This is a genomic window from Catellatospora sp. NPDC049111 (assembly GCF_040648615.1).
Taxonomy (GTDB): Bacteria; Actinomycetota; Actinomycetes; order Mycobacteriales; family Micromonosporaceae; genus Catellatospora; species Catellatospora aurea.
The window spans coordinates 356,192-398,171 of sequence record NZ_JBEZEB010000006.1; the positions used below are offsets into that span (position 1 = coordinate 356,192).

The 41,980-nt window shown below is 70.4% G+C and carries 26 protein-coding genes; 8 read left to right on the forward strand and 18 right to left on the reverse strand.

Translation table 11 applies throughout. The annotated features are described in order from the left end of the window. Positions 1-102: 102 nt before the first annotated feature. The 3 genes from AB0B66_RS12185 to AB0B66_RS12195 all read right to left on the reverse strand — a co-directional run bounded on the left by AB0B66_RS12185 (position 103) and on the right by AB0B66_RS12195 (position 6,717). Positions 103-1,623: an arabinofuranosidase catalytic domain-containing protein gene (locus AB0B66_RS12185; protein WP_360527126.1), complete on the reverse strand. Its 1,521-nt coding sequence runs from the start codon at positions 1,621-1,623 to the stop codon at positions 103-105. Between the two features lie 40 nt (positions 1,624-1,663). Beyond that, the gene (locus AB0B66_RS12190) at positions 1,664-3,772 is read right to left on the reverse strand and encodes a ThuA domain-containing protein (protein WP_360527129.1); all 2,109 of its coding nucleotides are present in this window, start codon (positions 3,770-3,772) and stop codon (positions 1,664-1,666) included. A 74-nt stretch (positions 3,773-3,846) separates the two neighbouring features. Continuing rightward, entirely contained in the window at positions 3,847-6,717 is a 2,871-nt protein-coding gene (locus tag AB0B66_RS12195) for a PQQ-dependent sugar dehydrogenase (protein WP_360527132.1), read from the reverse strand. Positions 6,718-7,368: 651 nt separating this feature from the next. Between AB0B66_RS12195 and AB0B66_RS12200 the strand changes: the two genes are divergently transcribed. Both AB0B66_RS12200 and AB0B66_RS12205 read left to right on the forward strand, forming a co-directional pair. Continuing rightward, positions 7,369-9,198, forward strand: a complete 1,830-nt coding sequence (locus tag AB0B66_RS12200; RefSeq protein ID WP_360527135.1) for a family 43 glycosylhydrolase — start codon at positions 7,369-7,371, stop codon at positions 9,196-9,198. A 276-nt stretch (positions 9,199-9,474) separates the two neighbouring features. Then, positions 9,475-11,871 carry an RICIN domain-containing protein gene (locus AB0B66_RS12205; RefSeq protein WP_360527138.1) on the forward strand — a complete coding sequence of 799 codons (2,397 nt, stop codon included), beginning with the start codon at positions 9,475-9,477 and terminating at the stop codon, positions 11,869-11,871. An 84-nt stretch (positions 11,872-11,955) separates the two neighbouring features. Here AB0B66_RS12205 and AB0B66_RS12210 read toward each other — a convergent pair whose 3' ends face one another. Genes AB0B66_RS12210 through AB0B66_RS12225 form a run of 4 tightly spaced genes read right to left on the reverse strand, consistent with a single transcriptional unit; the run spans position 11,956 to position 15,053 of the window. Then, complete coding sequence (locus AB0B66_RS12210; RefSeq protein WP_360527140.1) at positions 11,956-12,927, reverse strand: aldo/keto reductase; 972 nt, start codon at positions 12,925-12,927, stop codon at positions 11,956-11,958. A gap of 35 nt (positions 12,928-12,962) precedes the next feature. After that, positions 12,963-13,265, reverse strand: coding sequence for an L-rhamnose mutarotase (locus AB0B66_RS12215; RefSeq protein WP_360527143.1), 303 nt, complete (start codon positions 13,263-13,265; stop codon positions 12,963-12,965). Positions 13,266-13,296: 31 nt separating this feature from the next. Continuing rightward, positions 13,297-14,064, reverse strand: coding sequence for an SDR family oxidoreductase (locus tag AB0B66_RS12220; RefSeq protein WP_360527146.1), 768 nt, complete (start codon positions 14,062-14,064; stop codon positions 13,297-13,299). Beyond that, positions 14,061-15,053, reverse strand: coding sequence for an alcohol dehydrogenase catalytic domain-containing protein (locus tag AB0B66_RS12225; RefSeq protein ID WP_360527149.1), 993 nt, complete (start codon positions 15,051-15,053; stop codon positions 14,061-14,063). Before AB0B66_RS12225 ends, AB0B66_RS12220 begins: the two co-directional genes overlap by 4 nt. Before the next feature lie 174 nt (positions 15,054-15,227). On the opposite strand from AB0B66_RS12225, the gene AB0B66_RS12230 reads away from it, so the two are divergent. Further along, the gene (locus tag AB0B66_RS12230) at positions 15,228-16,118 is read left to right on the forward strand and encodes an amidohydrolase family protein (RefSeq protein ID WP_360527152.1); all 891 of its coding nucleotides are present in this window, start codon (positions 15,228-15,230) and stop codon (positions 16,116-16,118) included. 67 nt (positions 16,119-16,185) lie between these two features. On the opposite strand, the gene AB0B66_RS12235 is transcribed toward AB0B66_RS12230, so the two are convergent. The 6 genes from AB0B66_RS12235 to AB0B66_RS12260 form a co-directional block, all read right to left on the reverse strand. After that, positions 16,186-17,037: an amidohydrolase family protein gene (locus AB0B66_RS12235; RefSeq protein ID WP_360527155.1), complete on the reverse strand. Its 852-nt coding sequence runs from the start codon at positions 17,035-17,037 to the stop codon at positions 16,186-16,188. Between the two features lie 420 nt (positions 17,038-17,457). Beyond that, a complete protein-coding gene (locus AB0B66_RS12240; RefSeq protein ID WP_360527158.1) occupies positions 17,458-18,267 on the reverse strand; it encodes a FadR/GntR family transcriptional regulator in 810 nt (269 codons plus the stop codon). A gap of 316 nt (positions 18,268-18,583) precedes the next feature. After that, positions 18,584-19,732: a mandelate racemase/muconate lactonizing enzyme family protein gene (locus AB0B66_RS12245; RefSeq protein WP_360527161.1), complete on the reverse strand. Its 1,149-nt coding sequence runs from the start codon at positions 19,730-19,732 to the stop codon at positions 18,584-18,586. Between the two features lies 1 nt (position 19,733). Beyond that, positions 19,734-20,561: a carbohydrate ABC transporter permease gene (locus AB0B66_RS12250; RefSeq protein WP_360527164.1), complete on the reverse strand. Its 828-nt coding sequence runs from the start codon at positions 20,559-20,561 to the stop codon at positions 19,734-19,736. Then, positions 20,561-21,523 carry a sugar ABC transporter permease gene (locus tag AB0B66_RS12255; protein WP_360527167.1) on the reverse strand — a complete coding sequence of 321 codons (963 nt, stop codon included), beginning with the start codon at positions 21,521-21,523 and terminating at the stop codon, positions 20,561-20,563. The genes AB0B66_RS12250 and AB0B66_RS12255 overlap by 1 nt, the downstream gene beginning before the upstream one ends. A gap of 5 nt (positions 21,524-21,528) precedes the next feature. Beyond that, positions 21,529-22,788: an extracellular solute-binding protein gene (locus tag AB0B66_RS12260; RefSeq protein ID WP_360527170.1), complete on the reverse strand. Its 1,260-nt coding sequence runs from the start codon at positions 22,786-22,788 to the stop codon at positions 21,529-21,531. Positions 22,789-23,320: 532 nt separating this feature from the next. Here AB0B66_RS12260 and AB0B66_RS12265 point away from each other — a divergent pair. Further along, positions 23,321-24,961, forward strand: coding sequence for a ricin-type beta-trefoil lectin domain protein (locus AB0B66_RS12265; RefSeq protein ID WP_360527173.1), 1,641 nt, complete (start codon positions 23,321-23,323; stop codon positions 24,959-24,961). A gap of 375 nt (positions 24,962-25,336) precedes the next feature. Here the strand turns inward: AB0B66_RS12265 and AB0B66_RS12270 are convergent, their stop codons facing one another. Both AB0B66_RS12270 and AB0B66_RS12275 read right to left on the reverse strand, forming a co-directional pair. Beyond that, positions 25,337-26,731, reverse strand: coding sequence for an endo-1,4-beta-xylanase (locus AB0B66_RS12270; protein WP_360527238.1), 1,395 nt, complete (start codon positions 26,729-26,731; stop codon positions 25,337-25,339). A 444-nt stretch (positions 26,732-27,175) separates the two neighbouring features. Continuing rightward, positions 27,176-28,117 (reverse strand): PaaX family transcriptional regulator C-terminal domain-containing protein, encoded by a 942-nt coding sequence (locus AB0B66_RS12275; RefSeq protein WP_360527176.1) that lies wholly within the window; start codon positions 28,115-28,117, stop codon positions 27,176-27,178. A 260-nt stretch (positions 28,118-28,377) separates the two neighbouring features. Between AB0B66_RS12275 and AB0B66_RS12280 the strand changes: the two genes are divergently transcribed. Further along, complete coding sequence (locus tag AB0B66_RS12280; protein WP_360527178.1) at positions 28,378-29,694, forward strand: cellulose binding domain-containing protein; 1,317 nt, start codon at positions 28,378-28,380, stop codon at positions 29,692-29,694. Between the two features lie 83 nt (positions 29,695-29,777). On the opposite strand, the gene AB0B66_RS12285 is transcribed toward AB0B66_RS12280, so the two are convergent. Both AB0B66_RS12285 and AB0B66_RS12290 read right to left on the reverse strand, forming a co-directional pair. Then, the gene (locus AB0B66_RS12285; RefSeq protein WP_360527181.1) at positions 29,778-32,474 is read right to left on the reverse strand and encodes a ricin-type beta-trefoil lectin domain protein; all 2,697 of its coding nucleotides are present in this window, start codon (positions 32,472-32,474) and stop codon (positions 29,778-29,780) included. A gap of 295 nt (positions 32,475-32,769) precedes the next feature. After that, on the reverse strand, positions 32,770-34,125 hold the full coding sequence (locus tag AB0B66_RS12290; RefSeq protein WP_360527184.1) for a ricin-type beta-trefoil lectin domain protein: 1,356 nt from the start codon (positions 34,123-34,125) through the stop codon (positions 32,770-32,772). A gap of 493 nt (positions 34,126-34,618) precedes the next feature. On the opposite strand from AB0B66_RS12290, the gene AB0B66_RS12295 reads away from it, so the two are divergent. After that, entirely contained in the window at positions 34,619-35,713 is a 1,095-nt protein-coding gene (locus AB0B66_RS12295; RefSeq protein WP_360527187.1) for an RICIN domain-containing protein, read from the forward strand. Between the two features lie 59 nt (positions 35,714-35,772). Here AB0B66_RS12295 and AB0B66_RS12300 read toward each other — a convergent pair whose 3' ends face one another. Beyond that, on the reverse strand, positions 35,773-39,699 hold the full coding sequence (locus AB0B66_RS12300; protein ID WP_360527190.1) for a carboxypeptidase regulatory-like domain-containing protein: 3,927 nt from the start codon (positions 39,697-39,699) through the stop codon (positions 35,773-35,775). Between the two features lie 282 nt (positions 39,700-39,981). Here AB0B66_RS12300 and AB0B66_RS12305 point away from each other — a divergent pair, with 282 nt between their 5' ends. Both AB0B66_RS12305 and AB0B66_RS12310 read left to right on the forward strand, forming a co-directional pair. Further along, positions 39,982-40,950, forward strand: coding sequence for a helix-turn-helix domain-containing protein (locus tag AB0B66_RS12305; RefSeq protein ID WP_360527193.1), 969 nt, complete (start codon positions 39,982-39,984; stop codon positions 40,948-40,950). Between the two features lie 25 nt (positions 40,951-40,975). Then, positions 40,976-41,872: a fructosamine kinase family protein gene (locus AB0B66_RS12310; RefSeq protein WP_360527196.1), complete on the forward strand. Its 897-nt coding sequence runs from the start codon at positions 40,976-40,978 to the stop codon at positions 41,870-41,872. The last annotated feature ends 108 nt before the right edge of the window (positions 41,873-41,980 follow it).

Consider the following 41,980-nt stretch of genomic DNA (forward strand, 5'->3'; position numbering starts at 1 on the left):
CCGCCGCTGGGGCCCGCGATCGGGGGGCCCCCCCGCGGGGGGGCGCCCCCCCGCCCCCCCCCCCCCCACCACCGGTGCGGTCAGGGCTGACGGCCGGTCAGGTCACCGGTAGCCCGCCGCGACGATGTTCGCCTGGACGGCGTTCTCGACCGCGTCGGACGGGTAGCCCGCGACCATCGCGCCCTCGTAGAACGTGCCCGCGCTGGCGTTGGCTCCGCCGTCGGGCTTGCAGCAGTCACCGCCGCTGCCCAGCACGATGGCGCCCTGCTTCTTCATCGGGCTGTACCCGCTGGGAAGCGCGCCGTCCCACAGCGTGTACAGGCTGCCCGACTGGGCGTTGCTGCCCTTGATCGCGAATCGCGAGACGCCGTTGTTCTTCAGCGTCGCCGTGACGAACTTGCTGGTGAACGCCCGCTGGTTCGGGTTCCAGGTGCTGCTGCCGCCCGGGAACAGGCCCCATTCGAGATCGGCCTGCACCCAGGGTCCGGAGCCGGAGCAGCCGCCGAACCAGCAACTGGTGCCGAAGTAGATCGCGTCCATGGCGCCGGCCGCGTCGGCCTTGCGGGTGGTCTCGCTGTTGCCGTAGTCGAAGCAGCAGCCGCTGTTGACGTGGGTGCCGCTGGTGACCATGTACATGCCCTCGGGCGCGCTGCCGGTCGGGACACCGGTCAGGTGGCCGTCGCGCCAGTAGCTGTTGCCGGGGTTGATGTACAGCGAGTAGGCCTTGCTGCCGCCGACCGTCAGCGACTCGGTCGTCGCCACGGCCGGACGGCTCTGCGGTGACCCGGGGACCACGCTGGAGCCCTGATACCACAGGTCGTTACCGCGCCCGGACTGGTCGAACAGCACCGTGATGACGCAGGTGGTGTTGGCGCAGAACGAGTCCTGCGCCGCCGCGTTGGCGACACCGCCGGTGCTCAGCACGCCGATGTTGCGGGTGGTGCTGTCCGAGGCGCGCCTGACCTGGTACAGGTTGCCGCTGTAGGCCTGGTACAGGGCCCGGGTGGTGCTGTGCGCCGCGATGCAGGGCGTGCCGCCCGCACCGTAGATGTCGCACGGGCCGCCGCCCGGGGGAGGTGCCGAGGTCGTCGGGGTCGGGCTCGGGGTGCCCAGCACCGACTGCGCCCACTGCTGGTTGGCCCCGCCGTGGCAGGCCCAGAGCAGGATCTTCGTGCCGTTGGCGGTCGCCGCGGCGTTGGCGTCCAGGCACAGGCCCGACTGCACGCCGGTGATGGTGCCGTTGGTGTTGACGTTCCACTGCTGGTTGTTCTGGCCGTTGCAGTCCCAGATGATGACCTGCGTGCCGTTGGCCGTGCCCCGCCCGGAGGCGTCGAGGCACTTGTTGCCGTAGACCATCAGCTGGCCCGACGTGGTGAGGGTCCAGGCCTGGCCGGCGGAGTTGTTGCAATCCCACAGCTGGGTCTGCAGGCCGTTGCCGGTGCTGGAGTTGGGCACCTCCAGACACCGGCCGGACGGGCCGCCGACGATCCGGGTGGGCGTGCCGACCGTCGCCGCCTGCGCGACTTCGGCCTGCACGGCGACGACCACGCCCGCGGACACCAGGGCCAGGGCCAGGGTGGCGGCCGCCGCCCACCGGGAGCGGCCTTTGCTCACATGAACCATCGGGTCACCTCACACAGCTCGGGTACGGATCGGGGCCGCATCAGGGCAGGGTCCACTTCTGGTTGTTGCCGCCGTTGCAGGTCCACAGCGCCACGACGGTGCCGTCGGCGGAGTTGTTGCCGGACACGTCCAGGCACTTGCCCGACTGCGGGTTGCGCAGCGACTGGTCCGAACTCTGGTAGGTCCAGTTCTGCGCCGCGCCACCCGTGCACGTCCACAACTGGATCTTCGTGCCGTTGGCGGTCCCGCCCCCGCTGACGTCCAGGCACTTGCCGAGCGCCCGCAGCGTCGAACCCGACACCGTCCACGTCTGCGGCGCACCGCCGTTGCACGTGTACAACTGGATCTGCGTGCCGTCGGCCGACGAACCGCCGCGCACGTCCAGGCACTTGCCCGCCAGGCCCTTGACGGGACCGGTGCCCGTGGAGGCGGTGCCCTTGACCAGGACGAACTCGTCCACGTCGAAGAGGAAGCCGCTCGATCCGGTGAAGGTCAGGTACACGTTCTGGGTGCTCGACGGGACGCCCGACAGGGTCGTGGTGACGTTCTGGAAGTTCGTCCAGCTGCCGGTGTTGGGCACGGTGACCGAGCCGAGCACCGTCCCGGTGGTCGAACCGGTCCGGACCTGGATCGTGCCGCCGGAGCCCGCGGACGCCACCCGGGCCCGGAACGAGGTGGTGCCGGTCAGGTCGAGGCTGTTGTACGCCGCCCAGTCGCCGGACTCGATGTTGCCCAGGACCTGGCCGCCGTTGGCGCCCGACTTGGACAGCGCCGAGACACCGCTCGCGGAGGAGAACGACTCGGCCTGGCGGGTGATGTCGCCGGTCGGCGTCGTACCGCCCAGGTCCTTGATCCGGATGTTGCGGAACGAGACGTCGTCGCCCGAGCCGTGGTTCTGGATGCCGATGTAGCCGGCCATCGAGCGGGCCGAGTTGGTGTTCGTGTAGTCGTTGATCTTCGAGCCGTTCAGGAAGACCTGCAACCGCTCCCCTTCGACGAGCAGCTCGAAGGTGTTCCACTCCCCCGGCGGGTTGAGCGCCGCGTCGCGGGCGGTGATGTCGGCGGACTGCAGGGCGTAGATCGCGCCGGTGGTCCGGTCGGCGGAGTCGGTGGCGTCGATCTGGACCTCGTAGCCGTTGTCCAGCGCGCCCTGCGCGGTGCTGCCGGCCGGGAACCCGATGACGACACCGGAGTTGTCGTCGCCCGGCACCCGCCAGTCGAGCTTGAGCGAGTAGTTGACGTACTCGCGGGTGGTGTAGGAGTACATGCCCATGCCACCCGAAGAGGTGAGCGTGGCGTCGGAGTTGCTGAAGCTGCCCGGCCCGGTCTGCGCCCAGCCGGTGGTCGAGCCGTTGTAGAGGGCGGTGTAGCCGGTCTCCGGGCGGCAGTCGGCCTTGGCGCGGCCGGCGGCGTAGCGGATGCCGCCGAGCAGGTGGCTGCGGAACGCCGTCTCGGAGTACGCCGACTGCGAGTGCCCGCCGCCGGTGTAGAAGGACCGGCCGCCGCTGTAGGTCTTGCACCAGGAGTGCGGATGGTCCGAGCCCATCGAGCCGCCGGAGTAGGAGGACTCGTCGACGGTGGCCAGCACCCGGGCGGTGGAGCGGGCATTGGTCTGGTAGTTGTACCACTCCTCGGTGCGGGTCCACGTCGGTGACAGGTGCGCGGTGGCCGGGTGCGCCCGGTTCTCGACCTTGATGTTGGCCTGCTGGATCGACGGGTGGGAGGCGAAGTACGCCCCGACGAGGTTGCCGTAGAACGACCAGCCGTACTCGGTGTCGGCGGCGGAGTGCACGCCGACGAAGCCGCCGCCGGAGCCGATGTAGGACTCGAACGCGGTCTGCTGGCTGGCGTTGAGCACGTCGCCGGTGGTGTTGAGGAAGACGACCGCCTCGTACTGGGCGAGGTTGCCGGTGGTGAAGGCGGAGGCGTCCTCGGTGGCGGTGACGGTGAAGTTGTTGGCCGAGCCGAGCGACTGGATCGCCGAGATGCCGGCGGCGATCGAGTCGTGCCGGAAGCCGGCGGTCTTCGAGAAGACGAGCACGTCATAGGCGGCGTCCGCGGCGACGGCCGGGGTGGCCGAGGCAGTGGTGGCGAGGACGGCGAGGACGGCGGTGGCCGCGCCGAGGGCGGGTCGCAGGAGTCTGCGCATGGTGGCTCTCCTTGGGAGGGAAGGTGAGGCAGGGCCCCGCACCGGCGTGGGAGCGCCGGTGCGGGGCCCCCGGATCAGGGCAGGGTCCACTTCTGGTTGTTGCCGCCGTTGCAGGTCCACAGGGCCACGACCGTGCCGTCGGCGGAGTTGTTGCCGGACACGTCCAGGCACTTGCCCGACTGCGGATTACGCAGCGTCTGGTCCGACGACTGGTAGGTCCAGTTCTGGGCGGCGCCGCCGGTGCACGTCCACAGCTGGATCTTCGTGCCGTTGGCGGTGCCGCCGCCGTTGACGTCGAGGCACTTGCCGAGCGCCCGCAGCGTCGAACCTGACACCGTCCACGTCTGCGCGGCAGCGCCGTTGCACGTGAGCAGCTGGATCTGCGTGCCGTCGGCCGTCGCGCCGTTGCGCACGTCTAGGCACTTGCCCGCCAGGCCCTTGATCGGGCCGGTTCCCGTGGAGGCCGTGCCGGTGGCCAGGGTGAACGAGTCGACGTCGTACAGGAACCCGGTGCCCGACCCGGCGAAGGTCAGGTACAGGGTGGTGGTGCCGCTCGGCGGGCTGGTGATCGAGCCGGTGACCGTGGCGAAGGTGTCCCACCCGCCGGTGACCGGCACGGTCGCCGAGCCGAGCACGGCGCCGGTGGCCGAGCCGGCCCGGATCTGCAGTGTGCCGCCGCTGCCCGCGGAGGAGACGCGGGCGCTGAAGCCCGTCACGTTGCTGATCCGGTACGGCTGGAACGCGATCCAGTCCCCGTTGTTGATGTCACCGACGGTCTTGCCGCCCTCGGCGGCGCTCTTGTCGAAGGTGGCGACCCCGGACGAGGTCTTGAAGTGCTCGGCCTGCCGCTTGCGCGGCTGCAGGGTGTGCTGGGTGTGCGTGGTCAGGCCGCCCGCGTCGGTGTACTCGGCGTCGAAGACCCCGAAGATGTTCGCGGCGTCGTCGTGCTCGCCGTCGACGGGGACCGCGATCGACCCGCTGCAGCCGCTCTGCGAGGTGATCTGGTGGCCGTGGCTGTCGTGGCCGAGCACGTAGGTCATCTTGACCTTGGTGCAGTCGATGGTGCCGTCCTCGGGATCGGACACCGTGATGCTGAACGGCACGGTCTCCCCGAAGCTGAACAGCTGCCCGTTGGCGGGGCTGTTGATGGTGACCGTCGGCGCGGTGTTGCCGACGCCGATCTGCACGCTCGCCGAGCCGGTCGCGCCCTGCGGGTCCCGGACCGTCAGCGTGGCGTTGTACGTGCCGTTGGCGCTGTAGGTCTTGGACGGGTTGGCGGACGTGGAGGTCGTGCCGTCGCCGAACGCCCAGGAGTACGTCAGCGTCCCGCCCTCGGGGTCCGACGATCCCGACGAGGAGAAGTTGACCGTCAGCGGGGCCGCGCCGGAGGTCCGGTCGGCGCTCGCCACGGCGGTCGGGGCCCGGTTGCCGCTGCCCACGTAGTCGTAGCGGTACAGCGCCGAGTTGGCGTCGCCGTTGTAGTAGCCGGTGCCGTAGTCCAGCACGTACAGTGCGCCGTCGGGCCCGAAGGCCATGTCCATGACCTGCTTGCCGTTCCACGGGAACGTCTCGATGTTGCCGCGGCTGCCGTCGGAGTTGACGTGGATCGGCTTGACCCAGCCCCGGCCGAACTCGCCGGCGAAGAACTGCCCGTCGAAACCCTGCGGGAACTTGGTGCTCGACGACGACGAGGCGTCGTAGCGGTAGACCGGGCCGCCCATCGGCGACTCCGAGCCGCTGCCGAACTCCGACGGACTGCCGGAGTCGCCGGCGTACCGGATCCAGGCCGTCTTGGCCGCCGGCAGGGTCGTCAGACCGGTGTTGCGGAACGAGTTGTTGGTCGGGCCGCCGCCGCAGTTGTACTTCGATCCGGCGCTGTTGCTCGCGAAGTCCCACTCGGCGTAGGTCTCGCTGGAGCTGTTGGTGCCGGTGCAGTACGGCCAGCCGTAGAAGCCCGGCCCGGTGACCCGGTTGAACTCGACCTGCCCGCTCGGGCCGCGGCTGGTGGTGCTGCCGGAGTCCGGGCCGTAGTCGCCGACGTAGACCACGCCGGTGGCCTTGTCGACGCTGATCCGGAACGGGTTGCGGAAACCCATCGCGTAGATCTCCGGCCGGGTCCGGCTGTCGGAGTCGACGAACATGTTGCCGTCGGGGATCGAGTACGACCCGTTCGCGTTCACCTTGATCCGCAGGATCTTGCCGCGCAGGTCGTTGGTGTTGGCCGCGGAGCGCTGAGCGTCATAGGCGGGGTTGCGGTTGGTGCGCTCGTCGAGCGGGGCGAACCCGGCGGACTCGAACGGGTTGGTGTCGTCACCGGTGGACAGGTACAGGTTGCCCGCCGCGTCGAAGTCGATGTCGCCGCCGGTGTGGCAGCAGATGCCCCGGTCCGCGGCGACGTCCAGGATGTCGACCTTGCTGGACTGGTTGACGGTGAAGTCGGAGTTCAGCGTGAACCGGGACAGCCGGTTGACGCCCTGCCACGCCGACCAGTTGCTGCCGGTGCTGGGCGCGTCGCCGCTCGGGGTCGACAGCGGCGGGGCGTAGTAGAGGTAGATGAACCGGTTGCTGGCGAAGTTGGGGTCGACCCCGACGCCCTGCAGGCCTTCCTCGTCGTGACTGTAGACCGAGATGGTGCCGACCACGGCCGTGTTGCCGGACGCGTCGGTGCGGCGCAGGGTGCCGTTGCGGGCGGTGTGCAGGACCGAGCGGTCGGGCAGCACGGCGAGCGTCATCGGCTCGCCCATCTCGGACACTCCCTTGGCGAGGGTGACCTGCTGGTAGTCGGTGCTGACAATGGTGTGCGCCTGCGCCGGCGCGGGGCCGCCGAGTTCCGCGGGGGCCGTGGCGAGGATGGCGGTGGCACCGGATGTGGCCAGCAGCAGCGTCAGCGCTGCGGGAAACCATCGTCTGGCGCGGTGCGGGGGGAGGCCGTCCCTGGTGGACATGTGGACCCTTCCTGACGAGTGAAGGCCAGGGCGGGCACGAGCCGCCGTGGCGGAGATGCTCCTGCCGGCCCGCCGCGCCCGACAGGTGGCGACCCATGACGGCGGAATGGAGCCGTCACGGATCGCCGGTCGATGGGTCCCGCGCCGCCGGTACACCCTCGACGAAACAAGTTGCCGAACCTGCTGATCTCGCTGTCACATGCTGGTGACAGCCAGGTCATATGACGTGTTATCAGGAAGTCGGCTCGGTCGATGTTATCGGTCACATCATGCTTGTCAACCCACCCGCATGCATCGATCTTCTCCAGTTGATCGGCTCTGCCGTGGAGGGCCCACCTGACCTGCGCACACGCGAAACCTTTTCGTCACATCTTGACTCAAGCGCTGTTATCGTTCACATTCGATTGACCGCGGGATGGTCGGCACCTTCATCCGCAACGGCTGGCAGGGCACCGATCGCGCACCTCAGGCGACCGGGCCAGGTGTGCGGCGTGCTCAGACGTCATACAGCGCACTTCACGTTCCGCAGACAAGTCGACCTCCGGCGCAGTCCTCCCCCGCCGCGGCCTCGCACACACGGCGGCCGGGCGTCGCTGAGCACGTTTCCGGACAGGACGTCGCCCGGGGTCGGCGACTTCCGAAGGAGACCTCGTGACACACCCACGGACCCGGCACGGCCTGCGACGGCTCGCCGCCGCCGGCGTCGGCGTGCTGCTCGCGCTCACGCTCGTGCCGGCCGGCGCCGACGCGGACAACCCGATCGTCCAGACGATCTACACCGCCGATCCCGCCCCGCTGGTCCACAACGGCCGGGTGTACCTGTACACCGGCCACGACGAGGACGGGTCCACCTACTTCACGATGAAGGAGTGGCGGGTCTACTCGTCGGCGGACATGGTGAACTGGACCGACCACGGCGTGCCGATGAACCTGTCCACCTTCAGCTGGGCCAGCGCCGACGCCTGGGCCGGGCACGTCGCCTACCGCAACGGCAAGTTCTACTGGTACGTCCCGGTGAAGAACCGGGCGACCGGCGGCATGGCCATCGGCGTGGGCGTGTCCAGCAGCCCCACCGGCCCCTTCACCGACGCCCTCGGACGGCCGCTGGTGGAGAACGGCGAGATCGACCCCAACGTGCTCATCGACGACGACGGCCAGGCCTACCTGTACTGGGGCAACCCGCGCCTGTGGTACGTCCGGCTGAACACCGACATGATCTCGTACTCGGGCAGCCCGACCCAGATCCCGCTGACCACCAGCGGCTACGGCACCCGTAACGGCAACGCCAACCGCCCGACGCTGTACGAGGAAGGCCCCTGGGTCTACAAGCGCAACGGCCTGTACTACAACGTGTTCGCGGCCGAATGCTGCTCGGAGTTCATCGGCTACTCCACCGCGACGGGCCCGACCGGGCCGTGGACCTACCGCGGGACCGTCATGCCGCGCCAGGGCTCCAGCTTCACCAACCACGCCGGCGTCATCGACTTCAACGGCGGCTCGTACTTCTTCTACCACAACGGCGCGCTGCCCGGCGGTGGCGGCTACGCCCGGTCGGTGGCGGTCGAGAAGTTCACCTACAACAGCAACGGCACCATCCCGACGATCAACATGACGAGTTCGGGCGCACCGCAGATCGGCACCCTCAACCCGTACGTGCGCCAGGAGGCCGAGACCATCGCCTGGGAGAGTGGCGTCGAGACCGAGCCCGCCAGCGAGGGCACCCTCGACGTCGGCTGGATCGACAACGGCGACTACATCAAGGTCAAGGGCGTCGCCTTCGGCTCCGGCGCGACCTCCTTCACCGCCCGGGTCGCCTCCGCCGGGGCCGGTGGCAACATCGAGCTGCGGCTGGACAGCACCAGCGGCCCCGTCGTGGGAACGTGCGGGGTGTCCGGCACGGGCGGTTACCAGACCTGGGCGTCGGTCACCTGCGCGGTGTCCGGGGCGACCGGCACCCGTGACCTGTACCTGCGGTTCACCGGCAGCGGCGGCGGCCTGTTCAACGTGAACTGGTGGCAGTTCGGCGGCGGCTCCTCCAGCGGCAACCAGCTGGCCAACGCCGACATGGAGTCGGGCACGACCGGGTGGGCTGTGTTCGGCAGCGGCACCCTCGCGTCGAACACGTCGGTGGTGCACGGCGGCAGCCGGTCGCTGCTGCTCACCGGCCGCACCGCGTCGTGGAACGGCATCCGCCAGGACGTCACCGGCAAGCTCGTCAACGGCAAGAGCTACACCACCAGCGTCTGGGTACGCACCCAGAGCGGCACCCCGTCGGCGAAGGTCACCCTCGCCGTGACCGCCAACGGCTCGACGAGTTACGTGCAGCTCACCCCGGCCGCGACGGTCAACTCCGGCGGCTGGACCCAGCTGACCGGCACTGCCACCGTCTCCTGGACCGGAACCCTGACGGGCGCGAGCCTCTACGTCGAGACGGCCGCGGGCACCGACGGCTACTACCTCGACGACGCCTCCTTCCAGTGACCGTCCTGCCCTGACGGTCACCGAACCGGCCAGTGGCGGTCCACCGGCCGGTTCGGACGAGACGGCGCGCCGCGGGCACCGGAAAGACGCCCGCGGCTCGCGCTGTCGCGCATCCCCACTCCACACGCTCCGGCTCCCATCGACCTCAATATTGCTATGACGTCATACATGTGATGTGATGCACGCCATCGGTTACGCCAGCGTTTCCCGCTGATGACGGCTCACCGCTGCCTGCTGCGCCCCCGCCAGCGGCTCAACTCGTGGAAGGACGCCACTGTGGCTTCTGCACTCCGCCACGCCCGACGACAGACGAAACACCGATCCCGACTGACAGCCCTCTGCGCCGCACTACTCCTCGCCACGTCGACGCTGGCCGCCACTCCCGCGACCGCCGCGGTCATGACGACCCTCTACGTGTCCCCCACCGGATCCGGCACGGCGTGCTCCACGGCGCAACCGTGCTCGCTGACCCAGGCCCAGTCGTCGGTGCGCGGCCTCGCGCCGACGATGAGCGGGGACATCGTGGTCCAGCTCGCCGGCGGCACCTACGCCCTGTCCGCACCGCTGACGTTCACGTCCGCCGACTCGGGCGCCAACGGCTACACCGTGTTCTGGCAGGCCGCGACAGGCGCCCAGCCGGTCATCTCCGGCGGACAGCGGGTCACGGGCTGGACGCAGGTGGACGCCACGCAGAACATCTGGCGCGCCGCCGCGAGCGCCGGTTTCGACACCCGCCAGCTCTACGTCAACGGCCGCATCGCGACCCGGGCCCGCACACAGGTCAACCGCGGCGACTTCACCATGACGACCAGTGGTATGACGTTCACCAACAGCGCGCTGTCGTATCTGAACAACGTCGCCGCCGAAGACCGCATCGAGCTGGAGTCGGTGAACTCGTTCACCGACCGGTACGTGCCCGTGCAGTCCATCAGCAGCAACACGATCACCATGGAACAGCCCGCCTGGAACAACAACACCTTCGGCTACGACACGCTGAGCAGCCCGTTCCGGGCCGGGCCGATGTACCTGGTCAACGCACGTGAGTTCCTCGACGCCGCCGGCGAGTGGTATCTGGACACCTCCGCCGGCCAGCTCTACTACAAGCCGCTGAGCGGCGAGAACATGGCCACCGCCGACGTGCAGCTACCGCGGCTGGAGTCGCTGCTGCGGGTGGGCGGCACCTACGCGGCGCCGGCCCATCACCTGTCCTTCTCCGGCCTGCAGTTCTCGTACACCAGCTGGCTGCAGCCCAACAGCAGCCAGGGCTACGCCGACCAGCAGACCGGCGCGTACATCTACGGCACCTGGTCCCGGCCGTCGAACTGGCTGAGTTCGTGCCAGTCGGGCTGCCCGCAGTTCGAGGCGACCCGGCCCCACTGGCGTCAGATGCCCGCGGCGGTGCAGGTGTCGGCCGCCAACGCGATCAGGTTCACCGGCAACCGGTTCACCAGCCTCGGCCAGGTCGGGCTCGGCATCGGCAACGACGCCAACGCCCACGCCACCGGCGTCGGCCTCGGCGCGGCCGACATCGACGTGATCGGCAACACCTTCGAGCAGATCGCGGCCGGCGCCGTCATCGCCGGCGGCGTGCAGGCCGACGCGCACCACCCCAGCGACTCCCGGATGGTCAACCGCGACATCGTCTACGGCAACAACTCCGTCCACGACGTGGCCATCGACTACCGCAGCCACGTCGGGCTGCTCATCACCTACGCCGCCGACTCGGCCATGACCAACAACGAGGTCTACAACCTGCCCTACACCGGCATCTCGATCGGCTACGGCTGGGGCGCCAACGACGCCGGCGGCGCGCAGGACTACATCGACCGCGGGCTCTACAACTACCAGCCCCGGTACACGACCGCGACGATCGCGGCGAACTACCGCGTGCAGGCCAACCACGTCCACGACGTCATGCGCCAGATGACCGACGGCGCGGCGTTCTACGCGCTGTCCGCGCTGCCGGGCTCGACGATCAGCCAGAACTGGTTTCGCAACACCAACGGCTGGCTCGGGCTGTACTTCGACGAGGGGGCGCGTTATCTGACGGCGTCGAACAACGTGTTCGACAACATCGGCCAGTGGGCCTACGGGCAGCACTGGGCCAACAACAACACCGGCAACCTGACCCTGACCAACAACTGGACCACCAGCACGAACACCAACATCACCAGCGGCTCGCGGGGCAACACCAACACCGGCACGGTGGTCGTCAGCGGCGGGAACTGGCCGACGGCGGCACGCGCGGTCATGGCGTCGGCGGGCGTGCAGACCGGCACCCAGCAGGGCGTCACCATCGTCGGCGGACAGTCGGGACGCTGCGTCGACGTGCCGAACGCCAGCTCTGCCAACGGCACCCAGGTGCAGTTGTGGGACTGCGCGGGCGGCACCGGCCAACGGTGGACCTACACCGCGGGCAAGCAGCTGACCGTCTACGGCAACAAGTGCCTGGACGCCACCGGCCAGGGCACCACCAACGGCACCCGCCTGGTCATCTGGGACTGCAACGGTCAGGCCAACCAGCAGTGGAACGTCAACTCCAACGGCACGATCACCGGCGTGCAGTCGAACCTGTGCGTGGACGCGAGCGGCAACGCCACCGGCAACGGGACCCTGCTGCACCTGTGGGGCTGCCACGGCGGCACGAACCAGCAGTGGACCCTGCGCAGCTGATCGGCGAGCGCACCGCATGACTCGGCCGGCGGGGTCCAGACGTGGACGTCTGGACCCCGCCGGCCGAGTTCCGGTGCGAGCGGATCAGCCCGCCGCCTGCCACAGGCCGGCCGGCACCGGCGTCCGCATTCCTGCCACGGCGGCATCGACGTGCTCGGCTGATCTCATGCCGGAGACGACCGCCGCCACAGCGGGGTGGCGCAGGGGGAACTGCAGCGCGGCGACGGGCAGCGCGGTCTCGTGCTCCCGGCACGTCTCGGCGAGCCGGCGAGCCTGCCAGAGCACCCGGTCCGACGCCGGCGCGTAGTTGAAGTTGCCGCCCTCGACGGGCCATGGCCTGGCAAGGATGCCCGAGTTGAAGGGCGCGGCCGCGACCACGGCGACTCCCCTGCGTTCGCACTCGTCGAGCAGCTGCTCACCCGTCCGGTCGAGCAGGGTGTACCGGCCGGCCAGCATGACGACGTCGAGGTCGGTCTCCAGGACCATGCGCAGCGGCGCCTGCCACTGGTTCATGCCGACGCCGACAGCGCGGATCACACCCTGCTCGCGTAGCGCGATCAGGGCGGGAATCGCCTGGCTGATCGCCTCGTCGACAGCGTCGTCGGGGTCGTGGACGTAGACGATGTCGATACGGTCGAGGCCCAGCCTGGTGAGGCTCTCCTCGATGCTGCGGGCGACGCCGTCGGCGGTGAAGTCCCATACGCGCACCAGGTCGTCGGGGACGTCGAAGCCGCCGGCCGCCAGATCCGAGCCGGTCGGCTCCGGATGCGGGCGAAGCAGCCGCCCGACCTTCGTGGACAGCACGTAGGCCTCGCGCGGGTGAGCGCGCAGCGCCGCGCCCAGCCGCCGCTCGGACAGTCCGAGCCCGTAGTGGGGTGCGGTGTCGAAATGGCGGATCCCCGCCTCCCACGCGACGTCCACGGCCCGTGCGGCGTCGAGGTCGGATCCGGCGTAGCCGAGGTTGCCGATCCCGGCCGCGCCGAACCCGAGCGTGGACACGTTCAGGCCGGTGCGGCCGAGCGGCCGGGTGGGCATCACGGCGGCGGGCGGGTTCACGGCGGCTCCTCTTGATTCAGGTCGAGATCGGCTGGTCAGGGTAATTGCCACACGAGGGGCAGCGGGCCGCGCTGGGACACCGTCATGTCCAGCATCGGGTGGATGACCTGGTGCCAGCGTTCGGTCAGCTCCAGTTTCGCCATCGCGGTCTCCATGCCGTCCCAGTCGTCGCACACCACGGTGTGGAACAGGTCGAGCCCGTCGCGCCAGATGTGCCACGAGTGGACCCCGCTGTCGCGCAGCGCCTGCTCGTGCTCGGGTGAGAGTTTGGCGTGGATGCGTTCATACTCGGCCTCCAGGCCGGGCCTGAGCCGCGTGTGCAGTGCGATCACCTGCATGGATGCTCCTTGCCGAGCGTCGTCGTTTCGGTCACCGGCCCAGCCAGCCGCCGTCGACGGGAACCAGCGTGCCGTGCACGTAGTCGGAGGCGGCCGAGGCGAGGAACACGGCCACCCCGGCGAGGTCGGCCGGGGTGCCCCACCGTCCGGCGGGGATGCGGTCGACGATGGCGGCGTTGCGTACGGGGTCGTCGCGCAGCGCCTGGTTGTTGTCGGTGGCGATGTAGCCGGGCACGATGGCGTTGACGTTGACGCCGTGCGCGGCCCACTCGTTGGCCAGCGCCTTGGTCAGCCCGGCCACGCCCGACTTGGCCGCCGTGTATCCGGGCACGGTGATCCCGCCCTGGAAGCTGAGCAGCGACGCCGTGAAGATGATCTTCCCGGCACGCCGGTCCAGCATCGCCCGCCCGACCTCCCGGGCCAGGACGAACTGGGCGGTGAGGTCGACGGCGAGCACGTGGTCCCAGTCGTCGTCGCTGTGCCGCGCGGCCGGTGCGCGGGCGATCGTGCCGGCGTTGTTGACCAGGATGTCGACCGGCCGCTCCCGGCCCGCGAGATCGGCGGCCAGCTCGGCGACCGCCTCGCGCCGGGCGAAGTCGACCGCGCGCACCTCGCAGCTGCGGCCGTGGGCAGCGACCCGGCGGGCGACCTCGCTGCCGTCCGGTTCGAGCTGGGCGCTGACGGCGATGATGTCGGCTCCGGCACCCGCGAGCGCGTCCGCGACGGCCAGGCCGATGCCGCGGCGGGCCCCGGTGACGACGGCGAGTTTGCCGGTGAGGTCGAACATGGCGGCGCTCACCGGGCGGACCCGCAGTCGAGCAGCACCTTCATGACACCGGCCCCGGATTCCAGGGCGGCGAACGCCTCGCCGACGCGTGCCAGCGGCTCCACGCGGGTGATCAGCTCCGCGGCCGGGATGTGGCCGTCGGCCACCAGCTCGACCGCGGTCGCCATGTCGGGCCGGCTGTAGAGCCGGGCGCCCAGCATGGTCAGTTCGCGCCAGAAGAAGCGGTGCAGGTCGACCTCGCGCGGTGCGGCATGGATCGCCACCATCACCAGGCGGCCGCGGGGGGCCAGGGCCTGCACGGCGGTGGCGACTCCGGCGGCCGCGCCGGAGACCTCGAAGCAGACGGCGGCTCCCTCGCCGCCGGTCCAGTCGCCGATCAGCGCGGTCGTGTCGGCGGTGGTGGGGTCCGCGGTCGTGAAGCCGAGCCGGTCGGCGACGGCCCGCCGCTGCGGGCTGGGCTCCAGGACCAGCACGTCGGCTCCGGTACGCCGGGCGACCACGGCGATGAGCAGACCCACCGGCCCGCCGCCGACCACGACGGCGTGCTCGTCGGCGGTCAGGCCGCTGCGGCGTACGTCGTGCACGGCCACGGCGGTCGGTTCGGCGAGCGCGCCGTGGGCCAGGTCGAGGGTGTCGGGCAGGCGTACCAGCGCCCCTGCGGGCACGTTCCAGCGCTGCTGCATGGACCCGGCGCTGTCGATGCCGATGAAGGTGAGCCGCGGGCAGACGTGCCCGTGCCCGGCGGCGCACGTCACGCACGTGCCGCACGGCAGGACGGGTAGGACGGTGACCGGCTCGCCCGGTGTCCAGCCGTCCACGCCATCACCGAGCCGGGCCACCGTTCCCGACATCTCGTGACCGAGCACCGCGGGCATGGCGACCCGCCGGTCCATGTCGCCGTGCAGGATGTGCAGGTCCGTGCCGCAGATCCCGGTGAATGCGACGTCGATCTGCACCTGCCCTGGACCCGGTGCGGTCTCGGGCACGTCGACGACGCTCAAGCGCCGGTCACCTTCGTATACGGCTCGGTGCATGGCTTCCCTTTCGGCTGAGGCGCTCGCCCTAGTCTGTCCGGATCGGATCAAGCTCAGATATGACATCATATGTTTCGCCGAATGACAACGGCTCACCGCGCACCGGCCGCCACCCGCTTCCACCGACCCTTGGAGCCGCATATGACCCACCCTCCCCGCGAGACGATCATCGACGCGCACCTGCACGTATGGGACCCATCCCGCGGCGTCTACCCCTGGCTCGGCCCCCACCTGGCCCCGATCAACCGCGCCATGGCACTGCCCGAGGTCACGCCCGCACTCGCCGACTACGGCATCGGGGCCGCCGTGCTGGTGCAGTCCGCCGACGACGACTTCGACACCGACCTCATGCTGGAGACCGCACGCTCCGACCGCCGGATCGTCGGCGTCGTCGGCTACGTGCCGCTGCATCAGCCGTCCGTCGCCGCCGACCGGCTGGCCCGCCTGCGCGACGATCCGCTGTTCGTCGGGGTGCGCAACCTGATCCACGAGCGCGAGGACCCGGCCTGGATCCTGCGCCCCGACGTCGACGCCGGGCTCGGCATGCTGGAAGAAGCCGGGGTGCCGTTCGACTTCGTCGCCGCGGGCCCCGCGGCGCTGGGCACCGCCGCCGAGGTCGCCCGCCGCCACCCCGGACTGCACCTGGTCCTGGACCACCTCGGCGCACCTCCGCTGCGGGCCGGACTGGACCACGCCGAGCAGTGGTCACACCACCTGGAGTTCCTCGCCGGCTGTCCCCGGGTGTACGCCAAGCTCTCCGGGCTGTACCTGGGCGACGACCCGGACGGCGAGGCGCTGCGCCGACTGGGCTCCCACCTGCGTACGGCGCTGCGGCTGTTCGGTTCCGAGCGGCTGATGTACGGCGGCGACTGGCCGATCTGCCTGCTCCACGAGTCCTACGGCCGAACCCTCGACCTGGTCCGGCAGGCCCTGTCGGATCTGGACCCCGCGGCATGGCGTGACGTGCTCGGCGGAACCGCCACTCGGGTCTACGGCATCGATCCCGGCCGGGTCAAGGCGACCGGCTCCTGACCGCCGGTGGCCCGGTGCCGCCATCACGGCACCGGGCCCGCTCGGCCGTGCGGACGGCAGGCCGCTTTCACACCGGGCGAGCCAGCTCGCCGACGTCCAGTTGGTACGTGCTGACAGCGGTCGCCGCGAAGACGTCCGGGTGCAGGCCGCCGAACGGCCAGGAGATCGCCCGCAGCGCCTCGGCATAGGTCGCCGCCAGCCGGCACATCGGCCAGTCCGAGCCGAACATCAGCCGCCGCACGCCGAAGACCTGCACCGCGTGCTCCACATAGGGCCGCAGGTCGTCCACCGACCACCGGTCCCAGTGCGCCAGCGTCACCAGGCCGCTGAGCTTGGCACGCACGTTGTCGCACGCGGCGACCGGCGCGATCTCCCACTGCCACTCGGTCAGGCCTTCGACGCCGCCGGTCACCCAGGGCGACCCGGCCTGCTGGAGCACGATCCGGGCGTGCGGCATCGCCTGGGCCAGCCGCGCCACGGAAGGCAGCTGCTCGGCCCGCACCGCCAGCTCGATCGCCAGGCCGCACTCGGCCACCGTCGCCAGACCCGCGCGCACGGCCGGTCGGTCGAGATAGTCCTCGGGCAATTCGTACACCCGCTCGTGCAGCGCGACGAGCCGGTGCCCGCCGGGTTCGGCCCGGTGTTTGCCGAGGATCTCACCGAGATCGGGGTCGGCCAGCGGGGCCCAGCCCACCACACCCACCACCCACGGCGTCCAGGCCGCGACCTCCAGGCACCGGGTGGTCTCGGCCGAGGTGACGCCCGCGGCCTCGACCAGCACGCAGGCGTCGACCTCCGACTCGTTGAGCTGCGCCTTCAGCTCGCCGACGCCGTGGTCGCGCCGGATGGGGGCGTATTCGGCGGCGGCGAGCCGGCGGTTGTCCGCCGACCACAGCTGCACATGCGCGTCGACGATCACCTGTGCCGCCCGCGGTCGCCCGTGGCGGGGCCGGCCGAATCCTGCTCCTGCACTTCGGTACTCCGTATCGTCGTGAAGAGCGGCGCTGGCCGGCCTTCAGTCCGGTCGGGTGGGACGCCGGCCCGCACGCGGCGGGGTGCGGGCCGGCGCCGTCTGGTGCTCGACGGGCTGAGACGGCACGATCCTTTGCGGACGGCGCGTATTTACCCGAGCGAAACACTCTGGCCGCAACCTCATCATACGTATGACGTCATAGCAAGACCTGATCGAAGAATTGTGACTCGATCCGAATCAGAGGGTGCGCCATCGCGAGCGCCGGGGCTGGACAGCACCTGCTCAGACAACGCGACCGACCTGCCGGGCAGGTCGGTCGCGTGGGGAATGCGGACAACGCCGGAAACGCTCCGGCCGCGCCTTCGGTCAGCGGGCCGACTGGCGGCGTGGTGCCGGAGCCGGGGCCTCCGCGTCGGTCTGGGGACGCCGACGGCTCCACGAGCCGGTGATGTGCGCGCGCATCGTCGCGGCGGCGGCGGCGGGGTCCTTGGCCAGGATGGCGTCGTGGATCGCCTGGTGCTCGTCCAGGGTCTGGCGCACCACCGCTTCGTTGTACTCGCCGTGGTAGCGCATGCTGCCGCGAGCCTTGTCGTGGATGCTGTTGACGATCGCGCGGCCGAGCCGGTTGCGCGAGGCGGCCATGACCATGTCGTGGAAGTGCGCGTCGGCGGCCGCGAACTCCGGCACGTTGTCCTTCTTCGAGCGCATGAGTTCGAGGGAGGCGCTGATGCGCAGCCTGTCCTCGGCGGTGTGCGAGGTCGCCGCGGCGGCGGCCATGTCGGCCTCCAGCGCCGTGCGCGTGGCCACCAGCTCGTCCAGGAAGGACAGGTTGGCGTCGTGGGCGATGATCGCGGTGAGCACGACGTCGTCGAGCAGGTTCCACTGCCGCGGGTCGGTGACCTGGGTCCCCCGGCCGTGCTCGATGCGGACCAGGCCCTTCTCCTGCACCACCTTGACGGATTCGCGGATCACGGTCCGGCTGACGCCGAACTGGTCGCACAGGTCCGCCTCCGGCGGCAGGGTCGAGCCCGGGGTGAGCACGCCGCGCACGATGTCGTTAACGATCTGCTGCACGACGTTGATGCCCAGCTTGGTGCCGCGGGCGCGGGGCGGGCCGGCGTCGCCGGCGGAGGCATGAGGTATGCCGAACGGGTCGGCCAGAACCTGCCGCGTCAACGCGCCCTCCCGGAGCAGTGGTCGCCGGACCACCAGACCCGACGACGACGAGTGTACGGCACGCTGTTAAGACGTCACAGGTAAGATGTCATATGTCACTGTTCCGTCTCCGTACCACGAAGATTCTCGCACGAATGGTTATCTGCGCGCACCGGGCACGGTCGCAGGAACACCGACCGACTCCGGACACGCCGAAGTGCCGGCGCGCACGCCGACGGCGCACCGGCACTTCGGCCGGTCCGGGCAGGTGCGGTGCCCTCACGCCACCACACCCACCCGGACCAGGCCCGCACCCCTGAGCGCGGGCCACCCCCGTTCAGCCGGCGACAGCCAACAGCCGCCGGCCGGCTTGCTCGGGCCGCACACCCGGCCCGTCGAAGGACACCGTCGCCGGTTGGAGCGCACAGGCGGCGATCGCCGCCTCGTCCATGCTGATCCCCAGACCGGGCGTGTCGCCGAGGACGAACGATCCGTCCTCGATCCGCAGGTCGATGTCGATTCCCACCGGTGGGTGCAGGGCCTGCAGCTCGCTGACGAGGTGGTTGGGCACCGACGTCGCCGCGTGCAGCAGGCCGACCGGGTTGGTGCCGATCGGGCTGACCGGCAGGTCGTACGCGTGGGCCAGGGCCGACACCCGCAGGAAGTGGGTCACGCCCCACACCGACGCCGTCTGCACGATGTCGAGCGCGCCCGCCGCCAGCAGGGGCCGGAACTGCTCCAGTCCGCTGAGGTTCTCGCCGCTGGCGACCGACGCCCGCAGGCCTCGGCCCACCGCGGCGTGGCCCTCGGCGTCCCAGCGCCGCACGGGCTCCTCGACCCAGATCAGGTCGAGGGTCCGTTCGAGTTCGGCGACGTGCCGGACCGCCTGCTTGCGGGTCCAGCACTCGTTCGCGTCGAGCATCAGGCCGGGCCGGGACCCGCCGCCGGCCTCGGCGAGCACGTCGCGGACCAGGGCCAGCCGGTGCCGGTCGCGCTCAACGTCCAGGCCGCCCTTGAGCTTGGCGGCCCGGATGCCGAGTTCGGCGTAGGCCTGGTAGGTGGCGGCCAGGTCGTCGTCGTCGAGGCCGATGTCGAGGCCGGAGGCGTAGGCGGGCACCACGCGGTCGCGGCCGCCGAGCAGGCGCCACAGGGGCTGGCCCGCGACTTTGGCTTTGATGTCCCACAGGGCGGAGTCGAACGCCCCGATCGCCCCGAAGACGGCTCCGGCGTGTCCGGCCTTGAACGTCTGCCGCAGCATCCTGTCGTACAGCGCGGTCACCGCCCGCGGGTCCTCGCCGTCGATAGCGGCGAAGATCGCGTCCAGTTCCACGTGCGGGCCCATGCCGACGCCGGTGACTCCCTCGTCGGTGGTCACCACGACGATCGGCACATCGGTGAGTCCGTCGGCGTACACGCCGTTGGCGTCGCCGACGGGCCGGCCCCAGTCCTGCACGGTGTTGAGGGCGCGATACCCAGTGATGCGCATGTCAGCCTTTCGTCGAACCAGCGGTGACAGCGTCGGCGATCCGGCGCTGGAAGAACAGGTAGACCGCCAGTACGGGCACGGCTGCGATCAGCACCCCCGAGGCGAACGTGGGGATGTCGGCCGAGTACTGACCGCGCAGCGACGTCACTCCGACCATCAGGGTGCGGTGCTCCGCGGACGGCATCATCAGCAGTGCGATGAGCACGTCGTTCCAGCAGAACAGCGCGTTGAGCACGCCGACCGACAGCAGCGCGGGCCGGCCCATCGGCAGCATGATCCTGCGGTACACGCCGTAGGTCGTGTTGCCGTCGATGCGCGCGGCGTCCACGATCTCGCTGGGGATGGCGCTGTAGTAGCTGGTCATCAGGTAGATCGTGAAGGGCAGGTACTGCGCCGTGTAGGCGAGGATCAGCCCCGGGTAGGTGTCGACGAGCCCGGTGTCGGCCATGGTCCGCACGAGCGGCACCATGATCACCTGGAAGGGCACGAACAGCGCCGCGAGGCAGCCCAGGAACAGTGCCCGGGATCCGCGGAACCGCAGGTGGCTCAGCGCGAACCCGGCCATCGAGCCGAGCAGCAGCAGCAACGCGGACGCACCCGCGACCACGATCACCGAGTTGAGGAAGTAGCGCGCCGTGCCGGCGCTGGTCCAGGCCGTGGCGATGTTGTCCCAGCGCAGGGTGTCGGCGAACGCGAACCGGTCCAGGATGTAGTCGCGGCGGGTCTTCATCGCCGCGTTGGCGGTAAAGACCAGCGGGTAGATCGTCGCGAGCGCGAGCAGCGCCATGGGCAGGGCGATCAGCCACCGGCTGAAACGAGCGCCGCGCATCAGTCCTCCCTACCGGTGCGGCGCAGGAAGCTGACCTGCGCGAGTCCTACGACGAGCATGACCAGGAACAGCACGGTGGAGGCCGCCGACGCGAACGCCGGGCGGTTCATCTGACCCTGCTGGATCCAGATGTAGTACTCCGGCAGGTAGGTCGACCCGCCCGGGCCACCGCTGGTCATCACGTAGATGAGACCGAACATGGAGGTCAGCATTCCGATCATGGTCGTCACGAACACGAACTGGATCGTCCGGGACAGACCGGGAATGATCACGTGCCAGATCACCTGCGGCAGGCTGGCCCCGTCGGAGCGGGCGGCGTCGAGCAGGGCGGGGTCGAGCGTCGCGAAGCCGGACAGGAACACCACCAGCGACATGCCGAACGTCGCCCACACGTGCACGCCGACGACGGTGAACATCGCGACGTCGGAGTCGCCGAGCCAGTCGACCGGGCCGAGGCCGGCCAGTTCGAGCAGGCTGTTGACCGGCCCGTCGAAGGACAGCAGCAGGTTGAAGATCGAGCCCACGATCACCGGTGACAGCACCGCGGGGAAGAAGTACACGCTGCGGTAGAACCGGTGGCCGGGCACCCGCAGGTAGATGAACGTCGCCAGCATCCCGGGGATCGCCACCGCGATGGGCAGCAGCAGCACCAGCCAGCCCACGTTGCGCAGCGCGCCCAGGAACAGCGGGTCGGCGAACAGTTCCGCGTAGTTGTCCAGCCCGACCGCCGCGCCGTTGCGCTCGCCGTCGCCGGTGAAGGAGAAGTTGACCCCCAGCAGCAGCGGCCAGAGCCGGAACAGCACGATGACGGCGACGGCGGGGGCGATGAGCACGAACGGGGACAGCCGTTCCGAGGACAGCCTGCCGGTCCTGGGACGCCTGCGTGACGCGGTCGCCGGCCCGTCGGCCCGCCCCGCCCGAGCGGGGCGGGCCAACAGCGGCGTGAAATCACCGAGCGGCACTGTGGTCAGCTCCGGTCCGACTCGCCGAGCTGCTTGAGCGCGGCGTCGACGGTGACGGAACCGTCGAGGATCTGCTGCGACAGCCGGCCCATCAGTTCGATGGTCTTCGACGACAGCGCCACGTGCAGTGCGGGCTTGCCGGTCTTGAGGTCGGCGACCAGCGCCGTGACGGCCGGTTCGGCGGCCTTGACGGTCGTGTCGGAGACGACCGCGCCCGCGTTGGTGTAGAAAGCGGTCAGGGCGTCGGTCGAGGTCAGCGAGCGCACCAGGTCGGCGGCCAGGGCCGGGTCCTTGGTCCACTTGGCGACCGCGTAGCCGATGCCGCCGTCGAAGGGCAGGCTGGGCACGGCGCCCTCGGCGATGACCGGCGACTTCATCACCCCGACGTTCTCGGGGCCGAGGAACTCGTTGAAGTCCTTCCAGTGCCCGATGTCGGACATCAGGCCGATGATGTTGGTCGCCTTGCCCGCCTGGAAGATGCCGAAGGCGTCGGTGAACATCGTGGTCGAGTTGCCGCCCTTGTTGTTCAGGCCGCCGGCCTCGACGTCCTTCCACAGCTGGAAGAGCTGCTTGACGTGGGGGGAGTTCCAGTCGCGCTTGCCGGCGATCCAGTCGTCGTACTCCTGGGGCGAGAAGATTCCCGAACCGAGCGCCGACAGGAAGAACTGGATGCCCGCGCCCTCCTTGTTGCCCAGCGAGAAGCAGGTGGCCTTCGTCGCCTTGGTGATGGCGGCGCAGTCGGCGGTGAAGGCGTTCCAGGTGGTCGCGGGCTTCTGCGGGTCGAGCCCGGCCTTCTTGTACAGGTTCTTGTTGAAGTAGATCGGGTGGCCCTGCAGGGTCACCGGCGCGGCGAACGCCTTGCCGTCCTTGGTGAACGCGTCCCAGCCGGTCAGGCGCTCCTTGTCCGGGCCGAGGTACTGGTCCAGCGGGACCAGCGCGTCGACCCGGTCGCGGATCTGGCCGCCGCCGTTGAACAGCATGACGTCGGGGCCCTTGCCCGCCTGGATCGCCGCGCCGAGGAGCGTGTAGTACTGGTCGAACGGCTGGGCGACGAACTCGACGGTCACGCCCGGGTGCTTCTTGGCGAAATCGGCCTTCGCCTTCTCCACGTATGCGGTTGCGGTCTTGTCACTGGACTTCCAGTCCCACACCACGAGCTTGCCGCTCGCCGCGTCGGACGGGGATTCACTGCCCGTGGCGCTTCCACAGCCCGCCAAGGCCAGCATCGCCGCGACGGCGGCCGGCCAGAGTACTCGCTGCTTCATTGATTCTCATCTCGAGAATGGCCGGATCGGGCCGGCCGTCAGCTGGAATGCAGCAAAGCTAAGTCATATGATGTGTGATGTCAACGGAAACCTGGCGGAAACCGAAGGCCGCCACCGTCGGCTCCCGACACTCGCACCACGACCAGAGCCACCCGCTCCAGTCTTTCGGATTGTTACCGATCACATGGTTCCGGCCGGTGCCGTGCGCCCCATCCACAACGCGCAGACCATGCCATGCTGAGACCGCTCGATCAACCGAAACATTTCGGCAACGTCTTGACGCATTCCGATGTTATCGGTCACAGTCTAGGGCGACGCCACCCGACCCACAGGCGTTGCGCACCTCAGCGCCCGCCCGCTCCATCCCTTCCGGACAGAGCACTCCGCACACTGCGACTCACCGCGTCCCGCGCCGTGAGGGGTTCGCGCTGCCGAAGATCAGGCCGATCCGACGGTTCCGCCGACCGCGCCCGCGACCGGCGGACCGCGCATCGTCCGCTCCCCACCCGCCCGTCCCGACCAGAGGAGCACGATGAACCGTCCCCTCCGCAGACGAAGCCTGGCCACCGCGCTGGCGGCAGCACTGCTGCTGACCGCCGCCGCGCTCGGCCTGCAGGCCCCCGCCGCGCACGCGCTCGACAACGGTGTCGCCCGCACGCCCCCGATGGGCTGGAACTCCTGGAACACGTTCGGCTGCAACATCAACGAGACCCTGATCCGCCAGCACGCCGACGCGATGGTCAGCAGCGGCATGCGCGACCTGGGCTACCAGTACGTCGTGGTCGACGACTGCTGGTTCAACCCCAACCGCGACTCGTCGGGCAACCTGCAAGGCGACCCGACCAGGTTCCCCAGCGGCATGAAGGCGCTCGGCGACTACCTGCACAGCCGCGGTCTCAAGTTCGGCATCTACCAGGTGCCCCTGGACAAGACCTGCGCCCAGTACTTCGGCTCGTACCCGGGCGCCACCGGCAGCCAGGGGCACGAGGTCCAGGACGCGCGGCAGTTCGCCGCCTGGGGGGTGGACTTCCTCAAGTACGACTGGTGCTCGCCCACCGGAACCATCGACCAGCAGGTCGCCACGTTCGCCAAGATGCGCGACGCGCTCGCCGCCACCGGCCGCCCCATCGTCTACAGCATCAACCCCAACAGCATCCACGCCAAGACCGGCCCGCTGCGCAACTGGGGCGACGTGGCCAACATGTGGCGGACCACCGAGGACATCACCAACGCCTGGGACACGGGACAGAGCAACGGCTACCCGATGGGCATCCAGAACATCGTCAACGTCACCGTCCCGCTGGCCTCCTACGCCCGGCCGGGCGGGTTCAACGACCCCGACATGATGGAGGTCGGCCGGGGCGGCATGACCGACACCGAGATGCGCAGCCACTTCGCGCTCTGGGCGGTCATGGCCTCGCCGCTGATCGCCGGCAACGACCTGCGCTCGATGTCCGGCGCGACGCAGACCATCCTCAAGAACGCGAACCTGATCGCCATCAACCAGGACTCCCTGGGCCTGCAGGCGACCCAGGTCTCCCACGACGGCACCCGCCGCGTGCTCGCCAAGCGGCTGGCCAACGGCGACGTCGCGGTCGCCCTGTTCAACCAGGGGTCCTCGACCACGACGGTCTCCACCACGGCGGCGGCCGTCGGCAAGTCCGGCACGTCGTTCACCCTGCTGGACGCGTGGACCAACGCCACCGGCTCCACCAGCGGCACCATCTCCGCCAGCGTCCCGGCGCACGGCACGGTGGTCTACCGCGTCAGCGGCGGCGGCACCACTCCCCCGCCGTCGACGACCACCTTCGTGAGCGCGGCCTCCGGGCGCTGCCTGGACGTCCCGCAGAGCAACACCGCCAACGGCACGCAGCCGGTGATCTGGGACTGCAACGGCCAGAGCAACCAGCAGTGGGCCGTCAACGGGGCCGCGCTGCAGGCCCTGGGCAAGTGCCTCGACGCGCCGCTCAACGCCACGGCAGGGGCCAAGGTGCAGCTGTGGGACTGCAACGGCGGCGCCAACCAGCAGTGGAACCTCAACTCCGACGGCACGGTCAGCAGCCGGCAGTCGGGCCTGTGCGTCGATGTCAACGGCGCCGCCACCGCCAACGGCACCCTGGTGATCCTGTGGACCTGCACCGGCGCGGCCAACCAGCGCTGGACCCGCCGCTAGGCCGCGGACACGGGTCGACATGACAAGAGCCCGCCGAGCGGATGTCCCCGATCCGTTCGGCGGGCTCTTGGGTGCAACGGGCGCGGACCGCGGCGGCCTGGCTCCGGCACCGCGGTCCGCTGGCGGTTTGGGCCCCGCCGTGCATCCATCATACGTCATATGTCAATACATTGATGCCGACTCGTGTCGGCGCGCCCGCCGGAAAACAGTATCCTGCCAGGCACGATCTCGAACGTAACCGTGATCTCATTGCAGAGGCGGCAGGGAAACATCCGTCATTCATGGTTCTTCAGCTGCCGTTTGTCATACGTCATACGCCGTGATGAGGCGGCCGGGGGCTGCTTGCACCCCCGGCCGCCTGCGGTCAGGACTTCACTAGGAGACGAGGCTGAACCGCTGGTTGGCCTGGCCGTTGCAGTCGTAGAGCTGGATCCGGGCGCCGTTGGCGGTGCTCCAGACGTCCAGGCACCGACCCGACTGGACACCGGTGATGGTGCCGTTGGAGTTGAGGTTCCACTGCTGGTTGGCCTGACCGTTGCAGCTGTAGATCTGGATCTCCGCACCGTTTCCGGAACCGGCCGCGTCCAGGCACCTGTTGCCGTACACGGTCAGCTGCTTGCCGGAGGTGTAGGTCCACTGCTGGTTGGACTGGGTGTGGCAGTCGTACAGCTGCACCCGGGTGCCGTTGGTCTGCGACGCGTTGGGCACGTCGACGCACCGGCCCGACTGCGCGCCCACGATCCGGCCGACACCGCCGCCCGTCGGAGGCGTCGGGGAGGCGCTCGGGGCAGGCGAGGACGGCGGCGGCGAGGCGGGCGTCGACTGCGACGGCTGCGGCGTGGCGGCGTTGAGGGCGTTGAGCACCGAGGTGTACGCCGACTTCGCACCGCCACCGCTGTTGAACAGCAGCGGGCTCTCGTTGGAGCGCCACGAGTCGCTGTCGCGCACGCCCCACACGGTGATGCCGATGCAGCGCGGCACGTTCATGCACGCCTGGGTCAGGCCGCCGTACTGCGAGGTGGAGGCGTTGGTGACGTCGACCTCGGTGAGGGCCACGTCCACGCCGAGGGCGGCGAAGCTGGACAGGGTGGTCTGGAAGTTTCCGGGCAGCGAGCTGCCGCCGGTGAAGTGGGTCTGCAGGCCGACGCAGTCGATGGGCACGCCGCGGGACTTGAAGTCCCGGATCATGTTGTACACACCCTGGGTCTTGCCGTAGCTCCAGTTCTCGATGTTGTAGTCGTTGTAGCAGAGTTTGGTCGACGGGTCGGCGTTGCGGGCGGTGCGGAAGGCGACCTCGATCCAGTCGTTGCCGGTGCCCTGCAGGTTGGACGAGCGGCGGCTGCCGTCCTCGTTGAACGCCTCGTTGACGACGTCCCAGGCGGCGAGTTTGCCCTTGTAGTGGGCCATGACGCCGTTGATGTGGTCGATCATCGCCTGGCGCAGGTTGCTGCCGGACAGGCTCTGCATCCAGCCGGGCTGCTGGGCGTGCCAGGCCAGGGTATGGCCGCGGACCTTCAGGCCGCGCTGGGTCGCCCAGTTGTAGATCTGGTCGCCGGAGCTGAAGTTGAACTGCCCGCGGTTGGGCTGGGTGGCGTCGGGCTTCATCTCGTTCTCGGCCGTGATCATGTTGAACTCGCGCCCGGCGATCGTGGTGTACGTCGAGTCGCCGAGCCGGCTGGCAGCGATGGCGGTGCCGAAGTACCGGCCCGACTGCGCCGCGGCGGCGCCGAGGGTGCTGGCCGCGGCGCTCGCGTTCGGGATGACGAGCACGACGGTGAGCAGGGCGAGGGCACCGGCGGCCGCGGTCAGCGCGGCGGCGCGGATGGGCGATCGCCGCTGTGGGTTCCTGCCATGATGCGCGGTGGGAAGCGCAGTCACCATGGTCTCCTTTCGTGGTCGGCGCACGCGTCGTCTCGGGCGATCGGTGCGGCGCCGGGGAATCGGGCATCGATACCGGGGCATGTTGCCACGCTTGAATGCCCGCCGCAACGGAAACTTTTCGATAACTTCCGGAAGATGGTCATTGACCAATGTAGGCCGAGCCTTGCTCGACGCCAGATCGACATCCACTCACGACAGCTATTTCAGCAGCGCAGGTAGCTCAGCGTGTGATCATCACTGATGCCTTAGGATCACCGTCCGCGCGGTGCGAAAGTTCGAAGCACAGTGGATCACCGCGACGGTTCCGAAACTTCCGGCCGACCTTCGGAACACTCAGGCGGCGGCCATCACCGCGACGGTGTGAGCCCGGATGCCGACGGCGGGCTCACCGGAGGACCGGCCGACGACGTCCAGCACGTGCCGCTGAGCCTGCTCGGCCAGCCCGTCGTAGATCTCGACGAACACCTCGCGGGCCTGCGTGCGGGGCCATCCCGCGGGCAGCAGTTCCAGCGGCAGCTGCGGGTCGAGCAGCGGGATGTGCCGGTAGGCGTCCATGATCTCGGTGCGGGCCCGGACCGCCGCAGCCCCCGCGATCCGGCCGTCGCGGACGCGCCGCAACAGCGGTCGCCACTGCCGGTCGAAGGCCGCGTAGTGCTCGGTGATCGCCGCGATGTCCCACGCCTCGATCGGGTTACGATCCGCGGTGGCGGCCAGGTCGACGTGCGCCGCCCGGAACACGGTCATCGCGCCGGGCGTGACCTCGGCCAGCCGCCCGGCGACGGTGGGATTCCACGGATCCGGCGAGACCCACAGGCCGTCGTACAGCGGCGCGAACCCCAGCCAGCGCAGCTGGCCGCGCAATGATCGCCGCTGCGTGCCGTGCTCCTGCGGCAGCGAGAAGGCCACCAGCGTCCAGGTGCCGTCCCAGGTGCGGGCCTGCTCGGCGAACCGGGCGATCCAGGCTCCCCCGGCCGACAGCTCGTCGGCGGCGTCGCTGGTCAGCCGGTAGAAGCTGCGCCGGCCGTCCCGGCTGCTCTCCAGCACGCCCCGGCGGGCCAGCCGACTGATCGCGGTCCGGGCCGCGCCGCTGGTGATCCCGAACTCGCCGAGCAGGGTGGTGACCGCGGCCGACGGCAGCCAGGCCCGCGTGGGCAGCGTGTAGTCGGCGACAAGTGTCGTGGCCAGGCCCTGCGGCGAGTTGCCCGCCTGGCGTCGGGGCAGTCGCGAGCCGCCGTCCACATCGGGGTAGATCTCTTCGATCTCGAACAGTTTCACCACGACTCCGGCGCTGCGACGACCCACGCCCCGCGACGCGGGGCCCCGCCCATCGTAGGTGCGACCTGTCGGCGGCCGCGCGATGCCGGAGCGGCTCGGATGCCATTCGAGCCGTTCGATTGACACTTTCCTGTCCGACCGGCATTCTTCATGACACACGTCGTCGAGGGAGCCCGACCACGTAGTGAACGAAGTCCGGCACACCGGCAGGGGCAGGCCAGGGCAAGCCGACCCGCAACTGTTGTCATCGAGGAAGTGCCATGACACGAACGACCAGTTCAAGCCGACACCGATGGGTGCTGAGCAGCCTGCTGACCCTGGCGCTGACCGGCGCCGTCCTGCTGGTGCCGCGCCTGGCCGAGGCCGGGCCGACCGCCGGCTGCGGCAGAACCCCGACGCTGACCAGCGGGACTCGCTCGATCCAGAGCGGCGGCCAGAACCGCACGTACATCCTGAGCATTCCGAGCACCTACAACAACACCCGACCGTACCGGCTGATCTTCGGCCTGCACTGGCTCAACGGCACCGCCAATGACGTCGCCACCGGCGGATCGGACGGGGCGGCCTGGGCGTTCTACGGGCAGAAGCAGCTGTCCAACGACGGCACGATCTTCGTCGCGCCGCAGGGCATCAGCAACGGCTGGGCCAACACCAACGGCCGGGACGTCACCCTGATCGACGACCTGGTCAGCCTGGTGCAGGGCGACCTGTGCGTGGACACGGCCCAGGTCTACGCCATGGGCTGGAGCTATGGCGGCGCGATGAGCTACGCGCTGGCCTGCGCCCGGCCTTCGGTGTTCCGGGCGGTCGTGGTCTACTCCGGCGCCAACCTCAGCGGCTGCAGCGGGGGCACCCAGCCGGTCGCGTACTTCGGCATCCACGGCACCCACGACAGCGTGCTCAACATCTCCAGCGGACGCTCGATCCGCGACACCTTCGTCCGCAACAACGGCTGCACCGCGCAGAGCCCGCGCGAGCCGGCGCAGGGCAGCCTGACGCACATCACCACGCTCTACTCGGGGTGCCGGTCCGGTTATCCGGTCCAGTGGGCCGCCTTCGACGGTGACCACGCCCCGCACCCGGTGGACGGGTCGACGGCCACCAGCGGCACGCGCACCTGGACGTCGGCGGCGGTCAACACCTTCCTCGCCCAGTTCGCCGGCACACCCTCCCCCAGCGCCTCCCCGTCGGCCAGCCCGTCGCCGAGCGCCTCCGCCTCACCGAGCCCCCGCCCGAGCAGCCCCGCGCCCAGCAGCCCCGCGCCGTCCTCGCCCGCACCCGGCGGCGCGTGCAGCGCGAGCTACCGGACGATCAATCCCTGGCCCGGCGGCTTCCAGGGCGAGGTGACGGTCACCGCCGGCAGCGCCCCGCTCACGGGGTGGTCGGTCGGCTGGACGCTCAGCAGCGGACAGTCCATCACCCAGCTGTGGAGCGGCACGCTGTCCACCAGCGGCCAGTCCGTGACGGTGCGCAACGTCTCCTACAACGGGTCGCTGTCGGCCGGCGGGTCGACCACGTTCGGCTTCCTCGCCGGCGGCACTCCGTCGACGCCGACGCTGACCTGCTCGGCTGCCTGATGCACCGTCCCCGGAAGGTCCGTCCGCACTGACGGGGGTCGTCGACCCGGCCTCACCGATCGCGAGGCCGGGTCGACGAGTCGTCAGCTGCGCAGGCTCCATTGCTGGTTCGCGCCGCTGTTGCAGGACCACAGGACGATCTTCGTGCCGTTGGCGGTCCCCGCGCCGGTGGCGTCCACGCAGAGCCCGGACTGCACGCTGGAGATGGTGCCGTTGGCGTTGACGTTCCACTGCTGGTTGGTGCCGCCGTGGCAGTCCCAGATCACCACCGCGGTGCCGTTGGTCGTGCCGGCCCCGGACGCGTCCAGGCACTTGTTGCCGTACAGGGTCAGCTGCTTGCCGCTGGTGTAGGTCCACCGCTGGTTGGTCCCGCCGTGGCAGTCCCACAGCTGCAGCTGGGTGCCGTTGGCGGTGGCACTGTTGGGCGAGTCGACGCAGCGGCCGGACTGCCCGCCCACGAGCTGGACGTTCTGCTGACCACCGCCGCCGCTGCCCTCCCGCCGGACGATCGACTTCGACTCCACCGAGCGCACGCCCTGCGCGTCCACCACGTACAGCCGGTACTCGCCCGCCGTGCTGGGAACGGCGATCGAGGTGGCGGTGCCGTCGGCGCGGGTCATCGTCGCCCCGGCGGTGAAGCTGGTCGTGCCGTACGGCGCGAGCCACACGGACTTGGTCGAGTCGCCGGTGCCGCGGATCGGGATCGACGTGCCGCTGCTGCCCACGTAGGTGCTCGCCGGCAGCACGTAGTCGGGCAGCACGAGGTTGGCCTGCGGGATGATGCCCCGGTAGGCGTCCTCCAGCCCGGAGTTCACGGCGATGCCGTACGCCGCCGCGGGCCAGACGTAGTCGGACGAGACGAGGATGTCGTGGACCGTGCTGTTGGGCAGGACCTTGTTCGACACCTTGTTGATGGGGCCGTATGTCTGCGTGATGCTCAGGTCGTGCTTGCGGCCCCAGTCGTCGGAGTTGACGAGCCAGGTGACGTTCTTGTCGACGCTGAGCACGTTGTCGCGGAACGTCATGTACGCCGAGCCCTCGTCAGGGTGCAGGCCGTACTTGTGCCCGGACGGAACGCCCTGCAGGTAGTTGTTGGTGATGGTGGTGCCGGGCTGGCTGCCCAGGGTGTAGATGGGCGCGGTGTCGCTGAGGCGCTGCACCGTGTCGATGAAGTGGTTGTAGCTGATGGTGTTGTTCTTCGCGGTCGTCGTCGGCCGGTTGGGCGCGATCGAGCCGGACGAGCCGTCGAAGTTCCACCAGCCCCAGCCCATCGTGATGCCCGACCACGGCGCCTTCTCGATGCGGTTGCGCTGCACGGTCAGGGTGTCGACGAAGTAGGCCGTGATGGGGCTGTGCCCGTTGAACAGCACGGCGCTGTCGTACAGGTAGTTGTTCTTGATGTCGATGGTCTTCGGCAGGCCCTCGACCGCGACCGGGTACTTCTCGCGGTTGCTCGACGTGTGGTCGCCGATGTACACGTGCTGGGGGTGGCCCACGCTGATCGCCGACCCGGCGATGTCGTTGGTGAAGTTGCCGATCAGCTGCGAGTTCTGCACGTCGTTGACCATGCCGACGCCGTCGGCCCCGGCGTGCTGGATCCGGTTGCGCTGCAGCAGGATGCCGTCGGCGTTCTGAATGTCGATCATGGTCGGGGTGACGTCGACGTTGCGGTAGTAGTAGGCGTGGAAGTTCTGCTTCGCGTACGCGGTGGCGCCGAGGTTGCCCTGCTGCGCCTGCTTGTAGGGCGAGCCGGACACGGTGAACAGGTTCCAGTCCGAGTGCTGCGCGGTGAGCCCGGACAGCGTGATGTTGCGCGCGTGGCCGCTCGTCGAGGTGCCGGCGATGCGCAGCAGCGTGGTCACGTTGTTGGGCGCGAAGACCGCGGCGGTCGCCATGTTCTCCGAGCTCGCCTTGTAGTAGTACAGGGTCTGGGTGGACTTGTTGAAGTAGAACTCACCCGGGGTGTCCAGGAACTCGTAGGCGTTCATGACCTTGTGGGTGCCGCCGACCTGGGCGTTGCCGTTGAACGCGCCCTGGGCGATGGCCGCGCCCGGCTGCTGGAACAGCGCGATGCGGCCGGAACCGTCGCTGGTCACCTGGCGCACGCCGACGATGGCGGTGGTCCAGGTGGTGCCGGTCTCGATCTCGATGTCGTCGTGGTTGGCGCTGATGGCGGGAAAGTCCGACGCGCTGTACCGGGCCCCGTCACACTGCGAACCCGACTCCCACGCCCACGCCGCCTGACCGGCCGTGATGTTGTACGTCCCATAGCAGCCCGCCGACGAGATGGTCTTGGACGCCATGTAGGCGCGCTTGTCGTTGACATACAGCGCGCGCAGCTTGTTGGACCGGCTGAGCGGGGCCTTCCAGATGTTGCCGCTGTGCTGGGTCCACCCCGTCACCTGCACGCCGCCGTCGAGGACCGGCGTCTCGTTGTTGTAGGCGGAGTAGAAGACGCGGTAGCCGTTGGTGCCCGAGTCGCTCGCACCCAACTCGATGGTGCTGCTCACCGGGTACGTACCGCCGCGAAGGTACACGTAGATGTCGCCGGTCATGTTCGTGTTGATGGTGCGGACGAGGTCCCGGGCGCGCTGCACGGTCTTGAGCGGCGAGCCGATGGTGCCCGGGTTGCCGTCGTTGCCGTTGGGGGCGACGTAGTACGTCGCCTGGGTCGCGGCCGCGGCGGGCGCCTGGGCGGCGACGGTGGCCGCCACCGAGGCGGACACGAGGACCGCGACCGCCACCAGCGATCTTCCCACGGTCGATAGAGCTGACTTCACGTCTCTTCTCTTCCTTTCGACTGCCGCAGCTCGGCGGTGTCCGCCGGTGCGTCCGGAGTGCGCTGGGCCGTGGATGGTGCGAGCCGCTGCCCGGGAGGCCGCTTGTCCTCCTTGGAGCACCGCCACAGTAGCGACGTATGACGTCACACGTCAACGGCCTGTGTCTATTCCATTTCGGCCAGGTTCCGTGTGCGGACCACGCTTTTCGTCGAGTGGGCGCGGGCCGGGCGACGCCGGCTCCCGCGCCTGTCGTGGCCGCCGGGCCGGCACGATGCGACCGGCCCGGCGTTGCCGGTCAGTTCCGGGTGCTCCACTGCTGGTTGGCGCCGCCGTGGCAGCTCCACAGCTGGATCCTGGAGCCGTTGGCGGTGGCCGCGCCCGACACGTCGACGCACAGCCCCGACTGGACACCGGTCAGGGTGCCGTTGGCGTTGAGGTTCCACTGCTGGTTGGCCTGGCCGTTGCAGTCCCAGATGATCACGGCGGTGCCGTTGGCGGTCCCGCCTCCGTTGGCGTCCAGGCACTTGTTGCCGTATACCGTGAGCTGCCGGTTCGCGGTGTAGGTCCAGCGCTGGTTGGCGTTGCCGTGGCAGTCCCACAGCTGGAGCTGGGTGCCGTTGGCCGTGGCCGAGTTGGGCACGTCGACGCAGCGGCCCGACTGCTGGCCCACCAGCAGCACGTTCGACTGGCCGGGGGCCGGGCTGCTCGGCGGCGGGGAGCTCGGCGGCGCACTGGAGCCGAACTGGGAGATGAACCGCCAGGCCTCGGCCTTGGTCCAGGTCCGCGCGCCATCCTCGCAGCCGGAGCAGCCCTCGACCGGCGCGGGCCCGTGGCCGCCGTCGAAGGCGGCCCACTGCACGGGGTACCCGGCACGGCAGGAGTAGGTGGTCGTGATGTGCCTGCCGCTGCCCGCGGCCGGTTCCGAGGCGTTCTGCTGGGCGCAGCCGTTGTTGCGCAGGAAGGTGTCGCGCAGCGAGCGGCCCTGCGAGATGTTGAGCACGTTGTCGGAGATGCCGTGGATGCCGAAGTAGGCGATCGGCTGGCTGCCGCCGCTGCAGCCGGACAGCTGCGCGCCGGCGTACACCACCACGGCGCGGAACACGGTCGCCCGCGCGCAGGCGATGGCGTAGCTCATGCCGCCGCCGTAGCTGAAGCCCATGGCGAACCGCTGCGTGGTGTCGACGCACAGGTCGTTCTCGATCATGCGGATCATGTCGTCGGTGAAGGTGACGTCGGCGCCGCCGGAGTTGGCCCAGCCGTTGCCGAGTCCCTGCGGGGCGACCAGGATCGCACTGTTGTCGGACTGCTGCTGCATGCCGTAGAAGGACCACGTGCTCCCGCTGCTGCCGCCCGAGGAGACGTCGTTCATGGTGCCGCCGCGCCAGTGGTAGGCGAAGATGAGCCGGTAGGGGCGGGTGTTGCTGTAGCCGTCGGGGACGCGCAGGTTGAAGCTGCGGTTCTGGCCGCTGCTCTGGATCGTGTACGAACCGGTGCGCAGGGTCGGGCTCTTGCCGCAGCCGGCGGTCGTGGCGGCGTACGCCGCCGGGCCGGTCAGTGCGGTGGCCGTCAGGGCCCCCGCGACGACGACGGCGGCCGCGCCGAGCGCGGCGAGCCACCGTTGCCGTGCGGGTCGGTGCTGGATGGATTCCACGGTGCTGTCTCCTTTGCTTGGGAGCGGGGACTGCACTGGCGACGGCCGTCTGCGGCTTGGGCACGGGACAGCACAGCCCGACCGCCGCACCCGGGCGGGTGGGCGGTTGATCTGGCGGGATGGAGCCGGACCTGGGCGATGTGGTCCGCGGCGCGGCTGCCGGTCCAGGCGTCGCCGCACCACGCGGTGGGCTGAGCGGCGGTCGGCTCGCTGCCCCAGGCCGACTGTCCCCGTGGGACAGCGCCACCGTAGCGACGTAACACGTCACATGTCAACGACTGCCGTCGATCCCATGGTCCGCGGAAACCCGGACCCTTGACGCCTTGAATGTTATCGGTCACATTGGACCGAACACATCACATGTCATCCATGTTATTAGGCCGAGGACGACAGGTAACGACTGCCTCCCAGCCGAAACCGTTTCGATGTGAGCGGTCACCGCTGCCCTGGTCAGTGGCCGCCTGCCGAAGCGACCTGAGTGAAGGGATCGACCATGGCCAAGTACGCGCGCCTGCTCGCCACCGCGGCGGCCACGCTGGCGCTGACCGTCGCGGTGATGCAGAACGGCGTGGCCCACGCCGAGTCCAACGGCGGGGTGCGGGTCATGCCGCTGGGCGACTCGATAACCGAGGGCACCCAGGTGCCCGGCGGTTACCGGATCGGGCTCTGGCAGCGGATGGCCGCCGGCGGATACCGCGTCGACCTGGTCGGCACGCAGTTCAACGGCCCTTCCGCCCTCGGCGACCACGACCATCAGGGCCACCCCGGCTGGCGGATCGACCAGATCGACGCCAACATCACCGGCTGGCTCCAGAACACGACCCCGCGTACGGTGCTGCTGCACATCGGCACGAACGACGTGCTGCAGAACTACAACCTGTCCGGCGCCCCGGGCCGGTTGTCCGGCCTGCTCGACCGCATCACCGCCGCGGTGCCCTCGGCGGACGTGTTCGTCGCGACCATCATCCCGCTGAGCAATTCCGGTCAGGAGAACGCGGCGCGCACCTACAACTCCGCCATCCCCGGCATCGTGCAGAGCAAGGTCAACGCGGGCCGGCGCGTCCACCTCGTCGACATGCACAGCGCGCTCACCACCGCCGACCTCATCGACGGCATCCACCCGACCGCGACCGGCTACGACAAGATGGCCGCCACCTGGTACGCCGCCCTGCGCTCGGTGCCGGGCAGCATCGGCTCCACCACCACCCCGGCATCGTCCACGCTGGTCAGCGCGGCCTCCGGGCGCTGCCTCGACGTGCCCGGCGGCAACACCGCCAACGGCGTCCAGCCGATCATCTGGAGCTGCGGCGGCGGGTCGAACCAGCAGTGGACCGTCAGCGGGCAGGCCCTCCAGTCGCTGGGCAAGTGCCTGGACGCGCCCACGGGAGCAGCGCCGGGCACGAAGGTCCAGCTGTGGGACTGCCACGGCGGCACCAACCAGCGGTGGAATCTCAACGGCAACGGCACCGTCAGCAACGTCGCCTCCGGACTCTGCCTGGACGTCTCCGGCAACGGCACCGCCAACGGCACCCCGGTGATCCTCTGGTCCTGCACCGCCGCCGCCAACCAGCGGTGGACCCGCGGCTGAGTACCCGCGCGAGCCCGCCCGGTGGACAGGTCCACCGGGCGGGCTCCGCTCATCGCAGGTCAGCGCAGTGTCATCACCACCGCGAGCGGTTCGGTCCGGTACGGGGTGTCCGTCTCGAACGCCAGCTGCGCCGTGTACACGCCGTGCCCGGCCACCGCCGGGGCCGACGCCGTGACGGTCACCGTGACGGTGCGGCCCGCCGGGATGGTGATCTCGGTGCGCTTCGCCGCCAGCCACGACACGTCGGTGCCGCGGACGCAGGACTCCGCGCCGGGCAGCTGCTGCGCGGCCCCGGTGAGGGCGTCGCGGCTGATCTGGCCGCCGACCTGGTAGGTGCCGCACGCCGCACCGCCGCCGAGCACGGGCCGGTTGGCGTTGGGCAGCTTCGACCACACCGCCGTCGCCGGGTCGAACTCCATCACCTGGTTGGTGATGCTGCTCGCGGTGACGCCGCCGATGACGCGCAGCCGGCCGCCGACGGTGGCGTAGGCCATGCCGTACAACGGGTTCAGCCCGGTGGTCGGCACCCAGGTGTCGGACTCGGCGAAGTAGCGGAAGGCGTCGCCGGTGGAGTCCTTCAGGTACGGGAACTGTCCGCCGACACAGATCAGCCCGTTACCGGCCGCGCCGCAGGCGTGGTCTGCCACGCCGAGCGGGTAGTCGGCCAGCCGGGTCCACCGGTTCGTGTCCGGGTCGTAGCGGTAGGTCCGGTGCGACGGGGTGTCGCACGTGTAGGTCGGGCATCCGGCGACCGCGTACAGCTTGCCGTCGACCGTGGTGGTGGCCGCGTCGGCCACCGCGGCGGGCAGGTCGGCCCGGCGGGACCAGCGGTCGGTCATCGGGTCGTAGGCGTAGGTGGTGGCGAGGGGTTCGCCGGTCAGGTCCCAGCCGCCGACGACGTACAGCTTGCCGTCGACGAACGCGCCGCCCGCTCCCATCAGCGGCTGCGGCAGGGCGGCGATCGGCTTCCAGACGCGCGCCTGCGGGTCGTAGACGAACCCTTCGGCCATCATGCGGCCGTAGGTGTTGCCGCCGACCGAGTAGACGGTGCCGTCGTTGTCGGCGACCGTGTTCTCGATCAGCGGGGCCGGCAGCTCGGGCAGTTCCACCCAGGCGGTGCCGTCCGCGGCCGACTGCCCTGGCCGCGACGTCGCCGCACTGCGCACGAAGTCGCGGGACCTGGTTCCGTCCGACACGGGGACCTTGACCAGCGGCGTCTCGGGCCCGGCGGCGCGGTGTCCGCCGGCCTGCGGGGTGTAGCCGCGGTCCTGCTCGACGATCCTGACCCGCAGCGGCCGGTCACCGGTGTTGGTGAGCCGGACCTCGCTGGTGACGGTGCGGCCGGGCCGCACGGACACCGGCAGGCTGGACCGGCTCACGGCCAGCTGCCCGGCCCGCAGGCTCCAGTCGCGGCGCACGACGCGGTCGCCGACGGCGCGCACCGTCGCCGTGGCGTCGCCGTAGCGCAGGCCGGTCGCAGTCACCGGGACCGCTCCCCCGCCGGCGACGAAGACCCGGTAGAACCCGGCGCTGTCGGTGGTCGCCGCCGGTCCGGTGCCCGCCGACACCTTCGCGCCGCTGAGCACGCGGCCGGTGTTGGCGTCGCGGACCTGGCCGGCGATGAACCCGCCGGGCACGGCCGCGCACGCGCGGGTGCCGACGAAGACGTTGTCCACCTGCCACCAGTTGGCGAGGCTGCCCTGGTAGCGGAACCGGACCAGGACCCCGGACCGTCCCGCGGCCTGCGGGATCGCGATCTCGACGTGTCCGGAGACGCTGACGTCGGAGAAGTGGCGCACGACGCTCCAGGTCGCGCCGCCGTCCAGGCTGAGTTCGAGGTCGGCGGACTGGACACCGAAGTTGGTGGCCGAGTAGTCGCTGTCGAACCCGATCACCGGGGCGGCCACCCCGGTCAGGTCGGCCGGCGGGCTGACCAGGGCCGAGTTGATGTCACCGGACTGCGACCAGGTGTCGACGGTGGCGAACCCGCCGTCGCCGCCGGTCAGGTTGCCCTTGTGCGCGGGGTCGTCGAAGCGCCACGTCTGCCCGGAGCCGGTCTCGTCGGTGACCTGCCAGCCATCCTTCGGCTGCCCGGACCAGCCGGTGAAATCGGTGGCGACACCCTGGTGGCGCCAGGCGTATCCGGTGGCGTTGCAGGAGGTGTCGTCGGCGGTGAGCACGAGGTCGCGCCGGACCGTGCCGGTCTCGCCGGGTTTCGCGGCGTCGATCGTGGCGGTGGCCGTGCCGGGAACGTAGCCGGGCAGGTCGACCGGGGTCGCGCGCACGGTATAGGTGCCACCGACCGGCAGATCGACCTGGTAGCGGCCGGTGTACGGGTCGGTGCGGGCCGTCTCGGCGCGGCCGTCGACGGTGATCTTCGCGTAGAGCGGCCAGCCGTGGCCGGAGCCGTCGGTGACGGTACCGGTCAGCGTCCGGGTCGGAATCGCGGTCAGGGCCAGGTCGCGCACGACTCGGGCTCCACTGCCGACCATCGCCTTGGCCACCGGCGCGGAGCGGTAGCCGGCGGCGGCGGCCGTGACGTCGTAGCCGCCGACCGGCACGGGCAGGCGGTAGCGGCCCTGGGCGTCGGTCGTGGCGTGGAAGGTCGCCCCGGTGCTGTCGGTGGCGGTGACGGTCACGCCCGGGAGCGCGCCGTGCTTCTTGCCGTGGGTGTTGCGCCCGGCGGTGACGGTGCCGGTCAGCTGCCCGCTCGCGCCGAGGGTCAGCGCCGAGACCCCGGCCGGGGTGCCCAGGCCGGTCGGGCCGTCCCACCCCGCTCCGGCGGTGCAGAGCAGGTTGCCGCAGTAGCCGTTGACGCCTGTGGTGACGTCGGTCAGGCCCGCGGCCCGGTCCTTGCGGTACGGGTAGGTGACCGGGTAGGTGCCCGGCAGCGGGTCGCCGGCCAGGGCGTACATCCCGGCGAGCAGCGGCGCGGCCAGCGAGGTGCCGCCCCACTGCGCCCAGCCGTCCTGGCCGAGGGTGTTGTAGACGGCCAGGCCGGATTCCGGTGCCGCGGTGGCGGAGACGTCGGCGGTGGCGCGCTTGTCGCCGCACTGGGTGTCGATGCCGGCCTGGTAGTCGGGGCGGGCCTCGTAGCTGGAGCAGCCGCTGCCCGCGTGCTCCCAGGCGGTCTCGGACCAGCCGCGCGGGGAGGAGTCGCGGGTCAGCAGGGTGCCGCCGACCGCGGTGACGTCGGGGTGGGTGGCCGGGAAGCTCTGCAGGTTGCCGATGTCGCCGCTGGCCACCGTGATGGCGATGCCGGGGTGGTCGTAGTGGGCGTGGTAGAGGTGCTGGTAGTGGGCTTCGCCGGGGACGCCGTACGAGTTGGAGATGGCGACCGCGCCGAGCCGGGCCGCGGTGTCGACGGCGCGGCCCAGGTTGCCCATGGCGTTGTTGTCGGCCTGGACCAGCAGGATACGGCACTTCGGGCAGGCCGCTGAGACGGCGTCGAGGTCCAGCGCGGCCTCGATCGACCAGCCCGGCTCCTCCAGGGGGTAGTTCGTGCCACCGGACTGGTCGACCTTGCGGAAGCAACCGTTGGCGGTGGTGCAGGGCGGCAGTCCGTAGTGGGCGCGGAACACCGCCAGGTCGGCTTCGGCGGCGTCGTAGCCGAACGCGCCGACGATCGCGACCGTCTGGCCTTCGCCGCCGTCGGGAAGCCGGTACGCGGACCGGATGTCGGCCGGGCCCAGCGCGCCTGCCGGCGGCCCGGAGGCCTTCTGCTGCCGCCCGTCGCCGCCGGTCGGCAGACCGAGCGCGAAGCAGCGGGCCAGCGGACCGTCCGCGGTGGACGTGGTGGCCTCGGCCGTGTTGCAGCCCGCTGGGCGGTACTGCGGGGCCGCCCGGTTCGGTGCGGCCTGCTCCGCCTGTGCGGCGGCCTGGGCCGGGACGCCCGCGAGCGCGCCGGTGGCCAGCAGCGACAGCACGACGAGTGCGATCCGTGCACCTGGGTGACGCCTGCGGGCCCCTGTCGAGGGCACGACCATGTGGAACTCCTAACCGTCCGAAGGAGCGGCGCATGGTTGTCGCGGCCGCCACAGGGCCCGCCGTCAGCCGTACGTGCCTTTCGGCCACGGCGTCGGCGCGAGATGACGGCGATCTTGGCATGGGCCGGCAGGCGTGGACAATGTGTGGCGGCGTTCATGTTCAGGACAGCTGGCGGGTTCCGGACGGTGGTCTCCGGCTGGTTCACGCGCCGGAAACAGTCATGGCGGATCTTGGTTCGTCGTGCCGCGCAGGCATTTCACCGAGGCCGGAGGAGGCACGGAATGTGGCATGTGGTGGGAGTGAGCGGGCCCGAGGAGGACGTCTACGAGGCGCTCACCCTGCGCCGCCAGGCGACCCTGAGTGAACTGCTCGGCGACGTGACGCTCTCCCGGGCGCAGCTGACCCGTTCGCTGGGCCGCCTGGTCGAACACGGCCTCGCCGACCGGCTGCCCGGCCGGCCCGCACGGTACGCCGCGACGCCGCCCGACCAGGCCGCCGCGTCCCTGATCGCCGAGCAGGAGCGCCACCTGTCACGGCTGCGCACACACGCCGACCAGTTGGCCGAGCAGTTCCGCCGGCGGGACGCCACCGAACGGCATCCCGGTGAACTCGTCGAGGTGGTCGAGGGCGCCGCGAACCTGCGGGCCACCCTGGTGCGCCTGCAGCGGGAGGCCCGGGTGCAGATCAGAGGGATGGACCGGCCGCCATACCTCGACAATCCGGTGAGCGGCAATGCCGAGGAGACCCATCAGCTCGCCGACCGCGGCCTGAGCTACCGGGTCATCTACGACCGCTCGGCGCTGACGATCCCGGGCCGGATGGCGGAGGTCTGGCGGGGCATCCAGCACGGCGAGCGGGCCAGGGTCGCCACCGAGGTGCCGATGAAGATGCTCATCTGCGACGACCGGTTCGCGGTCATCCCGGTGATGACCGGCGGGAGGATGACCGAGGCGGCTTACCTGGTGTATCCGTCGACGCTGCTGGACGCGTTCATCGCGCTGTTCGAGACGTTGTGGGAGCGCTCGGTCGCGGTCAACCGGCCCGGTGAGGAGCTGCCGGACGGGTTGTCGGACCGCAGCGCCGAACTGCTCGGGCTGCTGGCCGGCGGCGCCACCGACGAGGCGATCGCGCGCACCCTGGGCTGGAGCGTGCGCACGGTGCACCGGCACGTGCACCGGATCATGGAACTGGTCGGCGCCGAGACCCGGTTCCAGGCCGGCATGGAAGCGGTTCGCCGCGGCTGGCTCTGAGCCCATGACATCACCTCTGAACAGGATGAAAGCTCCGACCGGGTCGGCACTGCTACTGGAGGCCCTGCTCCGCAGCGGCTTGAACGACGTCGTCGCCGTCGAGCCGACCACGGGCGGGCTCGCGGCGCTCGCCGGGATAGCCGCCCGCCGCGGCGCGCCGCCGGTGTTCGTCAAGGCCCTCGCCGAGCCGCCGGCCGACGACGTCTTCGTCGCGGAGGCCGATGGGCTGGCCGCCCTGCGCGGCATCGGCGGCGCGCCGACCCCTGACGTGCTGCTGGCGAACCGGGACCTGCTGGTGTTGTCGATGCTTGCGCCCAGACCGCACAGCGAGAGCTTCTGGGAGCAGTTCGCGCACCTGCTCGCGCGCCTGCACACGAGCACGGTCCACCCGCGTTTCGGCTGGCACCGCGACAACTGGCTGGGCCGACGCCGCCAGGTCAACACCTGGCACGACGACGGCTTCGCCTTCTTCGCACAGCACCGGCTGCTGCGCTGGCTCGACCAGCCCCGGGTCGAGGCCGCGCTCGACCGGGCGGACCGCTCGGCGCTGGAACGGCTGTGCCACCGGCTGCCCGAGCTGCTGCCCGACCGCCCGGCCTGCCTGACGCACGGCGACCTGTGGGCGCAGAACATCATGGCCACCGCGGACGGCCGACCGGCGCTGATCGATCCGGCGGTGTCCTACATGTGGGCCGAGGTCGACCTGGCCCACGTGTGGACGACCTCACCGCCGCCCGAAGCCTCCCGCTTCTTCGCGATCTACGCGGAACTGACCTCCTTGGACAGCGACTGGCGCAGCCGTATGCCGATCATCCAGCTCCGGCAGCACCTCGCCGTGCTGGCCCAGTTCGACGACGACTGGGGCGCCGGCGACCTCATCCGCGCCACCCTGGCCCCTTTCCGTCGCCGGTCGGGCCCCTGACCCGGTTCGCCGCGGCGCGGGGGGGGGGGGCGGCCCCCCCCCCCCCCCCCCGGGGGGGGGGGGCCCCCCCCGGCTACGGTGTGGGGTTGTGGGGGGGGGGGGGGGTTT

Bases quoted from the DNA above. Each gene is read 5' to 3' on its own strand.
- AB0B66_RS12185 (WP_360527126.1), bottom strand. From the start codon at position 1,623: ATGGTTCATGTGAGCAAAGGCCGCTCCCGGTGGGCGGCGGCCGCCACC.
- AB0B66_RS12190 (WP_360527129.1), bottom strand. From the start codon at position 3,772: ATGCGCAGACTCCTGCGACCCGCCCTCGGCGCGGCCACCGCCGTCCTC.
- AB0B66_RS12195 (WP_360527132.1), bottom strand. From the start codon at position 6,717: ATGTCCACCAGGGACGGCCTCCCCCCGCACCGCGCCAGACGATGGTTT.
- AB0B66_RS12215 (WP_360527143.1), bottom strand. From the start codon at position 13,265: ATGCAGGTGATCGCACTGCACACGCGGCTCAGGCCCGGCCTGGAGGCC.
- AB0B66_RS12230 (WP_360527152.1), top strand. From the start codon at position 15,228: ATGACCCACCCTCCCCGCGAGACGATCATCGACGCGCACCTGCACGTA.
- AB0B66_RS12245 (WP_360527161.1), bottom strand. From the start codon at position 19,732: ATGCGCATCACTGGGTATCGCGCCCTCAACACCGTGCAGGACTGGGGC.
- AB0B66_RS12250 (WP_360527164.1), bottom strand. From the start codon at position 20,561: ATGCGCGGCGCTCGTTTCAGCCGGTGGCTGATCGCCCTGCCCATGGCG.
- AB0B66_RS12260 (WP_360527170.1), bottom strand. From the start codon at position 22,788: ATGAAGCAGCGAGTACTCTGGCCGGCCGCCGTCGCGGCGATGCTGGCC.
- AB0B66_RS12265 (WP_360527173.1), top strand. From the start codon at position 23,321: ATGAACCGTCCCCTCCGCAGACGAAGCCTGGCCACCGCGCTGGCGGCA.
- AB0B66_RS12280 (WP_360527178.1), top strand. From the start codon at position 28,378: ATGACACGAACGACCAGTTCAAGCCGACACCGATGGGTGCTGAGCAGC.
- AB0B66_RS12295 (WP_360527187.1), top strand. From the start codon at position 34,619: ATGGCCAAGTACGCGCGCCTGCTCGCCACCGCGGCGGCCACGCTGGCG.
- AB0B66_RS12300 (WP_360527190.1), bottom strand. From the start codon at position 39,699: ATGGTCGTGCCCTCGACAGGGGCCCGCAGGCGTCACCCAGGTGCACGG.
- AB0B66_RS12305 (WP_360527193.1), top strand. From the start codon at position 39,982: ATGTGGCATGTGGTGGGAGTGAGCGGGCCCGAGGAGGACGTCTACGAG.
- AB0B66_RS12310 (WP_360527196.1), top strand. From the start codon at position 40,976: ATGAAAGCTCCGACCGGGTCGGCACTGCTACTGGAGGCCCTGCTCCGC.